General features: G+C 71.0%; 57 protein-coding genes (2 of these 57 cut by a window edge). 23 read left to right on the top strand and 34 right to left on the bottom strand.

The window, feature by feature from the left end; all coding sequences use genetic code 11:
* Positions 1–276, bottom strand: the 5' portion of a protein-coding gene (locus AB0O15_RS33785; RefSeq protein ID WP_364327139.1) for a MarR family winged helix-turn-helix transcriptional regulator. The gene continues 162 nt to the left of window position 1, outside the view; the window shows 276 of its 438 coding nt (coding positions 1–276); the start codon lies at positions 274–276; the stop codon falls past the left edge of the window.
* A 70-nt stretch (positions 277–346) separates the two neighbouring features.
* Between AB0O15_RS33785 and AB0O15_RS33780 the strand changes: the two genes are divergently transcribed.
* Positions 347–1,291, top strand: coding sequence for an NAD(P)-dependent oxidoreductase (locus tag AB0O15_RS33780; RefSeq protein WP_364327136.1), 945 nt, complete (start codon positions 347–349; stop codon positions 1,289–1,291).
* A gap of 124 nt (positions 1,292–1,415) precedes the next feature.
* Here AB0O15_RS33780 and AB0O15_RS33775 read toward each other — a convergent pair whose 3' ends face one another.
* A complete protein-coding gene (locus AB0O15_RS33775; protein WP_364327133.1) occupies positions 1,416–2,810 on the bottom strand; it encodes a serine hydrolase in 1,395 nt (464 codons plus the stop codon).
* A 172-nt stretch (positions 2,811–2,982) separates the two neighbouring features.
* Between AB0O15_RS33775 and AB0O15_RS33770 the strand changes: the two genes are divergently transcribed.
* On the top strand, positions 2,983–3,669 hold the full coding sequence (locus AB0O15_RS33770; RefSeq protein WP_364327130.1) for an SDR family oxidoreductase: 687 nt from the start codon (positions 2,983–2,985) through the stop codon (positions 3,667–3,669).
* A 49-nt stretch (positions 3,670–3,718) separates the two neighbouring features.
* On the opposite strand, the gene AB0O15_RS33765 is transcribed toward AB0O15_RS33770, so the two are convergent.
* Positions 3,719–4,321 carry a TetR/AcrR family transcriptional regulator gene (locus tag AB0O15_RS33765; RefSeq protein ID WP_364327127.1) on the bottom strand — a complete coding sequence of 201 codons (603 nt, stop codon included), beginning with the start codon at positions 4,319–4,321 and terminating at the stop codon, positions 3,719–3,721.
* 75 nt (positions 4,322–4,396) lie between these two features.
* Here AB0O15_RS33765 and AB0O15_RS33760 point away from each other — a divergent pair, with 75 nt between their 5' ends.
* On the top strand, positions 4,397–4,960 hold the full coding sequence (locus AB0O15_RS33760; RefSeq protein ID WP_364327124.1) for a class I SAM-dependent methyltransferase: 564 nt from the start codon (positions 4,397–4,399) through the stop codon (positions 4,958–4,960).
* Here AB0O15_RS33760 and AB0O15_RS33755 read toward each other — a convergent pair.
* The 8 genes from AB0O15_RS33755 to AB0O15_RS33720 form a co-directional block, all read right to left on the bottom strand.
* Positions 4,957–5,637 (bottom strand): helix-turn-helix domain-containing protein, encoded by a 681-nt coding sequence (locus AB0O15_RS33755; protein ID WP_364327121.1) that lies wholly within the window; start codon positions 5,635–5,637, stop codon positions 4,957–4,959. The genes AB0O15_RS33760 and AB0O15_RS33755 overlap by 4 nt on opposite strands.
* A complete protein-coding gene (locus tag AB0O15_RS33750; RefSeq protein ID WP_364327119.1) occupies positions 5,634–6,689 on the bottom strand; it encodes a branched-chain amino acid ABC transporter permease in 1,056 nt (351 codons plus the stop codon). The genes AB0O15_RS33755 and AB0O15_RS33750 overlap by 4 nt, the downstream gene beginning before the upstream one ends.
* Positions 6,686–7,558 carry a branched-chain amino acid ABC transporter permease gene (locus AB0O15_RS33745; protein ID WP_364327116.1) on the bottom strand — a complete coding sequence of 291 codons (873 nt, stop codon included), beginning with the start codon at positions 7,556–7,558 and terminating at the stop codon, positions 6,686–6,688. The genes AB0O15_RS33750 and AB0O15_RS33745 overlap by 4 nt, the downstream gene beginning before the upstream one ends.
* Positions 7,555–8,805: an ABC transporter substrate-binding protein gene (locus AB0O15_RS33740; protein WP_364327113.1), complete on the bottom strand. Its 1,251-nt coding sequence runs from the start codon at positions 8,803–8,805 to the stop codon at positions 7,555–7,557. Before AB0O15_RS33740 ends, AB0O15_RS33745 begins: the two co-directional genes overlap by 4 nt.
* 17 nt (positions 8,806–8,822) lie before the next feature.
* Positions 8,823–9,515, bottom strand: a complete 693-nt coding sequence (locus AB0O15_RS33735; RefSeq protein ID WP_364327110.1) for an ABC transporter ATP-binding protein — start codon at positions 9,513–9,515, stop codon at positions 8,823–8,825.
* On the bottom strand, positions 9,508–10,254 hold the full coding sequence (locus AB0O15_RS33730; protein WP_364327107.1) for an ABC transporter ATP-binding protein: 747 nt from the start codon (positions 10,252–10,254) through the stop codon (positions 9,508–9,510). Before AB0O15_RS33730 ends, AB0O15_RS33735 begins: the two co-directional genes overlap by 8 nt.
* A 32-nt stretch (positions 10,255–10,286) precedes the next feature.
* Positions 10,287–11,915 carry a tannase/feruloyl esterase family alpha/beta hydrolase gene (locus tag AB0O15_RS33725; protein ID WP_364327104.1) on the bottom strand — a complete coding sequence of 543 codons (1,629 nt, stop codon included), beginning with the start codon at positions 11,913–11,915 and terminating at the stop codon, positions 10,287–10,289.
* Between the two features lie 193 nt (positions 11,916–12,108).
* Complete coding sequence (locus AB0O15_RS33720; RefSeq protein WP_364327102.1) at positions 12,109–13,491, bottom strand: S28 family serine protease; 1,383 nt, start codon at positions 13,489–13,491, stop codon at positions 12,109–12,111.
* Positions 13,492–13,823: 332 nt separating this feature from the next.
* Here AB0O15_RS33720 and AB0O15_RS33715 point away from each other — a divergent pair, with 332 nt between their 5' ends.
* On the top strand, positions 13,824–14,582 hold the full coding sequence (locus tag AB0O15_RS33715; protein ID WP_364327099.1) for an alpha/beta hydrolase: 759 nt from the start codon (positions 13,824–13,826) through the stop codon (positions 14,580–14,582).
* Between the two features lie 16 nt (positions 14,583–14,598).
* Here the strand turns inward: AB0O15_RS33715 and AB0O15_RS33710 are convergent, their stop codons facing one another.
* Entirely contained in the window at positions 14,599–14,748 is a 150-nt protein-coding gene (locus AB0O15_RS33710) for a hypothetical protein (protein WP_364327096.1), read from the bottom strand.
* A gap of 104 nt (positions 14,749–14,852) precedes the next feature.
* Here AB0O15_RS33710 and AB0O15_RS33705 point away from each other — a divergent pair, with 104 nt between their 5' ends.
* Complete coding sequence (locus AB0O15_RS33705; protein WP_364327093.1) at positions 14,853–15,299, top strand: hypothetical protein; 447 nt, start codon at positions 14,853–14,855, stop codon at positions 15,297–15,299.
* 15 nt (positions 15,300–15,314) lie between these two features.
* On the opposite strand, the gene AB0O15_RS33700 is transcribed toward AB0O15_RS33705, so the two are convergent.
* Positions 15,315–15,590: a hypothetical protein gene (locus AB0O15_RS33700; RefSeq protein WP_364327090.1), complete on the bottom strand. Its 276-nt coding sequence runs from the start codon at positions 15,588–15,590 to the stop codon at positions 15,315–15,317.
* 62 nt (positions 15,591–15,652) lie between these two features.
* Here AB0O15_RS33700 and AB0O15_RS33695 point away from each other — a divergent pair, with 62 nt between their 5' ends.
* A complete protein-coding gene (locus AB0O15_RS33695) occupies positions 15,653–16,072 on the top strand; it encodes a hypothetical protein (RefSeq protein ID WP_364327088.1) in 420 nt (139 codons plus the stop codon).
* A gap of 93 nt (positions 16,073–16,165) precedes the next feature.
* On the opposite strand, the gene AB0O15_RS33690 is transcribed toward AB0O15_RS33695, so the two are convergent.
* Positions 16,166–17,275, bottom strand: a complete 1,110-nt coding sequence (locus AB0O15_RS33690) for an epoxide hydrolase family protein (RefSeq protein WP_364327301.1) — start codon at positions 17,273–17,275, stop codon at positions 16,166–16,168.
* A 118-nt stretch (positions 17,276–17,393) separates the two neighbouring features.
* Between AB0O15_RS33690 and AB0O15_RS33685 the strand changes: the two genes are divergently transcribed.
* The 5 genes from AB0O15_RS33685 to AB0O15_RS33665 all read left to right on the top strand — a co-directional run bounded on the left by AB0O15_RS33685 (position 17,394) and on the right by AB0O15_RS33665 (position 23,393).
* Complete coding sequence (locus AB0O15_RS33685; protein WP_364327085.1) at positions 17,394–18,014, top strand: helix-turn-helix domain-containing protein; 621 nt, start codon at positions 17,394–17,396, stop codon at positions 18,012–18,014.
* Between the two features lie 67 nt (positions 18,015–18,081).
* On the top strand, positions 18,082–18,663 hold the full coding sequence (locus AB0O15_RS33680) for a dihydrofolate reductase family protein (protein WP_364327083.1): 582 nt from the start codon (positions 18,082–18,084) through the stop codon (positions 18,661–18,663).
* Between the two features lie 241 nt (positions 18,664–18,904).
* A complete protein-coding gene (locus AB0O15_RS33675; RefSeq protein WP_364327080.1) occupies positions 18,905–20,215 on the top strand; it encodes an endo-1,4-beta-xylanase in 1,311 nt (436 codons plus the stop codon).
* 119 nt (positions 20,216–20,334) lie between these two features.
* A complete protein-coding gene (locus tag AB0O15_RS33670) occupies positions 20,335–21,840 on the top strand; it encodes a ricin-type beta-trefoil lectin domain protein (protein ID WP_364327299.1) in 1,506 nt (501 codons plus the stop codon).
* Positions 21,837–23,393, top strand: a complete 1,557-nt coding sequence (locus AB0O15_RS33665) for a glycoside hydrolase 43 family protein (RefSeq protein WP_364327077.1) — start codon at positions 21,837–21,839, stop codon at positions 23,391–23,393. Before AB0O15_RS33670 ends, AB0O15_RS33665 begins: the two co-directional genes overlap by 4 nt.
* Before the next feature lie 124 nt (positions 23,394–23,517).
* Here AB0O15_RS33665 and AB0O15_RS33660 read toward each other — a convergent pair whose 3' ends face one another.
* Complete coding sequence (locus tag AB0O15_RS33660; protein WP_364327074.1) at positions 23,518–24,117, bottom strand: hypothetical protein; 600 nt, start codon at positions 24,115–24,117, stop codon at positions 23,518–23,520.
* Between the two features lie 82 nt (positions 24,118–24,199).
* Between AB0O15_RS33660 and AB0O15_RS33655 the strand changes: the two genes are divergently transcribed.
* Genes AB0O15_RS33655 through AB0O15_RS33635 form a run of 5 tightly spaced genes read left to right on the top strand, consistent with a single transcriptional unit; the run spans position 24,200 to position 31,370 of the window.
* Positions 24,200–26,635 carry an Hsp70 family protein gene (locus tag AB0O15_RS33655; protein WP_364327071.1) on the top strand — a complete coding sequence of 812 codons (2,436 nt, stop codon included), beginning with the start codon at positions 24,200–24,202 and terminating at the stop codon, positions 26,633–26,635.
* A complete protein-coding gene (locus AB0O15_RS33650; protein ID WP_364327068.1) occupies positions 26,632–28,488 on the top strand; it encodes a dynamin family protein in 1,857 nt (618 codons plus the stop codon). Before AB0O15_RS33655 ends, AB0O15_RS33650 begins: the two co-directional genes overlap by 4 nt.
* Positions 28,489–28,525: 37 nt before the next feature.
* Positions 28,526–29,413, top strand: coding sequence for a C39 family peptidase (locus AB0O15_RS33645; RefSeq protein WP_364327065.1), 888 nt, complete (start codon positions 28,526–28,528; stop codon positions 29,411–29,413).
* Positions 29,410–29,895 (top strand): nucleotide exchange factor GrpE, encoded by a 486-nt coding sequence (grpE, locus tag AB0O15_RS33640; protein WP_364327062.1) that lies wholly within the window; start codon positions 29,410–29,412, stop codon positions 29,893–29,895. The genes AB0O15_RS33645 and grpE overlap by 4 nt, the downstream gene beginning before the upstream one ends.
* Entirely contained in the window at positions 29,892–31,370 is a 1,479-nt protein-coding gene (locus tag AB0O15_RS33635; RefSeq protein ID WP_364327059.1) for a dynamin family protein, read from the top strand. The genes grpE and AB0O15_RS33635 overlap by 4 nt, the downstream gene beginning before the upstream one ends.
* Before the next feature lie 11 nt (positions 31,371–31,381).
* Here AB0O15_RS33635 and AB0O15_RS33630 read toward each other — a convergent pair whose 3' ends face one another.
* The gene (locus AB0O15_RS33630) at positions 31,382–31,924 is read right to left on the bottom strand and encodes a sigma-70 family RNA polymerase sigma factor (protein WP_364327057.1); all 543 of its coding nucleotides are present in this window, start codon (positions 31,922–31,924) and stop codon (positions 31,382–31,384) included.
* A 226-nt stretch (positions 31,925–32,150) separates the two neighbouring features.
* On the opposite strand from AB0O15_RS33630, the gene AB0O15_RS33625 reads away from it, so the two are divergent.
* Entirely contained in the window at positions 32,151–32,408 is a 258-nt protein-coding gene (locus AB0O15_RS33625) for a hypothetical protein (protein ID WP_364327054.1), read from the top strand.
* A 95-nt stretch (positions 32,409–32,503) separates the two neighbouring features.
* Positions 32,504–32,953: an RICIN domain-containing protein gene (locus tag AB0O15_RS33620; protein ID WP_364327051.1), complete on the top strand. Its 450-nt coding sequence runs from the start codon at positions 32,504–32,506 to the stop codon at positions 32,951–32,953.
* A gap of 21 nt (positions 32,954–32,974) precedes the next feature.
* Here the strand turns inward: AB0O15_RS33620 and AB0O15_RS33615 are convergent, their stop codons facing one another.
* The 10 genes from AB0O15_RS33615 to AB0O15_RS33570 form a co-directional block, all read right to left on the bottom strand.
* Positions 32,975–33,535 carry a hypothetical protein gene (locus AB0O15_RS33615; RefSeq protein ID WP_364327048.1) on the bottom strand — a complete coding sequence of 187 codons (561 nt, stop codon included), beginning with the start codon at positions 33,533–33,535 and terminating at the stop codon, positions 32,975–32,977.
* Between the two features lie 71 nt (positions 33,536–33,606).
* Positions 33,607–34,170 carry a DUF3455 domain-containing protein gene (locus tag AB0O15_RS33610; RefSeq protein ID WP_364327045.1) on the bottom strand — a complete coding sequence of 188 codons (564 nt, stop codon included), beginning with the start codon at positions 34,168–34,170 and terminating at the stop codon, positions 33,607–33,609.
* 33 nt (positions 34,171–34,203) lie between these two features.
* Positions 34,204–35,442, bottom strand: a complete 1,239-nt coding sequence (locus AB0O15_RS33605; RefSeq protein ID WP_364327042.1) for an amidohydrolase family protein — start codon at positions 35,440–35,442, stop codon at positions 34,204–34,206.
* A complete protein-coding gene (locus AB0O15_RS33600) occupies positions 35,439–37,172 on the bottom strand; it encodes a CocE/NonD family hydrolase (protein WP_364327039.1) in 1,734 nt (577 codons plus the stop codon). The genes AB0O15_RS33605 and AB0O15_RS33600 overlap by 4 nt, the downstream gene beginning before the upstream one ends.
* A 26-nt stretch (positions 37,173–37,198) precedes the next feature.
* Positions 37,199–38,287, bottom strand: coding sequence for an FAD-dependent monooxygenase (locus AB0O15_RS33595; protein ID WP_364327036.1), 1,089 nt, complete (start codon positions 38,285–38,287; stop codon positions 37,199–37,201).
* Positions 38,288–38,350: 63 nt separating this feature from the next.
* Positions 38,351–38,668, bottom strand: a complete 318-nt coding sequence (locus tag AB0O15_RS33590; protein WP_364327033.1) for a hypothetical protein — start codon at positions 38,666–38,668, stop codon at positions 38,351–38,353.
* The gene (locus AB0O15_RS33585; RefSeq protein WP_364327030.1) at positions 38,646–39,128 is read right to left on the bottom strand and encodes a nuclear transport factor 2 family protein; all 483 of its coding nucleotides are present in this window, start codon (positions 39,126–39,128) and stop codon (positions 38,646–38,648) included. The genes AB0O15_RS33590 and AB0O15_RS33585 overlap by 23 nt, the downstream gene beginning before the upstream one ends.
* 100 nt (positions 39,129–39,228) lie before the next feature.
* Positions 39,229–39,831: a DedA family protein gene (locus AB0O15_RS33580; RefSeq protein ID WP_364327027.1), complete on the bottom strand. Its 603-nt coding sequence runs from the start codon at positions 39,829–39,831 to the stop codon at positions 39,229–39,231.
* A gap of 26 nt (positions 39,832–39,857) precedes the next feature.
* Positions 39,858–40,622: a sulfite exporter TauE/SafE family protein gene (locus AB0O15_RS33575; RefSeq protein ID WP_364327024.1), complete on the bottom strand. Its 765-nt coding sequence runs from the start codon at positions 40,620–40,622 to the stop codon at positions 39,858–39,860.
* Between the two features lie 187 nt (positions 40,623–40,809).
* Complete coding sequence (locus AB0O15_RS33570) at positions 40,810–41,709, bottom strand: LysR family transcriptional regulator (protein WP_364327021.1); 900 nt, start codon at positions 41,707–41,709, stop codon at positions 40,810–40,812.
* Positions 41,710–41,801: 92 nt separating this feature from the next.
* Here AB0O15_RS33570 and AB0O15_RS33565 point away from each other — a divergent pair, with 92 nt between their 5' ends.
* Positions 41,802–43,076, top strand: coding sequence for a lactate racemase domain-containing protein (locus AB0O15_RS33565; protein ID WP_364327018.1), 1,275 nt, complete (start codon positions 41,802–41,804; stop codon positions 43,074–43,076).
* A gap of 13 nt (positions 43,077–43,089) precedes the next feature.
* On the opposite strand, the gene AB0O15_RS33560 is transcribed toward AB0O15_RS33565, so the two are convergent.
* Together AB0O15_RS33560 and AB0O15_RS33555 are read right to left on the bottom strand one after the other, a co-directional pair.
* Positions 43,090–43,224 (bottom strand): hypothetical protein, encoded by a 135-nt coding sequence (locus AB0O15_RS33560; RefSeq protein ID WP_364327015.1) that lies wholly within the window; start codon positions 43,222–43,224, stop codon positions 43,090–43,092.
* A 61-nt stretch (positions 43,225–43,285) separates the two neighbouring features.
* Entirely contained in the window at positions 43,286–44,485 is a 1,200-nt protein-coding gene (locus AB0O15_RS33555; RefSeq protein ID WP_364327012.1) for an FAD-dependent monooxygenase, read from the bottom strand.
* Positions 44,486–44,590: 105 nt separating this feature from the next.
* Between AB0O15_RS33555 and AB0O15_RS33550 the strand changes: the two genes are divergently transcribed.
* Positions 44,591–45,469: a TetR/AcrR family transcriptional regulator C-terminal domain-containing protein gene (locus AB0O15_RS33550; protein ID WP_364327009.1), complete on the top strand. Its 879-nt coding sequence runs from the start codon at positions 44,591–44,593 to the stop codon at positions 45,467–45,469.
* An 8-nt stretch (positions 45,470–45,477) separates the two neighbouring features.
* Here AB0O15_RS33550 and AB0O15_RS33545 read toward each other — a convergent pair whose 3' ends face one another.
* From AB0O15_RS33545 to AB0O15_RS33530, 4 genes are all read right to left on the bottom strand, one after another.
* Positions 45,478–45,684 (bottom strand): hypothetical protein, encoded by a 207-nt coding sequence (locus AB0O15_RS33545; protein ID WP_364327006.1) that lies wholly within the window; start codon positions 45,682–45,684, stop codon positions 45,478–45,480.
* A 121-nt stretch (positions 45,685–45,805) separates the two neighbouring features.
* Positions 45,806–46,318 carry a GNAT family protein gene (locus AB0O15_RS33540; protein ID WP_364327003.1) on the bottom strand — a complete coding sequence of 171 codons (513 nt, stop codon included), beginning with the start codon at positions 46,316–46,318 and terminating at the stop codon, positions 45,806–45,808.
* A 378-nt stretch (positions 46,319–46,696) separates the two neighbouring features.
* A complete protein-coding gene (ligA, locus tag AB0O15_RS33535) occupies positions 46,697–48,673 on the bottom strand; it encodes an NAD-dependent DNA ligase LigA (RefSeq protein WP_364327000.1) in 1,977 nt (658 codons plus the stop codon).
* A gap of 49 nt (positions 48,674–48,722) precedes the next feature.
* Positions 48,723–50,153 (bottom strand): SDR family NAD(P)-dependent oxidoreductase, encoded by a 1,431-nt coding sequence (locus AB0O15_RS33530; RefSeq protein WP_364326998.1) that lies wholly within the window; start codon positions 50,151–50,153, stop codon positions 48,723–48,725.
* Between the two features lie 172 nt (positions 50,154–50,325).
* Between AB0O15_RS33530 and AB0O15_RS33525 the strand changes: the two genes are divergently transcribed.
* The 3 genes from AB0O15_RS33525 (at position 50,326) to AB0O15_RS33515 (ending at position 52,774) form a co-directional block, all read left to right on the top strand.
* Positions 50,326–50,778, top strand: a complete 453-nt coding sequence (locus AB0O15_RS33525) for an alpha/beta hydrolase (protein WP_364326995.1) — start codon at positions 50,326–50,328, stop codon at positions 50,776–50,778.
* 263 nt (positions 50,779–51,041) lie between these two features.
* Positions 51,042–52,139, top strand: coding sequence for a hypothetical protein (locus tag AB0O15_RS33520; RefSeq protein ID WP_364326992.1), 1,098 nt, complete (start codon positions 51,042–51,044; stop codon positions 52,137–52,139).
* Positions 52,140–52,177: 38 nt separating this feature from the next.
* Positions 52,178–52,774 (top strand): gamma carbonic anhydrase family protein, encoded by a 597-nt coding sequence (locus AB0O15_RS33515; protein ID WP_364326989.1) that lies wholly within the window; start codon positions 52,178–52,180, stop codon positions 52,772–52,774.
* 198 nt (positions 52,775–52,972) lie between these two features.
* On the opposite strand, the gene chvE is transcribed toward AB0O15_RS33515, so the two are convergent.
* A complete protein-coding gene (gene chvE, locus AB0O15_RS33510) occupies positions 52,973–54,091 on the bottom strand; it encodes a multiple monosaccharide ABC transporter substrate-binding protein (RefSeq protein WP_364326986.1) in 1,119 nt (372 codons plus the stop codon).
* 17 nt (positions 54,092–54,108) lie between these two features.
* Positions 54,109–55,509, bottom strand: the 3' portion of a protein-coding gene (locus AB0O15_RS33505) for a M36 family metallopeptidase (RefSeq protein ID WP_364326983.1). Its footprint extends 1,359 nt past the window's final position; only the last 1,401 of its 2,760 coding nucleotides appear in the window; its start codon lies off the right edge, out of view; the stop codon is at positions 54,109–54,111.

The raw sequence follows: 55,509 nt of genomic DNA, 5'->3' as shown, positions 1-55,509 counted from the left end.
TGCGGGGTCCGGGCGCCGCGTGATGATGCCCTTGCCCTCGAGCACGTCCAGCAACGCCACCATCGTGGTGCGGTCGATGCCGAGCGTCTGCGCCACCTGCAGCTGCGACGCCGGCTCCCGGTGGGCCAGGACCCGGAGCGCCCCGAAGTCCTTGCTGTCGATCCCCAGCGGCTCGAGCGCCGCGTCCGTCAACGCCGCGAGCTTGAGGGCCGCGTGCTTGAGGAGGTACCCCAAGACCTCGTGCGGGTCAGCGGTGGTGCTCGGCTCGGTGGACACGGGTCCCATCTTAGGCTTAGCCTGATCGTCAGTACTACTGACGATCAGACCTGCTGCGAAAGGCGCGACCATGATCCTCGTCACCGGAGGGCTCGGCTTCATCGGCTCCCACACCGTCCGCGCCCTCACCGACGCCGGCGAGGAGTGCGTCCTGCTCCAGCGCCGCACCCCGCAGGTCCCCCCGCACCTGGCCGACCTTCCCATCCACGTCGTCCAGGCCGACGTCGCCGACCTCGACGCCCTGCTCGCCGTGGGCCGGCAGTACCCGATCACCGGGATCGTGCACCTCGCCGTCGCTCTGCCGTGGCCGGTGACCGACGTCGACCCGATCGAGGCCACGAGGGGGGCGCTGGATGCGTTCCTCAACATCGTCCGCGCCGCGCAGGCCTGGGGTGTGCGCCGTGTCGTGGCCGCGAGCACCATCGGCGTCTACGGCTTCGGCTCCGGAGGCGCGCTGACCGAGGACGTGCCGATCCCCCTGGGGTACTTCCACCCCATCCCGACGTTCAAGAAGATCACCGAACTTCTCGCCGGCCACCTCTCGGACGTGACCGACGTGGACATCGTCAACGCACGCATCTCCGGCACCTGGGGTCCCGGCGGCCACCTGCCCGACCCGTTCTTCGCCGCACCCTCCCTGGCTCATGCCGCCGCCCGGCGCAGCCAACCCGACCTGTCCGGACTGCTCGCACCGCCGCACGCCGACGACGCTCTCGACCTGCTCTACGTCAAGGACACCGGTCGCGCGCTCGCGCTGCTGCAGCTCGCCGGGAAGCTGAACCACCCCACGTACAACGTCGCCTCCGGTCGCGCCACGAGCAACGCCGACGTCGTCACCGCGATCAACTCCGTCGAGCCCGGCTTCCAGTGCGAACTCCCCTCGGCCGGGGACCACCCGGTGAGCTGGCTCGACATCACGCGCCTGCGCGAGGACACCGGGTTCGAGCCCCGGTACGACACCGCCGCGGCTGCCGCCGACTACATCGCCTGGCTGCGCGCGGGAAACCAGCGGTAGCCCCCAGCCGTCCTCGGCTGCCCCGCAGCAGTGGTAGGTCCGGACGGTGTTCGGGGCCGCGATGCCGCGCTCCCCTACCACTGCTCGTGGCGGTGGTAGCGGAGCACGGCGGCGGGACAGCGCTCTAGCTCCTGGCGGCCTCGTACTGGTCGAGGGCCGCGCCGAGCCGCGCGAACTTCTGGGTGTACTCGACCGGGACGGTGCCGGGCGGGGTCGCCGGGCGCTCCGGGTCCTGGTACTGGTCACCGAGGTTGGAGAAGACCGCGACGATGTAGTGCCGGTCGGCCGCGCCGGGCAACGACCTGACGACGCCGGCGTCGGAGCCGGTGTTGTTCACCCAGCCCGGCTTGTGGGCGAAGGTCACCTCGGCGGCCTCGTTGCAGGGCCGCACGTCCTGGCCGAAGGCCTCGCCCGCGACGGTGACCGTGCCGTCCTCGGCGACCCACCGGTCCGCGACCCGCTGCGGGATGCCCGCCGCCGGATAGTCCCGGCCGCAGTAGTTCGGCGTCGACAACATCCAGTTCCAGCCCTGCTCACCCAGCTTGGACATGAAGAGCCGGCGCGACGCGGAGGACAGGACGTCCCTGGTCACCGGCACGCCGGCCGGGGTCGTCCACAACGTGCCGGCGCCCCCGTTGACGACGGACAGCAGCTTCGCGGTGTCCAGCGAGCTCATCGTGACCGGGTTGCCCCAGCGCCCGCCGTTGACCGGGTTGGTGTTCTTGAGCTGCAACGTCTCCAGGCCGAGATCCTGGAACGCCTGGTTGAGCCCGTCGATCGCGCCGCGGTCATGCATCATCTTGATCAGCGCGCAGGTCGCCGCGTTCGACGACTCGGTCAGCGACTTGTCGACGTAGTTGCGGATCGTGTCACTGCTCGCCTCGCCGCAGAGCGAGCTGATCGTCGCCGGCTGGTACGCGTACGTGTCGTCGAGCGCGATCTGACCCTGGTCGACCAGGCGCAACACGCCGAAGTTGACCATCAGCTTGAGCACCGAGGCCGGGTACGGCGACATGAAGTCCAGGGGCGCGTCCTCCCGGCCGGGCACGATGTCGATCGTCCCCCGCGCCTGGTTGGCGTACCAGCCGGCATCGTCCCACTGCCGCCACCGCACGGCGCTGGTGTGATGGTTCTCGTCGACCGGCACGACCACACCGTGCTGGTACTGCGGGCTCATCAGCACGGTCGCCGAGCCGGTGATCCGGCCGTAGCCGTCCAGCTCGAGGACGGTGGCGTCGATCTGCGGCTGCTGCGAGATCGGCTCGGCGGCCGCGGCGGCGAGTCCCTTGACCCGCGGCGCCCCCTCCTTGTCGGCGGTCGCCTTCACCTTGACCGTGGCCGGCGGGGCGAGGTCGAGCACCTCCTGGAAGGCGAGTTCGTCCATCGTGGTCCGCAGGAACTCGGCGAGTGCCGGGGCCGGCGCCCGGGTGTCGGCCTGCGCCGTCATCGTGACCGACACGAGGCCGGCGGTGACGATCGCGGCGACTCCGCCGGCGATCAACCTTTTCGTTCGCAACATGGAGATCCGTCCACTAGAGAGGCGCTGCACGGCTTCCCATCCTCGCCTCTCGACCTGATTGAGAGTCAAGCGGGCACCGTCCGACGGTGTAGATGGCGTACGGCGTAAGCCGTGTGACCGCGCTCTCAAGCGGTTGTCTCTCACATCTATGTCAGGTTTTAGCGTGGGAGCCATGCAGATCTCAGGAGCCGTCGCCCTCGTCACCGGGGCCAACCGCGGCCTCGGCAAGCACTTCGCCGAGCAGCTTCTCTCCCGCGGCGCCAAGGTGTACGCCACCGCCCGCCGACCCGAACTCGTCGACCTCCCCGGCGCCACGGTGCTTCCGCTCGACATCACCGACCCGGACTCGGTCGCCGCCGCGGCGGCCGCCGCACCGGACGTCACGCTGCTCGTCAACAACGCCGGCATCGACACGGCGACCGGCCTGGTCACCGGCGACCTCGACCGGATCCGCCGCGAGCTCGACACCCACGTCTGGGGCACGCTCGCGATGATCCGGGCCTTCGCCCCACGGCTGGCCGACGGTGCGATCCTCAACGTGCTGTCGGCGATGTCGTGGTTCAACTATCCCGGCCACACCGCCTACGGCGTCGCCAAGGCCGCCGAGTGGAACCTGACCAACGGCGTACGCCTGGAGCTCGCCGAGCAGAAGACCCTGGTCACCGCCCTGCACCTCGGCGCCGCCGACACCGGGCTGAGTGACTACGACGGCCCCAAGGGCGACCCGGCCGTCCTCGTGCGGGCCGGCCTGGACGGGATCGAGCAGGACCGCGTCGAGGTGCTCGCCGACGAGTGGAGCGCCCACGTCAAGGCCTCCCTGGCCGGCGACCCCAGCGAGTTCTACCGGAACGACGAGTGAGGCCAGGACGACGAGTGAGGCCGGGACGACGAGTGAGGCCGGGACGGCGTCACGGCCAGGACAACATCACCTGGTCGACGATCCCGTCGAGCTCCGCGCGACCGAGGCCGTTGGCCGCGTGCACGGGAATGCCGAACGCCACCGCCATGATGTAACGGGCCAGCCGTTGCGGATCGGTGTCGCCGGGCAGGTCCCCCTCGTCCGACGCGCGGCGGAAACGCTGCTCGAGGCGGTCGCCGGCGGCGTTGCGCCACTGGACGAGCACGTCATGGACGGGACGGTTCTCGGCACTGGCCGACAGCGCGCCCTGGATGGTCAGGCACCCCGCGAAATTCTCGGGAAGGGTGGCGGTACGGACCGCTCCGCGCAGCAGCGCCTCGGCCACGGCCCGGGCGGTCGGCTGCGCCAGGGCAACGTCGAGGTAGCCGGCCGGGCCGTCCACGTACCGCTGCAGGGCCTTGCGGAACAGCTGCTCCTTGTTGCCGAAGGCCGCGTACATGCTCGTCCGGGTGATTCCCATGGCGCCGGTCAGGTCGGTGAGGCTCGAACCCTCGTACCCCTGCTCCCAGAACACCCGCATGGCGCGCTCCAGCGCCTCGTCGATGTCGAAGCCCCGAGGCCGGCCCATCACGGTGCTGCGGGAACCACTCATCGCGCGATCGTACCCCTCGGTACAGAAGTACTCCCCCGCCCGGTTGGTGTTCCCGCGCGGCACCATAATGGGCCGGTGATCCCGCTGCCCGCCGCGGTGACTGCCGCCCATGACCGAGCCGACGACGCCGGCTTCGCCTGCTCCAGCGAACCGCTCACCGGCCGGTTACTCGCCACGCTGAGCGCCGCGGTGCCGGTCGGCGGCCGCATTCTCGAGCTGGGCACCGGCGCCGGCGTCGGCCTGGCCTGGATCGCGCACGGCCTCGGCATCCGCCGCGACGTACGGGTCACCTCGGTGGACAACAACGAAGAACTCGCTGACGCCGTACGCCGGACCGGCCTGCCCGACGGCTTCGACATCCGCACCGGCGACGCCGAGGCCCTGCTACCGCACCTGGGCACCTTCGACCTGATCTTCGCCGACGCGCCGGCCGGCAAATGGACCGGCCTGGACCACACCATCGCCGCCCTCAACGGCCACGGCTGCCTGCTCGTCGACGACATGGATCCAGACCGCCACCCCGACCCCGCCCACCACGCGATCCTGGACCAGATCCGGCGAACCCTCACCGGACACGACGACCTGGTCACCACCGAACTACCGGTCGGCAGCGGCCTCATCATGGCCGTCCGCCGCTAGTCGAGTTCCTTCGCCTGGTCCTTCAGGGAGGTCAGGACGCGGCGGGTCTGCGGCGTGTCGGGGAGCAGCGCGAGAAGCACCGGAGCGGTCGAGAAGGCCGACTGGTGAACCATCAGGCGGCGGACCCATTCCATGCCCGCGGCCAGCTCGGCGAGGGGATCGGTCGCGCCGCCCTCACGGACCCAATTGCCGAGCGCCGAGCGGTGGATCGCGTCGATCAGGGCGGCGAGGGCCATCGACTGGAACGAGGGTGCGTCGGGCGGGAGGCGATCACGCAGGAACGACCGGGTCAGCGCCACGTACCGTTCGTGTTCGACGACCTCCCGCTTCCGCAGCTCGGGCACGACGCGGGTCAGCTTGTACCGCCGGAGGACGAGTTCGGGCCGGCTGAGGAAATCGCGCAGCGACTCCTCGGTGGCCGCGATGACGGCGTCCACCGGGTCGGTGCCGGGGGCGGACTCGGCCAGACAGCGCTCGACCAGCCCGAGGTGTTCGGTGTGGTCCGGGAAGACCAGTTCGTCCTTGCTCTGGAAGTGCCGGAAGACGGTGCGGCGGGACACGCTGGACGCTTCGGCGACGGCTTCGACCGTGACGTTCGCGTACCCCTCCTTCAGGAAGAGGGCCATCGCGATCTCCGAGATCCGGTACTTGGTCTCGAGTATGTTCCGCGATGTCACCGACCGGTGCCCTCTCCTGGGTCCGCGCTGTCCGGGCTGCGCCGCGACGACCTGCGTCGCAGCCGCCGGGCCAGCCACTGGTGACGCACGGTACCCCAGACGCCCCGGCGGAACAGCAGCACCACCAGCACGAAGACCGCGCCGGTGACCAGGTCGATGCCGTGGAAACCGGACGAGGCGAGGTAGTCGGCCAGCATCACGGTCAGGAACGCGCCCACGATTCCGCCCCACAGCGTGCCGATGCCGCCCAGCACCGTCATCAGAACAACATCGCCCGAGGTGCTCCAGTGCAGCTCGGTCAGCGCGACGAAACCGTGGCTGATGGCGAACACCCCGCCGGCCAGGCCGGTCAGCCCGGCCGACAGCACGAAGGCGATGAGCTTGTACTTCTCCACCTCGTAGCCGAGCGCCCGGGCCCGCTGGGTGTTGTCGCGGATCGACACCAGGACCCGGCCGAACGGCGAGTGCACGATCCGCCAGGCCGCCCACATGCCGAACAGCAGGATCGGCAGGGCCGCGTAGTAGAAGTAGAACGACTGGGTCTCCACCAGCTCGATGCCGAAAAAGGAGCGGGGTACGCCCTGCAGCCCGTTCTCGCCACCGGTCAGGTCGCTCCACCGGTAGCCGATGAAGTAGACCATCTGCGCGAAGGCGAGCGTCACCATCGCGAAGTAGATCCCGGACCGGCGCACCGACATGTACCCGATGGGAATGGCGAGAATCATCGCGAACACCGCGCCGCCGACGACCGCCACCGGGAACGGCACGCCGTAGTGCGTCGCGATCAGGCCGGCGACGTAGGCCGAGCTGCCCCAGAACGCCGCGTGTCCGAAGGAGAGCAGGCCCGCGTAGCCGAGCAGGATGTCCAGGGCGATCGCGAACAGCGCCAGCGCCACGATGTCCATCGCGACCGGCGGGTAGACGAACCAGGGCAGCGCCAGCGCGGTCACCAGGCCGGCGGCCAGCAGGATCCACCGCACCTTCGGGTCGCGTCCCGCGGGGGGCGCGTCCGCACCGGTGACCGGAGCCTCGGTAACCGCGGACTGCGTCATGCCGTCGCCTCCTTACGTCCGAACAGCCCGGCCGGCCGGACCAGGATGATCAGGGCCATCAGGACGAAGATGAGGATCTGGGCGAACGTCGGGGCGTACGCCTGCCCGAAGGCCTCGACCAGGCCCACCAGGAAGCCCGCGACCACCGCACCGAGGATCGACCCGAGCCCGCCGATGACGACGACCGCGAACAGGATGATGGCGAAGTTGTTGCCCATGTCGGCGGTGATCGCCCGGAACGGCGCCGCGAGCACCCCGGCCAGGCCGGCGAGCGCGACGCCGAAGCCGAAGACCGGCGTCACCCAGCGACCCACGTTGATGCCCAGGGCCCGGGCAAGCTCGGGCTTCTCGGTCGAGGCCCGGACGATCATGCCGACCCTGGTCCGCGTCATCATCAGCCAGACGAGCACACAGACCGCCACCGAGAACAGCAGGACGAACAGCTGGTAGCGCGGCAGCACCACGCCGGCCAGGTCGACGCGTCCGGTGAGCCCGCCCGGAAGCTGGTACGGCAGCCCGGAGACGCCGTACCGCTGCTTGACCAGCTCGACGAGGACCAGGGTGAGGCCGAAGGTGAGCAGCAGGTTGTAGAGCGGGTCGAGCCGGAGCAGCCATTGGACGAGCAGCCGCTCCACCACGACGCCGAAGACGAACATCAGCACCGGCACCACCAGCAGCGACCACCACAGCGTGAGACCGAGGGTGTCGAGCAGGACGGCGGTGGCGACCGCGCCGAGCATGTAGAACGCGCCGTGGGCGAAGTTCACCACGCCCAGCACCCCGAAGATGACCGCCAGTCCCAGGGCGGCCAGCGCGTAGAAGCTGCCGGCCGCCAGTCCCTGTACGACGTACTGAAGAACCGCGCTCATGGCTTCATCGAGCAGCCGGACGCCTCGGCCGGCGGGAACCCCTTGGCCGCCGGAATCTTGGTCACGATCTCCTCGTAGTCCCAGGGCTCCTTTACGTCGGCCGGCTTCTTGACCCGGGCCAGGTTGGCGTCGTGGACGACCGAGTGGTCCTTGGCGCGGATCTCGCCGTTGCGCAGGAACACGTCGTTGACCTTCTTGCCCTCGAGCTTCCCGACCACCGCGTCGGTGTCGTCGGTGCCGGCCTCCTGGACCGCCTCCAGGTATTGCAGCGCCGCGGAGTAGTTGCCGGCGTGCTCGAAGCTCGGGCGGTTGCCGGTCTCGGCCAGGAACCGGTCGGCCCAGGCGCGTGCCTCGGCGTCCATGTTCCAGTACCAGGGGTCGGTGAACAGCGTGCCGGCGAACTGCTCCACGCCCAGCGAGTGGATGTCGTTGATGACCATCAGCCCGACGGCCAGCTCGACGCCCTTGTCCTTCAGCCCCGACTCGTTGAACTGCTTGACCAGGTTGATCAGGTCACCGCCGGCGTGCATCGTGCCGATCACGTCGGGATTGCTGCTGCCGGCCTTGGTGAGGAAGGTCGCGAAGTTCTCGTTCGGGAACGGCGTCGGGATGGTCTCCTGAACCGCGCCACCCGCCTTCGTGATCGCGTCGGTGAAGGACTTGGTCATGTTCTGCCCGAACTCGTAGTCGGGGAAGATGATCGTCCACTTCTTGCCGCCGCTCTGGGTGACCGTCGTGCCGGTGCCGTTGGCGAGCAGGTACGTGTTGTACGCCCACTGGAAGGTGTACTTGTTGCACTGGGCGCCGGTCAGCGCGGTGGTCGCCGCGCTCACGTCGAGGAACAGTTTCTTGTGGGTCTTCGCCTGGTTGGCGACGGCCAGGGCGGCGGACGAGGTCGGCACGTCCAGGATGACGTCCGCTCCCCCGCGCTCGTACAGCTCCGAGGCCTTGGTGTTGGCGATGTCCGGCTTGTTCTGGTGGTCGGTCGAGGTCACCTCGATCTTCTTGACGACCGCCTTGTCGCCGTACTTCTTCTGGTAGTCGGCGACGGCCATCTTGACCGCCTTGACGGAGTTCGGCCCGGACGCGTCCTTGTAGACCCCGGACTGGTCGTTGAGCACCGCCAGCACCAGCTTGTCCCCCGAGAAGGCGCCACCCGACCCACCGGGGCCTCCGCCACCGCAGGCGCCGAGAAGCAGGACGACCGTCATGGCCGGGGCGCCGGCCCAGATTCGCTTGCTCATCATGATTTTCTCCACAGTGGTCAGATGCCGAGGTGTTTGAGGAGGTCGCCCTCGCGCCGCCGGAACTCGGAGTTGTCCAGGGTCTCCACGATCCGGCCCTGGCTGAGCAGGTAGTGCCGGTCGGCGACGGTGGCCGCGAACTTGACGTTCTGCTCGATGAGCAGCACGCCGGCGCCGCCGGCCTTGATCTCGCGGATGATCTCCCCGATCCGGGCCACCACCACCGGAGCCAGGCCCTCGGAGGGCTCATCCATGAGCAGCAGACGGGCCCCGGTCCGCAACACCCGGGCGATGGCCAGCATCTGCTGCTCCCCGCCGGACAGCGTGGTGCCCGACGCCTTGCGCCGCTCGGCGAGCACGGGGAACGCCTCGTAGACCCGGTCCAGCGGCCAGGCCCGGTCGGAGACCCGGGGCGGGAGCAGCAGGTTCTCCTCCACCGTCAGGCCGGCGTAGATGCCGCGGTCGTCCTGCACCCAGCCCATGCCGGCGCGGGCCCGCCGGTGCGCGGGCAGGCCGGTGACGTCCCGGCCGTGCAGACGGACGGTGCCGGCGACCTGCCGGTGCAGGCCGATCAGGCAGCGCACCAGGGTGGTCTTCCCGGCCCCGTTGCGCCCGGCCAGCGAGACGACCTCGCCCTCGCCCACGCGTACGTCCACCCCGTGCAACGCCTGCGCCTGCCCGTACCAGGCCTTCAGACCGGTGACCTCAAGCATGGCCGGCCTCGCCCAGGTACGCGGTGATCACCCGTTCGTCGTCGCGGACCTCGTCGTAGCGGCCCTCGGCCAGCACCTTGCCCTGCTGCAGCACCGTCACCCGGTCGGCCAGGCTGCCGACGACATGCATGTTGTGGTCGACGAACACCACGGTGCGGCCGGTCGCGATCCGGCGGACCAGCTCGATGGTGCGGTCGACGTCCTCGATCCCCATCCCGGCCGTCGGCTCGTCGAGGAGCATCACCGGTGGGTCCAGCGCCAGCACCAGGGACAGCTCCAGCGCGCGCTTCTGGCCGTACGCGAGCAGTCCGACCTGCTTGTCCGCCAGCGACATCAGTCCCACCTGGGACAGCAGCTCGTCCACACGGGCCCGGTGCCGGCCCAGCAGCTTCTCCGACCGCCAGAACCGGAACCCCTGGCTGCCGTGGCCCTGAAGTGCGAGTTCCACGTGCTCGCGACTGGTCAGCGTCTCGAAGAGGCTGGTGATCTGGAACGACCTGGCCACGCCCCGGCGCGCGACCTGCTCGGGCGGCCGGCCGGTGATGTCCTCGTCGAACACCGTGATCGCCCCGGACGTCGGTGACAGGAAGCCGGTCAGCAGGTTGAACAGGGTGGTCTTGCCCGCGCCGTTGGGACCGACCAGCGCGTGCACGGTGCCCTCGCGGACCTCGAGGTCCACCGAGTCGACCGCGCGGAAGCCCCGGAACACCTTGGTCAGCGCCCGCGTGCGTACCGCCACCCGGCCCCCTTCCGGCCGGTTGTCGGTCGAGGTCACTGCGAACACACGAAGCTCTGCGCGAGGTCGGGATCGCCCGAGCGGTATCTCGGCCAGCGCGGGTACTCGCAGAGCGGCCGGGTCCGGCCGTCCCTGGGGTCCTGCACCACCGGTCGGGCCGGCGGCCGCCCGTCCTCCACCCACTGCTCCAGGGCGGTCAGCGAGTCCCAGGTGGCGGCGAACGCCGGCGCCCCGAAGTTGGCGTGATTCGCACCCGGCGCGAGGTAGTACCGCATGAATTCGTTCGTCGGCCGGGCGCCGACCTTGGCGAGCACGCGCCGGTAGTAGTCGTTGGTGGAGCGATGGGAGACGAGCTCGTCCGCGGAACCGTGCATCAGGATCAGCCGTCCGCCGGAACGCGCGAAGGGACGGAGGTCCACGTTGTTGCGGTCCTGGATGGTGGAGAGATAGCTGATCCGGGGAAGCCACTTCCCGGGGCGCCGCGGGTCGACGTCGAGGGAGTTGTAGCCGGGGTCCCTGGTCAGGAAGTACTTGACCCACTGGTCCCAGTACTGGAAGCCGTACGCGCTCGTGGGTGGCATGGGGCTGGCGGGTGCGGTGACGCCGAACCCGAGATACGGCGTCCTCATGTCGGCGCCGGAGAGGAAGGGGAAGCCGGGGTAGTACCGCTCGCCGCTGGCGATCCGGTACGGCCAGCTGAACGGGGTGGACGCGGCGGTCACCGAGGCGATCTGCGGGTCGGAGAGGCAGGTGGGCCCGGTGTCGGCGCCTCGGGGGCAGCGGAGCACCCGGGGGTCGAAGTGGCAGCCGCCGAGATTCGAGATGACCTTGTCCTCGACACCGTCCCGGCCGTCGCAGGCCGCCATGACGCTGTTGTAGAGGAGGGTCTGCTTGTCGGGCCCGGGGAACGCGCCGGGACGGGACATCACCTGCGCGAGGTACCCGAGATACAGGGCCTCGGCCATGTTGTTCCAGGCCGGGTAGGCCGAGATGACGCCGTCGAAGGCGTCCGGCCACCGTTGCGCGACGACCAGAGCCTCACGACCGCCGGTCGAGCCGCCCGCGAAGTACGCCCGGCCGGGACGTACGCCGTAGCCATGACGGACCAGGTACAGGGCGGCGTCGTGGGTCTTCTTGAGCGCGTCGCCGGCGGCGAAGTTCCGGAGCGCCTCGCCGTTGCGGCCGAAGGACCCGTCCAGCGACGCCGCGGGACCGGCCTGGTGTCCGGAGTCGCTCGCGTACGTCGCATATCCCCGAGCCAGGGGCGTCGGCTGGTCGGGGCGGCCGAACGGCACGTTCTGGGCGATGTCGGGGATGGTGCCGTTGTATCCGCCGCCGCCGAACATCATCGTGTCGCGGTTCCAGCCGACCGGCAGGCCGATCCGCAGCCGGATGTCCGGAGCGGACGGGTCCTTCGGGAAGAGCGCCGCGCGCACGTCGCAGTACTCCACGGTCCGGCCACTCACGACCTGGGTCACCAAGGCGGCCGACTCGACGCGGCCACCGCGGGTCGGCAGGCTGATCACCGAGGACGGGATCTCTTTCCCGGCCAGCTCGGCGCATCTCGGGACGGCGCTCGCCGTGGCCGTGGCGGGCGCCGGCCCGACGACCATCGTGGCGCCCACCAACGCGGTTGCCAGCGCCACCCGCAGCATTCGACTCATGTCCGAACCCTCCTGACCCAGCACTCTGTGCCGCCGATACATCGATGTACGGCACTGGGTGCCACTGACTGTGCCATGGGTCACAGTCAGTGGCAAGGGTCAGTCCGAGGAATGTCGCGATTGGAATGGCGAGCACGAAGAAGCCGGCGGGCCCGTCACGGACCCGCCGGCTTCTCGGCCGTACTACCTCGCGCTACCTCCGGGCGCCGCGCGTCGGGAGCATGTCGTCCAACGGCAGCGGGACGGTGCGGAGCTCCGCGGTCGCGGTCGAGACACCGGCCCAGCGCCGCAGCGTGGCCGTCGCCGCCGCGTTGTCGGCCGGGTTCAGCCCGGCGATCCTCGCGCCGTGGTTGGCGCCCGGTGCGACGTACAGATAGGAGTCACGCCGGCTGGGGGCGAAGCGCTCGGCGCTCCACGGGTCGTTCTGGCCGTAGACGAACATCATGCGCTGCGAGAGCGTGCGCACCCACAGGTCCACATCGATCATCGGCAGCGGGTTGTGCGGCTTGCGCAGCTCTCGGGGCAGGGCCGAGTTCGCCGTGTAGAGCCCGGGGTACCGGCGCAACCCGCGCAGGTGGTCGAAGCGCAGGTCGGCCCAGCCGAGCTGGGTGGCCGCCTGGTAGTAGTACGGCCAGTAGTACTCCAGGCCCTGGTCGGTGTAGAACGACCAGCTCGCGACCGCGTCGATCCAGTCGTACAGCTGCTGGTCGGTGGCCGTGGCGGGCGGCACGCCGGCACAGGACGAAGTTCCCAGGTACTGCCAGAACGCCCACACCGTGTCCAGCACGGTCAGCTCCAGCGACCGGTCGGCCGTGCCCAGCGTCCGGGTGAACGTCCAGCCGTTCGCCGCGGCATCCGCCCGCAGCATCGGCACCAGCCGGTCACGGCGCTTCAGAGCTTCCTTCTGTACGCCGTTCAGCGCGCTGCGGCAGGCCGGGTCGCCGACCGTGGCGAAGAACCGGTCGTACGCGCCGTCGAGCTCGTTGAGCGGGTCGTTCGGGGCGACGTAGGCGACCACGCCGTCCACATCGTTCGGATAGAAGCGCCGGTGGTAGACCGACGTCATGCCGCCCTTGCTGCCACCGGTCTGGATCCACTTGCCGGCGTAGATGGTCTTGAAGGCCTGGACGATGCGGTGCTCGTCGCTGGCCTCCTGCCAGATGTTCAGGTCGGACCAGTCGGCCGGAGCGGGGCGCGACGGGCTGAAGAAGCGATGTTCCACCGAGACCTGGTTGGCGTTCAGGAGCGTGGTGGGCTCGGTACGCGACGGCCCGGGCGTGGCCGGCAGGCCGTAACCGCTGGTGGCGAGCACGACGGGCGCGTCGTCGGCCCGGTGCAGCAGGGTGAGCCGCTGCTCGTAGGTGCCGCCGCCGGGGTGCCGGTGGTCGGCCGGCTGACGGTAGGTCAGCACGAAGAACTGGTATCCGGTGGGTTCGGTGCGCGACACGACCGTCATGCCGGGGATCGCGGCGAGCCGCGTCGCCAGATCGGCCACGACACCGCGGGCGGACGCGACCGAGGCCGGCATCAGAAGGGCGAGCACAAGAAGAAGCACCGTCAGAACGCGACTACGCATTGACGGATGTTAGCTGGCGGGAACCCGGTGTCAAACCACTTCGATCAAGATCAGGGATCCGTACGCCGCAGTGAGCGCGACAGGATCGTGCAAGAGCGAAGAAGGATCGATCTAACGTTTCGGCTGTTCAGCGCGTCATGGTGGAACCACACACAGATCGCCACGCCGCACGAGCCAGGAGAATCAGATGATCGTCGGGCACGGATTCCACGCCACCATGACAGCCGGTCCGGGTCACAGCGACGAGGTGATCCGGCTGCTGCTGGCCGCGCCGTCACTGTCGCACCCGGAATGCGTCGTGTTCCTGGTCGGCCGGTCCGCCGGCAACCACGATGCCGCTGACCGTCCTGCGTCCCGCGGCGCCGGCCGCCTCGGCGCCGTGCGTCTACTGGATCCACGGCGGCGGCATGGTCATGGGCAACCGGTACTCGCAACTGGACATCCCGCTCGACTGGCTGAGCGACCTCGGCGCCGTCGTGGTCTCGGTGGACTACCGGCTGGCCCCCGAAGCGCGGGGCACCGCCCTGGTCGACGACTGCTATCTCGGCCTGACCTGGACGCTGGAGCACGCGACCGAGCTCGGCATCGACCCGCGGCGCGTCGTCGTGGCCGGCGTCAGCGCGGGCGGCGGCCTCGCCGCCGGGATCACCCTGATGGCCCGTGACCGTGGCGGCCCGGCGATCGCCGGCCAGGTGCTCATCGGGCCGATGCTCGACCACCGCAACCGGAGCGCGTCGAGCCGCCAGTTCGCCGGCGAGCCGGGCGTCTGGACCCGCGCGATGAACGAGTTCGGCTGGCGGTCCGTGCTCGACGGCATCGAGGGCGACGTTCCCGTGTATGTGTCACCCGCGCTCGCCGCCGACCTCTCCGATCTGCCGCCCGCCTACATCGACGCCGGCTCGGCCGAGGTCTTCCGCGACGAGGACGTCGCCCACGCGTACCGGATCTGGGCCGCCGGCGGGCGCGCCGAACTGCACATCTGGGACGGCGGCTTCCACGGCTTCGACGCCCTGTTCCCGGCCGCCCCGATCTCGGCCGGCGCCCGCCGTACCCGTACCGCATGGTTGAGCCGCCTGCTGTCCACCACCTGAACCACCTCGGTCGTGATCAACGGCGGTCGTCCGGGAAACGCTCCAGTTCGTCACGAGCCCGCTGGAGGGCCGCGAACAGCTCGGGACTGCGCTCGCCGAGCTCGGTGAGGTCACCGCGAAGGTGCAGCGACTGGGTCCACAACACCGACCGGCCCTGCTCGAGCATCTGGAATCCATGATGTGCACCTGCGACGCCGACCACCCCCACCGCCCGGAGGGTCGGCCCGGCTGCGGCGCCTACTGGACGTTGACCATCTCGGCCGTACCGCGGTGAACGATCCAGCGGCAACCGGCCACGCCACCGGGAGCCGGTTCAGCATCGCAGCGGGACCCGGCCCGGCGACGCTCGACGATCTGCGCCGGGTCCAGCACCGGGACCGGTTGCTGCGTACCGAGCTGCCGCGGGTCCGGGAGGCGGCAACGGCCTGGCGCAACGGCCTCGGCGCGCTGCTCACGGCCCTGATCGGCTTCAGCCTGATCAAGGGCCGGGCGGACGTCGGCCAGCTCGCCGCGGTCGGCGCCACCTGGAACGGCCCGGAGAAGCCCAAGCCGGCGTTGCGGGTCACCACGCCCGCCGGGGTCGCCTGCGGCGCCGTCGTGCGGCTCACCCGGGGCACCGTGGTGCTGAAGACCAAGGCCGGCGAGGTCACGAACGATCTGACCACCGCAATATCCGTCCAGCCGGTCGACAAGTGCCCCGAACCGGCCACCGGATGAGCCGTCTTCCAAGGCCTAGGTGCCCGGCGGGGCGGTCAGGCGGCGGACCGCTTCGACCACGGCGGCGCGGCGGCGGCCCGGCTCGACCAGGTCGAGGAATTCCGGTTCGCGCAGCTGCCACATGTTGGCCAGGGCCAGCACGAGCGCGAGGATCTCGCCCGCCGCGATGTGGTCGGTGACGACGCCCCGGCTCTGGGCCTGAGCGATCGCCGCGACCTTGTCGGCCATCGCGGCGGTGGTCGAGGCCCGCCGGGCGGCCGGCTCGCCCCGCTCGAGCTGATACCAGGCCACGAAGCGCAGCACGCCGGGGTGAGCCAGGCCGGCGTCGCAGAGCCGGCGAGCTGACCGACCTGATGAGCGAACAGAAGTACCGGCCGATGGGCGCCTACGCGAAATCGAAGCGGGCCAACATCGTGTTCACCGTCGAACTCGCGCGCCGGCTGGCCGGCACCCCGATGACCGCGGTCGCCGTGCACCCGGGCGCGGCCCTGACCAACCTTCAGCAACACTCCCAGGGCCTGGCCGCCCGGCTGCTCATGCCGCTGCTCGGGCGGCTGGCGATGGGCTCACCCGAGGGCGCGGCCTGGCCCTCGCTCTGTGCCGCGACCAGCCCCGCGGTGGAGAGCGGCGCCTTCATCGGACCGGCCGGGCGCCGGCAGGACTCCGGCCCGCCCAGGCCGGCCCGCCTGCCCCGCGGCGCCGACCACCGGGCCACCGGGGCCGCCCTGTGGCGTGACAGCGAGCGCCTCACCGGCATCCCGTTCATCGTCTGATGAGCTCCCCGCGGATCGCGCTCGGCGACGACATTCGGCAACGTGTGCCACCGCGGCGGCCCGCCCATCACGGCCGGCCGGCGCACCGCTTCGTCACGCGAGGGTACGGAAGAAGGCGGTGACGTCCTCGGCGAAGAGGCCGGGCTGCTCCGCCGGCAGGAAGTTGCCGCCGGCCGGCAGTTCGGTCCAGTGGGTGACCGGGTTGTCCCGCTCGGCGAAACGGCGGACGGTGATGTCGGTGACGCCGAGCGCGACGCCGAGCGGAACCGTCGACTTCTCCTTCGGCGCCCAGGCGCCCGGGTCGTGTGCGGTCTCCCAGTAGAGGTTGGCCGACGAGCCGGCGGTGCCGGTGAACCAGTAGAGGCTCACGTTGGTCAGCAGCAGGTCGCGGTCGACGGCGTCGTCGGGCAGCTCGGCGGAGGGGTCGGTCCATTCCTTGAACTTCTCGACGATCCAGGCGAGCTGACCCACCGGCGAGTCGTGCAGCCCGAACGCGAGCGTCTGCGGCCGGGTCGACTGGATGGCGTTGAAGCCCATCCTGTCGTCGCGGAACTCCTGGAGCCGGCGCAGCCGGTCCTGTTCGGCGCCGGTGAGGCCGTCGAAGTCGGCGGGGACGCCGGACGGGAAGGTGAGGTGGCCGTTGACGTGGATCCCGATCACCCGGTCGGGCGCCTGCCGGCCCATCTCGACGGCGATCCCGGCGCCGCCGCCGGTGCCCTGGACGCCGTACCGGTCGTAGCCGAGCCGGGCCATGATCTCGTTGAGGGCGGCCGCGCTCCGGGTGGTGTTCCAGCCGGCGTCGGTGAGCGGGCCGGAGAACGCGACGCCCGGGTTGCTGACCAGGACCAGGTGGAAGTGCTCGCGCAGCGCCTCGACGACCGGCAGGTAGAGCGCGAACGAGCCGGGCCAGTCGTGGCTGATCAGCAGCGGTGTCGCGGCCGGGTCGGCCGAGCGGAGGTGCGCGAAGTGCACGGTCTGCCCGTCGACCTCGGTGACGAACTGGGGCAGGCGGTTGAGGGCGGTCTCGGCGGCGCGCCAGTCGTACCCCTCGGCCCAGTAGGTGGCGAGGTCGCGCAGGTAGTCGACGGGGACGCCGCGGGTCCAGCCCTGGCCGGGGATCTCCGGGGTCCAGCGGGTGCGCATCAGTCGATCGTGCAGGTCATCGAGCTCGGCCTGCGGGATGGCGATCTGGAACGGGCGGATCTCGCTCACAACACACTCCTCTGCGTACGGAACGGAATGGTCTGTTCCGGTCGAGATTCAGCCTAGCATCATCTGACGCGGAGCGGAATACTTCGTTCCGTTCGGCTATTCTGGCGCCATGCCCAGCCCGACATCCGGCCGTGCCCAGCAGGCGATCCGCAACCACGAGGCGATCCTGGCCGCCGCCCGCGAGGTCTTCCTGGCCGACCCCCGCGCCCCGATCTCGGCCGTCGCCGAACGCGCCGGTGTCGGCATCAGCGCCCTCTACCGCCGCTACCCGAGCAAGGAAGACCTCCTGCGCACCCTCTGCCACGACGGCCTGCGCACCTACCTCGCCGAGGCCGAGCACGCCGCCGGGAACCCGGACGGATGGGCCGCCTTCGAGACCTTCCTGCGCGGCGTGGTCAGCGCCGACGTCCACTCCCTCACCGTGCACCTGGCCGGCACGTTCACCCCGACCGACGAGATGAACGCCGACGCCGTACGCGCGGGCGAACTCGCCGAGGCCCTGTTCCAGCGCGCCCACCCCGCCATGCGCGCCGACGCCACCAGCGGCGACCTGGCCATGCTGCTCGAGATGTGCGCGGCGATCCGGGTGCCCGATCCCGGGCGCACCACGCAGCTGCGGCAGCGCTACCTGACGATCCTGCTCGACGGGCTCCGCACCGGAAGCACCCCCGCGGCCGCGGCGCCGACGCCCGCCGAGCTCAACCTGCGCTGGCGGCAATCAACCGGGTGACCGCGTGTCGGATCGGGCCGCCCCGGTTCGTGGAAGGGGTGACCGAGAAACAAGGAAGGGAACTGACATGACTGCTGTCTACACCTGGGACGTGTTCTCCACGCTCGACGGATACGGCTCCTACACCGAGGACGCCGACTGGGGCGGCTACTGGAGCAAGCAGGGTCCCGAACTGCTCGCACACCGGGCCTCGCTGTTCGATCCCGAGCCGCGGATGGTCTTCGGCGCCACCACCTTCCGGGAGACCGCCGAGATCATGACCTCGGGCATCGATCCCCTCTCCCTGGACGAGTGGAACGTCCGGACGATGCGCGCGCCGGCCACGGTGATCTCGTCCACGCTGACCGACACGCTGGGCTGGCCGGACGCAACCATCGTCAGCGGCGACGCGGTGGACATCGTCACCCGCCTCAAGACCGAGTCGGACGTCCCGCTGCGCTCGCCGGCCAGCCTGTCGCTGAACTGGGCGTTGATGGCCGCCGGGCTGGTCGACCGGCTGCAGGTGACGATCTTCCCGGTGGTCTCCGGCCGCACCGGGACCAGCCCGATCCTCGGCGGCGCGGACGACTTCGACCTGGAACTGCTGGAGAGCCGCACGCTCGACGGCGGCACCCTGGAGGTCGTCTACCGCCCCACCCTCCGGTCGTGAAACCGTAATCGGCGTTCCCACATTCACCCCTGAAAAACCGTTACGGAGACCTGCCGCCCGAGGTCGTCGCGGGTCAGGAGCCCTGGTCAGAGCGATATGGCGCCGATCCGGCCGAGCGGATCGGCGCCCGCGCCGGACGGCGCCCTTGTTGTGCTTTCCGGAAACTTCTTGGCAACATTGGTGACTCTCGATGGGAGCGCTCCCAACGACGTCCCTCGCGCCCACGACCAAAGGATCACCCATGCCTCGCAAGTTCCTGGCCGCGGCGGCCGCCCTGGCCGTCGCCACGGCCGGCATCGCCGTCGCCGGCAATGCCTGGGCCGCCACCACGCTCGGCGCCTCGGCGGCACAGACCGGTCGCTACTACGGCGCCGCCATCGCGGCCGGCCGGCTCGGCGACTCGACCTACACCCGCATCCTGTCCACCGAGTTCAACGCGGTCACCCCCGAGAACGAGATGAAGTGGGACGCCACCGAGCCCCAGCAGGGCCGGTTCACCTACACCAACGGCGACCGCATCCTGGCCCAGGGCCAGGCGATCGGCGCCAAGGTCCGCGGGCACGCCCTGCTCTGGCACGCCCAGCAACCCGGCTGGGCCCAGGGCATGTCCGGCTCGGCCCTGCGCAACGCGGCCATCAACCACGTCACCCAGGTCGCCACCCACTACCGCGGCAAGATCTACGCCTGGGACGTCGTCAACGAGGCGTTCGCCGACGGCGGCAGCGGCGGCCGCCGCGACTCCAACCTGCAGCGCACCGGCAACGACTGGATCGAAGCCGCGTTCCGCGCCGCACGGGCCGCCGACCCGAACGCCAAGCTCTGCTACAACGACTACAACACCGACGGGATCAACGCCAAGAGCACCGGCATCTACAACATGGTCCGCGACTTCAAGTCCCGCGGCGTCCCGATCGACTGCGTCGGCCTGCAGTCCCACCTGGGCACCACGATCGACTCCACCTATCAGCAGAACATCCAGCGCTTCGCCGACCTCGGCGTCGACGTCCAGATCACCGAACTCGACGTCCAGCAGGGCGGCAACCAGGCGAACATCTACGCCACCGTGACCCGCGCCTGCCTGGCCGTCTCCCGCTGCACCGGCATCACGGTCTGGGGCATCCGCGACAGCGACTCCTGGCGCAGCGACAACCCCCTGCTGTTCGACGGCAACGGCAACAAGAAGGCCGCGTACACCTCGGTCCTGAACGCTCTGAACGCCGGCGGCACCACCCCCGACCCCGACCCGGAGCCCGAGCCTGAGCCCGAGCCCGGCGCGGGTTGCACCGCGACGCTCACCCCGAACGCCTGGACCGGCGGCTACACCACCAGCGTGCGGGTGAACGCCGGCGGCAGCGCGCTCACCGGCTGGACGGTCAGCGTGTCGCTGCCCTCCGGCGGCACGATCACCAACGCCTGGAACGCGACCGTCTCCGGCAGCACCTTCACCAACGTCGGCTACAACGGCCGGGTCCCGGCCGGCGGCACCACCGAGTTCGGCTTCCAGGGCACCGGCGCCCCGCCCACCGCGACGCCCGTCTGCCAAGGGAGCTGACCGTGCGGACGTGGAAGGCCCTCATCGCGGCGGGGGTGCTGCTGTTCTCGGGCATCCCCGCGGCCGTCGGCGCCCCCGCCGCGCACGCCCTCGAGAACGGGGTCGCCCGCACCCCGCCGATGGGCTGGAACAGCTGGAACACCTTCGGCTGCAACATCAACGAGACCCTGATCCGGCAGATGGCCGACGCGATCGTCAGCAGCGGGATGCGGGACCTGGGTTACCGGTACGTGGTCGTGGACGACTGCTGGTTCAACCCGAACCGCGACTCGGCCGGGAACCTGCAGGGCGATCCCGGCCGGTTCCCGAGCGGGATGAAGGCGCTCGGTGACCACCTGCACGGCAAGGGCCTGAAGTTCGGCATCTACCAGGGCCCGCTGGACCGCACCTGCGCCCAGTACTTCGGCAGCTACCCCGGCGCGACCGGAAGCCTCAACCACGAGACCCAGGACGCCCGGCAGTTCGCCGCCTGGGGTGTGGACTACCTGAAGTACGACTGGTGCTCCCCCACCGGCACCATCGACGACCAGGTGCGGACCTTCGCCAAGATGCGTGACGCGCTCGCGGCGACCGGCCGGCCGATCGTCTACAGCATCAACTCCAACAGCGTGCACGCCAAGACCGGCCCGCAGCGCGACTGGGGCGACGTGGCCAACCTGTGGCGCACCACCGAGGACATCACCAACGCCTGGGACACCGGCCAGTCCAACGGGTACCCGATGGGCATCCAGAACATCGTCAACGTGACCGTGCCGCTGGCCGGCTACGCCGCCCCCGGTGGGTTCAACGACCCGGACATGATGGAGGTCGGCCGGGGCGGCATGACCGACACCGAGATGCGCAGCCACTTCGCGCTGTGGGCGATGCTGGCCGCGCCACTGATCGCCGGCAATGACATCCGGTCGATGAACGCGGCCACCCAGACAATCCTGAAGAACCAGGACCTGATCGCGATCAACCAGGACAGCCTCGGGTTGCAGGCGACCCAGGTGTCGAACGACGGCACCCGCCGGGTGCTGGCCAAGCGGCTCGCCGACGGCGACGTGGCGGTCGCCCTGTTCAACCAGGGCAGCGGCGCCACCACGATCTCGACCACCGCGGCCGCGGTGGGCAAGAGCGGCAACTCCTTCACCCTGCGCGAGGCGTGGACCGGCGCCACCAGCGGCAGCACCAGCGCCATCGCCGCGAGCGTGCCGGGGCACGGCACCGTCGTCTACCGGGTCAGCGGCGGCGCCACCACCCCGCCGCCGAGCGGCGCCGCCCTGGTCAGCGCCGCGTCCGGGCGCTGCCTGGACGTGCCGGACGGCGCGACGGCGAACGGCACCCAGCCGGTCATCTGGGACTGCAACGGCGGCGCCAACCAGCGCTGGACCGTGACCGGCCCGACCATCCAGGCGCTCGGCAAGTGCCTCGACGCCCCGCTCAACGCCGGCGCGGGCGCGAAGGCGCAGCTCTGGGACTGCAACGGCGGCAGCAATCAGCAGTGGACGATCAACTCCGACGGCACCGTCCGCGCCGCCGCCTCCGGGCTGTGCCTGGACGTCGACCGCAACCTGACCGCCAACGGCACCGCCGTGCTGCTGTGGACCTGCACCGCCGCCGCCAATCAGAGGTGGTCGCGGTGAAGCTCTGGATCGCCGCGGTGCTCGCCCTGGTCATCGGCGGCGCGGCCCCGGCCGCACCGTCCACGTTCAGCAATCCGGTGGTGTGGCAGGACTTCGCCGACGGCGACATCATCCGGGTCGGTGACGTCTACTACTACTCGGCGTCGACCATGCACTACTCGCCGGGCGCGCCGGTCCTGCGCTCCTACGACCTGGTGAACTGGGAGTACGCCGGACACTCCGTGCCCCGGCTCGACTTCGACTCGAGCGCCTACGACCTGACCGGCGGGCGGGCGTACGTCAAAGGCATCTGGGCCTCGGCGTTCAACTACCGGCCGGCCCGCAACACCTACTACTGGCTGGGCTGCACCGAGTTCAACCGCACCTACGTCTACACCTCGGCCTCGGCCGGGAGCGGCTGGAGCAAGAAGGCCCGCATCAACAAGTGTTACTACGACGCCGGGCTGCTCTTCGACAATGACACCCCCTACGTCGCGTACGGCAACGGCACCATCAGCGTCGCCCAGCTCTCCCCCGACCTGACCGCGGAGGTGCGCTCGCAGGCGGTCTATCAGACGCCGGCGAGCATCGGCACGCTCGAAGGCGCGCGGATGTACAAGCGGGGCAACTACTACTACATCTGGCTGACCCGCCCGGCCAACGGTCAGTACGTGCTGCGGTCGACCAGCCCGTGGGGCCCGTACGAGCAACGGCAGGTCCTGCTCGACCTGCCCGGTCCGATCACCGGCGGCGGCGTCCCGCACCAGGGCGGGCTGGTGCAGACCCAGAACGGCGACTGGTGGTACATGGCCTTCACCGACGCGTACCCGGGCGGGCGCATGCCCACCCTCGCCCCGATCACCTGGAGCGGCGACGGGTGGCCGGTCCTGCAGACCGTCAACGGCCGCTGGGGGGCCAGCTATGCCCGGCCGAACCTGCCGTGGCACCCGCTGGCGCCGATGACCGGCGCCGACTCGTTCCCCGGCGGCACGCTCGGCCCGCAGTACGAGTGGAACCACAACCCCGACACGACGAAGTTCAGCGTGAACAACGGGCTGACCCTGTCGACCGCCACCGTCACCAACGATCTCTACGCCGCGCGCAACACCCTGACCCGTCGCATCCAAGGCCCGTCCTCGACCGCCACGGTGCAGCTCGACCACTCGGCCATGGCCAACGGGGACCGGGCCGGCCTGGCCATGCTGCGCGACTCCTCGGCGTGGATCGGCCTCCGCAAGGACAACGGCGTCACCCGGGTCTCGATGACCGACGGGCTGACCATGTCTGCCAACGGCTGGTCCACCACCGGGACCGGCGCCGAACGAGCCGGCGCCACGGTCGGCGGCGGGCCGATCTGGTTGCGGGTCAGCGCCGACATCCGGCCGGGCTCCGGCCGCACCGCCACCTTCTCCTACAGCACGAACGGGAGCACGTTCACCACGCTGGGGCCGGCCTTCCCGCTGACCAACGACTGGCGGTTCTTCATGGGCTACCGATTCGGCCTGTTCAACCACGCCACCCAGGCCCTGGGCGGTTCGGTCCGGGCCGGCCAGTTCACCGTCAGCACTCCCTGACCGTCTCCACGACCTGACCACCTCTACGACTGGCTCAGTCCGGCGGCCCGGGCCATGTGCGCGGCGTGCGAGCTGGGCCAGTCTGGGTCGGACCGGCCCAGCTCCTCCTCGTGCCGGCCGGGCCTCAGATCGCGTGGCCGATGGCCTTCTCGTAGTCCGTCACCGCCTCGTCGGCGGCCTCGGAGACCGCCTGCGGCAGCTTGTCGTCCCCGGCGATGTAGTGCAGCAGCGTTTCCGGCCGGTGCGGCGCTCCCGTGTCGTCGGTCGGCCAGGGCTCACCCGGGTAGGCGGTGGTCCAGAGGCCGGCCGCCGACTCGGCGACCGCCCGGTTGGTGTAGGCCAGGGCCGTGGCGACCAAATCGGTGCCCTGAGGCTGGATGTCGCGGAACCGCGGGGGGATCTCGACCGGCGCCGGCTCGGCGCCGGGTTCGGCCGCGGGCCGCCACCCGCCGGCCGCGGTGTCGTCACGTTCGGCGTCGAAGGCCTGCTCACCGGTGGTGGCGTCGTAACCGATGACCTTGTCGGCCCGGCCGTCGCCGTCCACGTCGGCGGCCAGGATGACGAGGTCCTCATCCTGCTGGACGGCGGTGTCGGGGCCGCCGCCCGGGATCGCGTCGAGGACGGCGGGACCCAGGTCGAACACCTGCGGGTCGGCGCCGGTCGTCTCGATGGTGATGTGCGCTTCCGGTTCGGGCCAGTCGTCGTTGGTCACGTGGTCGCTCATGAACGTTGGAGTGCCCGGATCGTCGCGATGTTCCCGGGAACATTGTCCGGGCCCGGGGCATCAGACCTGAGAACGAGTGGGGGTGCGGGTGGTTTCGGAGTGGGATCTCGGCGTCGATTTCGGCACGTCGAACACGGCTGCCGCCTACCGGTCGGGTGCTGCGCCGGCCCAGGTGGTCCGGCTGTCCTCGGCGGCCGACCAGGTGACCTCCGCGGTGCTGATGACCCCGGCGGGAGAGCTCAAGGCGGGCGCCGAGGCGGTGTCCTGGGCGATGGTGCACCCGGAAGGCTTCGAGCCCAGTCCCAAGGCGCTGCTGCACGAGGTCGGCGGCGGTCAGACCTGGCTGGGCGACCACGACGTGCAGGTGGCCGACCTGATCGCCGCGGTGCTCACCATGGTTTTGCGGCGCGGTCAGGAGCTGGCCGGTCCCACCCCGCCGGCCCGGCTGTTCCTGACCCACCCGGCCGCGTGGTCGGCGACGCTGACCGACGTCCTGGTCGAGGCCGCGCGCCGGGCCCGGATCGTCGCGGACCCGGCGCAGGTCACGCTGGTGCCGGAGCCGGTCGCGGCCGCGACCCGCTATGTGCTCCGGCGCGGGCGTCCGCTGCCGGCCGGGTCGGTGGTCGCGGTGTGTGACCTGGGCGGGGGTACGACGGACGTCGCGCTCCTGCGGGCCGACGAGCCCGGCCGGGCGCGCTGGACGGTGCTGGCCGAGCGTGGCGCCCGGGTCGGCGGGAACCTGTTCGACTCGCGGATGCGCGCCTGGGTGGACGAGCAGTTGCGGGCGCGCGGCCGCGACGACCTGCTTGCCGCCCTCGCCGACCCGGCCAACCTGGCCGCGGTGCTGACGCTGCGGGAACTGATCCGGGGCGCGAAGCACACCCTGTCGGACGGCGCGACCGTGGCACCCGTGGCGATCGCCGCGGCCGGGCTGCAGGACGTGCTCATGGTGACCGCGAGCGATCTGAGCGCCCTGATCGCCGGCGAGGTCGACCAGGTCGCCGGGCTGCTCACGGCCGCGCTGGCGGATGCGGGGCTGGAGCGTGGCGACGTCGCGGCGCTCTATCTCACCGGCGGCACCAGTCACGTCCCGCAGGTCCAGTCGAGGCTGGCCGCGGTGCTGGACCGGCCGGCCGAGCCGTACGAGGACGACCCCAAGACGGTGACCCCGCTCGGCGCCCTGGACAGCACCGCCCTGTCGCGCCCCGCGCCGAGACCCCCGCCGCGCGGGCCGGCGCCCTCACGGTCGCTGACCCCGCTGGCGCCCCGGCTGCGCCTGCGCTCCGGCGTGGTGGCGGCGGCCTTCGCCCGGATCAGGGGCGAGGCGCTGACCGGCGACGGCCGGGCCGTCCTCACCGCCCGCTACCCGCGGGGGCGGGTCCGGGCGGCGATCGAGTTCTGGCCCGACCAGGGGCAGTGGCAGGTGTTCGACAACGACCCGCTGCTGTTCGCCCGGCACGTGATGAAGGGGCCGGTCGACGCGGTGGAAACGCCGCGCCCGCCCGGCCTGCGGCACGCCGCGCTGGTCCGCTCCGGCGCCGGCGGGGCCGAGGCGCTGTCATTGCTGTGCCGGGTCCCGCACGGCCACCTCGTCTACGGCGGGTCACCGGCGCTCGTCACCGGGACCGGGTTGCGCGATCACCTGGTGGCGCTGACCGACGGCGCCCTTACGGTCGCGGCCGACCCGCTCGGCCTGACCTCCGGCGACGCCGGCCGGCCCGGATGGTTGCTGGTGCCACCCGGCTTCGAGAGCGTGCGGGAGAAGCTGGTGCAACGCCTGTACGCCGCGCCCGGCGAGCTGTTCGGCAGCATGCAGGCCCGGTTCGTCACGCCCGGCCCGGCGCGGGACCCCGCGGCGTGGGCGCGTGAGCTGGCGCTCGCCGGCGACGGCGCCCGGCTGATCGTCGAGCAGGAGATCCGCTCGGCGACCGCGGCGTGGCGGTGCTGCCTGTCCGAGTCGGCCGCGACCTTGTCGTTCGCCGGTGTCACGGTCCGTCCCGACGGCGCCGTCCTGGTGTCCCTCGACCTGGTGAAGTCGGCGCGTCCCGACCGGCGGCCGAAAGCGGATCCGGTGACCGCCTTCGCCGCCTGCCTGGACGCGGTCGAGGTGGCCGGCGACCCGCCGCCGCGGCCCGGCCCGGCCCGGGACGACACCCGCCTCGACCGGCGGGTGTACGGCCACGCCGACGAGGTGTACGGCTGGCTGCGGCGGACCGTCGCGGAGATGTTCGGCGGCCGGTTCATGGACCGGCCGTGCGGGTACCGGTTCGTCGACCACGACCGGCGGTGCGTCGTCCAGGTCGCCATCCCGCGCGCCGCGGTCCACGGTTCCTTCATCGTCGTGCCGGTCGGCTCCGACCATGGCCGGCCGATGAGCGATGTCGTCTTCCACGCCGAAGTCGTCCGTACGGCCGTCGCGCTGAAGCCGAACCCGGCGCACGCCGGAACTCAGGTCGCCGGGATGAAACAGGCCGTCTGGCAGCGTCTCACCCAGTCGTTCGAGGTGGTCGCCCCGTGAGCCCGGCCGGTGACCGCATCCGCCTGCCCGCGGAGGTCGCCCCCGCCTACCTCAGTGGCTTCCGGCTGCTCGCGAAGCACGACCGCGGCGCGGCGAGTGTTCTCACCACGCTGGCCGGCCGCCCGCTCAACCCACCGTCGGTCGTGGTCGTCGGTGAGGTCAAACGCGGCAAGAGCAGCCTGGTCAACGGGCTGCTGGGCCACGACGGGCTGTCACCCGTCGGCGTCGAGGTCACCACCGCCGCGTTCCTGCGCGTCGTCGCGCCGTCCGAGCGGCTGCCGGTCGGCCGGGCCGAGATCGTGCTGTCCGACGGCTCCGTCCGCGAGGTCTCGGCGCAGGCGGCGGCGCGGGCGGTGGACGACCGGACGGCCGACGCGTTCCTGCGTGCGGAACGGCTGGAGGCGATCGTGGTCGGGGCGGTCGTCGCCGCGGCCGGCCGTCATCTGCCCGGCGTACCCATCGTCGACACACCGGGCATCGGCGGCCTGGTCGCGGCGCACGCGCAGGTCTCCCGTCTGGCGGCCGGCGACGCCGGCGTCCTGCTCTTCGTCTGTGACGCCGGGCAGATCCTCACCGCGCCCGAACTGGCCTTCCTCACCGACGTCGCGGCCGGCGCCGACGCCGTCGTCCTCGCGCTGACCAAGACCGACCGGTTCCCGCGCTGGCGGGAGACCCTCGACGAGGACCGGCGGTTGCTGGACCGGCACGCGCCACGCCTGTCCGACGTGCCGATCGTGCCGGTCTCGGCCGCCCTGGCGGCGGCCGCCGAGCGCCTGCCGGCGGAGCAGCGCGATGCGCTGGAGGCGGCCGGGAACCTTCCGGCGCTGGCCGAGACCCTGCTGCGGGCGTTGGATCAGCGGCGGCAGCAGCGGACCCGGGCCCTGATGACCGACCTCGACCTGGCGCTCGGCAAGGTGGCCGAGCGCGTCGGCGAGCGCCTCGTCGTGCTGAGCGATCCGGCCGCGGCGGCCGGTGCGAACGACGCCGACCGCGAGAAGCTGCGGGCCCTGACCGTCACCCGGGAACGCGCGCAGGCCGACCTGGAACGCGACCTCGGCCGGGTCCGCCGCGTCCTGGCGAACGAGATCGACACCGCGATCACCGAGCTCCAGGCACGGTGGGAGGCCGACCTGGCCCGGGAGAACAACGGGCATCAGGAGCAGGTCGCCCGCCGGTACGTGGCCCGGCTCGACAGCGAGCTGATCGCCCTGGCCGAGGAGCAGGGACAGCGCATCCGCTCGGCGATCGCCGCGGTGGCCGGCCTCCGGCTGGACGAGGAGCAGGCCGACGTCGTCATGACCTTCGTGCCCGCGCTGCGGGTACGCGCCGCGCTGCCACCCGCGCCGTCACCGTCCGGGCCGCTGACGCAGAAGAACGCCACCCTCGTGCAGCAGATCTCCGGCCTGGCCCGGAGCCTGACCATCGGCATCGCCAACCCGCTGATGATCCCGCTCGTGCTGGGACTGGGCGGCGGGGCGCTGTGGATGTCGGTGCGGACGATCAGCGCGCAGGAGGGCCGCCGGACGTTGACGACCATGGTCACCCAGACGCTGCACCGGGCCCGCAACGACCTCACCGCGGCCGTCGACGACGCGATCCGCGAGACCAGGCCGGAGATCATCGTCGCGTACCGCAGGCATCTGGAGACCGTGACCCGGCAGACGCAGGAGCGGATCGCCGACCGGGACCGCCTGGCGAAGACCTCGCGGGACGGCCGGCAGTCCGAGCTGGCCGCCGTCGAGCACCACCTGGCCGCCATCGCCGACGGCCGCCGCCAGATCGCGGCGGTGTTGTCGGCGCCGATCGCGGCGTCACCGGGAACATCGCCGCCGCGGCCCGCATCGAATCCATGACCACCTCGGTCGAGCCGACGACTTCGGGAGCAACGAGATGAGTGACCCGCACATGACGGACGACGGCCCGGACGACCAGTTCGAGTTCGACGTCACCCAGGCGCCCCACCCGGAGGACCCGTTCACGCCGGCCGACGAGCCGGTCGCCGTGGTGGAGGACGTGGACGGCGCCGCGACGGACGGCTTCGTCGTCCAGGACGGCCAGCTGATCGGCGACCCGGTCGGCGACTCGCAGCACTGGTTCGAGCAGGCGGCGAACGGTTTCTGCGTGCCCTCCAGCGTGGCCCAGGTCGTCTCGGCGTTCACCGGCCGGCACTTCGCCGACGAACAGGATTTCGTCCAGGCCGCGAACGAGCTCAACGTGTTCACCGTCGGCCCGGACGGCGTTCCCAGCATGGACGTCCAGGGCGCACAGACCCTGCTCGACGCGGCCGGGGTGCCGTCGCACATCGAGGTGAGCGACCTGGACGGGCTGGCCGACCACCTCGCCGACGGCCACAAGATCATCCTGGCCATCGACAGCGGCGAGGTCTGGGGCACCGACACGCCGGGCGTCGAGGACCAGGCACCCGATCACGCCGTCGTCCTCACCGGCATCGACGTCGTCAACGGCACGGCCATCCTCTCCGACCCCGGTTCGCCGGACGGCAATCTGGAGACGGTGCCGCTGGACGTCCTGGCCGACGCCTGGGCCGACTCCGGCAACACCATGGTCGTCACCGACACCGCCCCGCCGGCCGACGGTGGAGCCGGCCTGCCGGTGCCTGGCGCCGAGCCCGAAACGGTGCTGGGGGCGTCTCTGGTGCCCCCGGAGCCGGGCGTGCTGGACGGCATCGGGAAGTTCATCGGCGATCACCCGGTGGTGCTGGTCCCGGTGGTGGTGGGGCTCGGAATGATGGCGTCGAAGGCGTCCAACCGGAAATGATCGACGTCGTGGTGGATCTCTGGCCGTACGCCGTGACCGGCGTCCTCGGCCTCGGCCTCGGCGTGCTGGCCGGCGTCGTCCTCGGCCGGGCCACGGCCCGGGGCGCCACGACCGTCGCCCCGGCGGCGCCCGCTCCGCCGCCGGTCGCCCCCGCGCCTCCCGCCCCGGCGCCGGCGCGGGCCGTCCCCGCCGACGCTCGCACCGATCACCTGGTGAGAGGCCTGATCACCGCCCACGATCTGGCCGTCCAGTTCCGGGCGACCAGCGTCGAGACCCACGTGACGACGGTCCTCGTCCGGGCCGGCGTACGGCAGCTCACGGCAACCGCGCGGGAAACCTTCGACGCGACCGTCCACGAAGCCGTCGGCGCCGAGCCCGGCGGCGCCGGCGGCCACGGCCCCGTGGTGCTCCGCCAGGTCCGGCCGGGCTGGGCCGACGACCACGCCGTGCTCCGGCCGGTGCAGGTGGTGGTCGCACGATGACGCCCTCCTCCGGCCGGGCCGCCGTGCCGGTCGGCCGGTCCGCGGTGCTGCTCGATCGGGTCGCCCGGCTCGCCGACGACCTGCGGCAAGCCGGCGACGAGACCCTCGAGCCGGTCCTCGACGCCGTCGCGGCGGCGCTGACCGAGCCGCTGCGGGTCGCCGTCGTCGGTGTGGTCAAGGCCGGGAAGTCGACCCTGGTCAACGCGCTCATCGGACGTGACGTGGCGCCGACCGCCGTCGGCGAGTGCACGTCCATGGTCACCTGGTACTGCTTCGGCGAACCGAGCTCGCTGACCGTGCACCTGCGCGACGGCCACACGCTGAGCCGGCCGCTGCCCGGCGACCGGGTGCCCGCCGACGTCGGCGTCCCGGCCGAACAGGTCGCCCGGCTCGAAGTGCGGATCAAGGCGCCGGCGCTGCGGCAGATGACCCTGATCGACACTCCCGGCCTGTCCACCCTGACCCGGGCCAACGACGCGGCCACCCGCCTCGCCCTGCTCGGCGACGCGTCCTCACGTGCCTCGACCTCGGAGGCGGACGCCGTCCTGTTCGCCTTCCGGGACGCGGAACGCGAGTCCGACATCGGCTTCCTGCGGGCCTTCCGCGACGCCGGCGGCGGGGTCGGCGGGGTCGTCAACGCCCTGGGCGTCCTCACCCAGGCCGACCTGTTCGGGTCGGGCCCGTGGAGCGGCGAGGACCCGTTCGCCCTGGCCGCGGCGGAAGCCCGCCGGCTGGCCGAACGCCACCCCGGCGAGCTGGTCGACGTGGTCCCGGTGTCCGGGCTCCTCGCCCAGACCGCGCAGACGGGAGCACTGAACGAGGCCGACGCCCGCGCCCTGGCCGCCCTGCGCGACCTCGACCCGGCCCTGCTGCAGGTCTGGGAGCAGGCCGGGCTGCCCGGCACGGTCCGGCCGGCCGAGGTGCGCCGGCTGTTCGACCTGCTGGGTCCGTACGGCGTCACGGCCGGCCGGAATCACGCCGGCGACGGCCTGGCCGCGCTGTGGCCGTGGGTCGCGGCGACCTCCGGGCTCAGCGGCGTGGAGGCGGCGATCCGGGACCGGCTGGTTCAGCGCAGCGGCGTCCTCAAGGTCGCCCGGACGATGGCCCGGCTCGAGGCGGCGACCGCACCCGGCCGGTCGGCCGGCGATCACGGACGGGCCCGGGAGCTGATCGAGGCGGCCCGCGTGGACCCCGTCCTGCACCCGCTGCGCGAGCTGGCGATGCTGCACCAGATCAGCCGGGAGCACCCGGCCAGCCCGCTGCGGTCCGACCTCGAACGTCTGGTGTCGGCCGCCGACGACCGTGAACGGGTGGGGCTGGCGCCCGGGGTGGCCGGGACCGAACTCGCCGCGGCGGCGCAACGCCTCGCCGGACAGGCCCGCGCCCGGGCGGCGTCGCCGGAGCACCCGGTCGAGGCCGACGCCGCGCGGGTGCTGGTCCGCTCGTACCACCTCGTGGCCGGACGAGCCCGATGACGACGCCACGGTCAGCGCGGCGGGACCGCCTCCGGAACACCGAGGGCGGCGGCCACCGCGCGGCGGGCGCGGTTGAGGCGGCTCTTCACCGTCTGCACCCCGATGTCCTGGTGCGCGGCGATCTCCTCGTAGGTGAGATCGGCGTACTCGCGCAGCACGAACGCCACCCGGAAGTCGTCGGGCAGCAGACGCACCGCGGCGGCGATCCGGTCCGCCTCGTCGACCGCCGCGTACGCGTCGACCTCGACCGGGCGATCCAGCACATGATCCTCGGCCGGGGTGTCCCGGCGGCGGCGCACCAGCGCCAGCGCGGCGTTGGCCGCGATGCGGTGCAGCCAGGTGCCGAACCGCGACTCGGCGCGGAAGCCACCCAGGTTGCGCCAGGCCGCGGTGAGCGCGTCCTGCAGCGCGTCGTCGGCGTCGTCGCGGTCGGCGGCGATCCGCAGGCACACCGCCCACACCCGGTTCCGGTACGGCGTCACGAGATCGGCGAAAGCGCGCGCGTCGCCGGCGGCCGCCCGCGCGAGCAGGACCGTCTCGTGCTCACCGCCCATCGGCCCGCCCCCCTCGTCGTGATCAGCCTACGGGGCTGTGAGCAGGGCGAACGTGTAATGGACGGGCACAGCTGGCCGACCGAACGTTTGTCCGGGTGCAACTTCCGGCCCCGGTACCCGGCCACCGGTACGACCCCGGAAGCGTGTATCCCGGCGCGGGCGAGGCGTAGAGTTTTCACGTACCGGCCGGCCTGCGGCGTCGGTGCGGAGGGCAGGTGACGACGCGATGACTGGCCCGGTTGCCGAGGACGCGATGGCGATCGTCGTACCCCCCGTGGTCTGGCATGCCGCCCTGGCGAACGCGATCGACCCGGCGAACGGCGCCGACGACCGCGCGCTCGCCGAGCTGATCCCGCCGCCCGAGATCCCGGCCCTCGATCCCCTGCCGCTCGACGACGACCTCGTCCTGGAGACGGCCCCCTGGGATCCGGCCGACGACGACTGGCCCGATCACGTCCTCGACCCCGAGCCCGATCAGGACTGACGTCCGACCGGAAATCCACTGTGGATTTACGGTGATCGCGATGAAAGACTCCGGTCATGACATCGAAGAAAGTGATTGCCATCCTGACTGCCGTCATGATCGCACTTACGGGGGTCTTCACGTTCGGAACCTCGCCCGCCTCCGCGGCGGCGCCGAAACCCGTCCAGGTCGATCTGGCCTTCTACCAGTTCGTGCACGGCCAGACCGGCAAGTGCCTGGAGGGCAGCGTGTCGGTCGGCATCCGGCTCGGCACCTGCGCCACCGACAACTCCTACCAGCTGTACCTGTTCGAGCCCGCCGGGTGGTCAACGTTGGCGAGCCCGCACGAATACTGCGTGGAGGCAGCCGCCAGCGTCGGTGTCCGCCCGGGCACCTGCACCCCCGACAACAGGTACCAGCAGTGGCGGTACTACCCCGCGACCGCCCAGCTCCAACACCTGCAGAGCTTGCTGTGCCTGGAGGCCTCGGCCAGCGTCGGCGTCCGGCTGGGCACCTGCAGCCCCAGCAACGCCAACAACACCTACCAGCAGTGGTACCTCAACTGACGCTCTTGTCCTGAACGCGGTTCACCGCCGTCCGGCCACCCTGCGCCGGACGGCGGCTACGCGGGCGTCCCGGGTCAGCGGATCGGCCGGAAGGCGGCCCGGATCTCGATGAAGGCTCGCGCCCGTGGAAGACCCGGGTCCACCCCCCGGTGGCTGTCTCGGCGTGGGCGCCCGTGTCTTCCCGAGGATCATCCGGTACGCGAACACGGCGAACGACAGACTGCCGAGCAGGATCATCGCCAGCGGGATCAGGTCGCCGACGCTGGGCACGTCGTTGCGGAACAGCAGGTGGTCGCCCTCGGGCGTGCGAGCGCCGGCCGCGAAGACCATCACCACGCTCCACAGCCCCCAGGGCACACTGACCGCCCACCGCCGCCGGGTGGTGTGCAGCGCGAACCAGGCCAGCACCCAGTTCACCGCAACCGCGAAGACGACCGAGGCGCCGATCGGCGCCCCGGCCACCCGCAACGGCGTCAGGTAGAGCTCGACCACGGCGGTGACCAGGGTCGCGACCACCGTCACGCCCAGCCCGCCGGCCCGGATCACCCAGCGGTCGTCCGGGTCACTCGCCACGATGGTCATTTTCCACGCACATCGAACGCGGCGTCCGGCCGGGAATGCGGGCTCAGCCCGGCCGAACGCGGCGCGTGAGGTCAGTTGCCCCAGAAGATGTAGTTGGCGTTGTAGGGGACGCTGGTCTTCTGGCCGTCGGTGCAGGCGGTGGACGGAGCGACGCCACCGAAGGTGTTCATCCGCTGGATGTGCGTCACGGTGCTGAGGAAACCCTGACCGGAATGCGTCTTGACCTCGAGCAGCAACTCGGGGATGGCCCCGGGGACCGGTGAGTTGGCCACCGGGGCGGCGGTGATCAGCGAACCGTCCGACTCGGACTGCCAGGTCGGGCCGCCGAAGTGGTGGATCTTGCGGTTCGCGCCGTCGAACAGGCGGGCCTCGGGCACCGACGAGCCGGTGAACTTCCCACCCGTGCAGGTGTAGGTCTGTGTGCCGCTGCCGACCACGAACTGGCCGAGGATCTTCAGGCCGGCCGGCGGCTGGAGCGACGGGGCTTCGGCAGCGGAAGCCTGGTAGGTGACCGCCGAGACGCCGACCGTGACGAGGGCGGCGACAGCGAAGGCGATCTTCCGTTTCAACGTGAGCATGACCACGGATACGCGGGCCGGGACGTCACGGATGGGCACTTCCCAGAAGTACCTCATTTTGTTGCCCTCGGGGTGCACGCTCAGGGGAGGTCAGCCCTTCACCCGGGCGCCGGCCTGCCAGACCGCGGTGATGCGGGACGGGTCCGCGAGCAGCGAGATGTCGCGCAGCGGATCGCCGTCGACGATGACGATGTCCGCGTCGAAGCCGCTTCGCAGCAGGCCGGAGCGGGGCGCCTGCCGGCCCAGGGTGGCGGGACCGTTGGCGGTGGCGGCTTCGATCACGTCCAGCGCGTCCATGCCGATGTCGTTGAGCAACGCCGCCTCCCGCCCGTGACGCCCCCAGGCGGCGGGGGCGTCGCCGCTGCTCTGGATGTCCGTACCCATCGCGATCCGCACCCCGGCCTGGTGGGCGCGAGCGATGTTGGTCCGGTGGACCTCGGCGATGCCGGCAAGCTTGCGGGCCGCGTACGGCGGGAGCCCGCCGTCGTCGAGCAGCTCCCGGATGATGGTGAGGGTGGGTACCAGGATCGCGCCGGTTTCGCGCATCGCCGCGCAGACTTCGTCGTCGAGGTAGCTGCCGTGCTCGATGGTGAGCACGCCCGCCTCCAGCGCCGCCATGATCCCCGGCTTGCCGTGACAGTGCGCCGCGACACCCCGTTCGGCCAGCCCGGCGATCTCCACGATGGTACGCAGTTCCCGGCCGGTGAATTCCTGGTGGATCGGATCGTCGATGACGCTGAGCACGCCACCGGACGCACACACCTTGATGATCCGGGCGTTGCGGCGAAGCTGTTCACGCACCGCTTTCGCGCATTCGGCCTCGCCATCGGCCAACCGGAACTCGGTGCCCATCCGGGCGCAGTCGTCGATCCATCCGCTGGGCAGGCTGTGGATGTCGCCGTGGCCGCCGGTGGCGGACAGGATTGAGCCCGCGGCGTAGATCGCCGGGCCCGGCAGGTGGCCCTCGGCGACGACCGGGGCGAGTTGCAACCCCATTCCGCCGAGCTCACGGATGCTCGTGACGCCGGCGTCGAGGGCACGGCGCAGACCCGGTACGCCCCGGGCGGCCCGCGTCGCCGGATGCTCCTGAACCAGCAGGGCGGAATCGAAGGTGCCCGGACGGCCGCCCTTGACGTGCGTGTGACAGTCCCACATTCCCGGCATGACGGTGCGGGCCCGCACCGGCGCGACCGCCGAGGCGTCGATCGGTGCACCGTCGCGCGGACCCGCGTAGGCGATGACGGGGCCGTCGATGACGACGACACCGTCGCGGACGGGCGTACCACGGCCGGGGATCAGAAGATCCGCCTCGATGCGCTGCGTACTCATCTGGGCCTCGCGATCACCGGTAGCGTCAGCCGGCTGGGATGGGCCGGTCCATGGAAGATCTGGTTGCGGGCGACCTGGGTGCCGGTCATGGACGCGATGGTTCCGCCGCTGTTGGTGTTGCGGTCGTACCGCGGGAAGTTGCTGCTGGACACCTCGAGCCGGATGCGGTGCCCGGGACCGAAGACGTTCGATGTCACGCCCATGTCGATCGTGGCCTCGACGATCTGGCCGGGTTCCAGCGGCCGGGGCCGGCTCGTGCCGGCCCGGTACCCCAACCGGCACAGGCCTTCGCAGAGGATGATGGCGCGACCGTCGGGGAAGACGTCGACGAGTTTGCCGGTGACGTCGGTGTCCACCGCCGTCGAGGACATGTGCACGGTGAGGGCGACGTGGCCGGTGAGCTCCAGCGGTTCCGCGAGGAATTCGCTGGTGTAGCAGAGCACGTCGTCGCGACGTTCCACGTCGGCCTGATCGGCCGGGCCGGCGAGTCCGTCGACGCCGAGGGTCGGCCCGCCCACGGTCGGGACCGGGTCGAGTGGATCGTAGAAGAACGAGTCGCCGAGATCCTCGGCGGCGGGGCTCGTACGCAGCTGTCCGTCTCCCTCCGAGCTGTTGGCCCGTCCCGCGCTCCCCAGGAAGTAGTCGTCGTACCGGGTGTCGGGCAGCGGCCAGTCGTCCTCGTCGCGCCACCGGTCCGGACCCATGACGAAGATGCGTACCCGCGCACCTTGGTCGGCCTCGGCCCGGCCTCGCACCCACCGGTCGAAGAACCGCAGATGGGCCCGCGTCATCGCCGCCGCCTTGACGGACCCCGCGAGGCCGAACCAGCGGTCGGGGAAGACCCCCAGGTCGGCGCCGTCGCCGTGGCCCCATGGGCCGATGATGAGTTGCTGGCCTTCCCGGGCCGGCACGCTGCCGCCGGCACGGCGCATCGTGGTGTAAGAGCGGACGACTTCTCGCGCGAACACGTCGTACCAGCCGGTCACGTTCAGCGCCGGAACAGTGATCGCCGAGCTGCGATCCAACGAGTTCATGGGCTTCCAGTACGCGTCCGGGCCGGGATGGGCGAGCATCTCGCCGAGCCAGGGCAGGCCTCGGAGAAGGGCGCCCCGGTCACCGAGAGGCAACGAATACAGGGTGTCGGGGTCCTCGAGCGCGGCCCGGATCTCGGCCACGTCCCGCGGGTCGGCCGGTCCGGTGTTCCCTTGACGCGACAGGTTGGCCATGGCCATGCGGGCCGACCAGTTGAACAACGTGCTCTGCGACACCGCACCCGGAGTCGGGTACCAGGCCCGGTAGACGTCCGCCGAGGTCATCATGGGAGCGATCGCGCGCAGCGCCGGCGGCGCCTGCGTTGCCGCCTGCCACTGCGGGAAGCCCATGTACGAAGCGCCCCACATCCCCGTGCGGCCGTCGCACCACGCCTGGTCGGCGATCCACGCCAGCGTGTCGACGGTGTCGCTCTGGTCGAAGCGGTGCGGTTCCATCAGCCCCGGGGACTGCCCGGTGCCGCGCACATCCTGGACGACGACCAGATAATCGTTGTCGACCAGGGTGCGGATGTCGGGCAGCTTCGGGTTGCCCAGGTGGGCGGTGGACGTTCTTCCGTACGGCGTGCGAGCGAGCAGGACCGGCCACGGACCCGATCCAGCCGGTCGCCAGAGATCGGTCGCCAGCGTGACGCCATCGCGCATCGGCACGGCGACGTCGGTGTCGATGCACAGGCCCATCTGGTTCTCCCTGTCGTCCGATGCCACTACCGGTTGAGCATCCAGTGACTGAAGGCCAGGTAGTTGGCGGCGAACTCCGCCGGCGTCGCCGAGTCCTCCACCTTCTTGGACAGCTCGTTGACCGTGCGATAGTGTGGAATCCGGTCCCGCTCGTAGGCGGTCAGCGCGGCGGGCACCCCGTCGGCGGAGGCCAGCAGCCGGGCCAGCACCAGGGCGTCCTCGACGCCCAGCGAAGCCCCTGCGGTGATGTGCGGAGAAAGTGCGTGAGCGGCGTCCCCGGCCAGGACCACGCGGTGCGACACCCACCGCGGCAACGGCGGCACCAGCATGATCTGGTTGTGCAGCACCTGTTCTTCCGGCGTCGAGGCGATCAGGGCGGGCAGGGCCGGATTCCAGCCCGTCGTGTCGAGGAACGCGGCCCGGTGCGTGGCCTGATCCTTCGCGGTGCCCTCCAGCGAATCCACGTTGAACTGGTTGACCAGCCAGTACACGGTGCCGTCGACGGTGGGCACGTACCCGCCCCGGGTGCGGTTCGCACCGAGCACGATGACCCCCTCGTCGACGGTGACGCCGGCCGGCGGCCGGACCACCGAGCGCCAGGCGTGATGGCCTTCGTGCTCGACGGCGTCGCTGCCCGGAAGCAGCAGGGATCGAACCACCGAGTAGGCGCCGTCGGCGCCGACGAGGACGTCCGCCTCGACGGTCGTCCGGTCGTCGAAATGGGCCGCCACGCCGGCATCGGTCTCGTCGTAGCCGACCAGCCGCGAGTTCAGGCGGATGTTGTCCCGGCCCACCGCGTCGGCGAGCAACTCGTTCAGCTTGGCCCGGTGCACGAGCAGGTACCGGTGGTCGTCCTCCGAGAACCCGGGAGGATGGATCAGTTCGCCCGCGTCGTCCCGGAAGTACATCTCCGCCGGCCGGCCGATGGCTCGTACCTGCTCACCCAGCCCCAGCTCGTCGAAGACCGCCAACGCGTTCGCCCATAACCCGAGCCCCGCGCCCGCCGCCCGGATCGCGGGCGCCTGCTCATGGATCACCGCCTCGATGCCCGACCTGTGCATCGCGATCGCGCTGGTGAGTCCGACGATCCCGCCGCCGGCCACTACTGCACGCACGTGTCATACCTCCTGAATGGGCCGCGAATTCACTACGTTCCGTGCCTGGCGCCGGTTCGGCCGTCAATGGAGCCGGGAGTGCGTGGTCGGCACCAGACGCACGGTCACCGCCTCGCCGGCCAGAAGGTCACCGAGCCGTGGTTTGATCTCGGACTCGAAAAGCGGATCGCGATGTACTCGCGCTACGACCTCTGCTCGTTCTTCATCGCTGCGGAACCCGCGGATCCAGATGAAAGCGTCTGCATCACCGGCATCGGTGAACGTGCCCGCAACAATCATCCCGTTCGCCTCGTGCAACGGAATGACCTGCTCGTCCATCCACCGGGCCAGCTCTTCGCCACGGCCGCGCACCGCCGATTCACGGCGCATCTCGTAGATCACCTGAAGCTCCTTCTCGCGCGATGTCGTACAGGTTGGGATTTCCTTCCCACGGCGCGGTCCGCACGATTGCCCACCGCCGGATCGCCCACCTCTGGTTCGCGTCGACAAGGTCGAGCCGCCAATAGCCCCGCATCGTGAGATGGTCGACGCCCGGGGTCGGGACGTGGTGATAGGCGACCATGTGGGCCCGGCAGCGCGCGGTGGCGCCGGAGACCTCGATGAGCAGGTTGGAACTCGCGTGATGCGTACAGGCGAAACCGCCGATGATCGCACGGGCCTTGGCCGTCATCTCCTGCGCCGTCAGTTCCTCGGCCGGCTCACCGGACTGTCCCGTCAGGTCCAGCGTGATACGATCGGCGAACAGACCCTGAAAGCGTTCCCAATCCTTTTCGTCCTGGGCCCGCGCCAGATTGGCGACCACGTCGGAAATCCGAATATGGTCGATTGGCGTCACGTTCATACCGGCCACGCTAAACCGAGACGTCGGGGCAATCCAGTGCTATGTGGTAAAGCGACGATTTACCCGTACGCAATTGCAGTGCCGTCCCGACCGGCCCGATTCACGTCACCGTGTCGCGAGCGCGAATCCGGCGGATCAGCTCCATCACGCCGGACAGCAGAAGGGCGAGTCCGAGTCCGACCGCGAACGCCAGCAACGCGTTGTCCTGGAAGAGCACGCCGCCGAGGTACCCCGTCATGACGGTGTAGGCGCCCCAGGCGGCGCCCCCGACCAGGGTGAACAGGACGAACTGCCGATAGCTGTAGCGCACCATCCCGGTGGTCACGGTCACGAGGTAGCGCCCGACCGGAATGAACCTGGTGCTCACCAGGACGAATCCGCCACGGGCGGCCAGTTGCCGGGCGATCCACTCGTGCGTCGCACGTCGCCTGGAGCCGGGCGGAAGCCGCTTTCCGATCGCGGCGCTGAGCCGGCGGCCGAGCGCGTACGGAACCTGGTCGCCCAGGAAGGCGCCGACCGCGGTAGCGCCGATGACCAGCCCGAGGTTGGTGGACCCCGCGGCCGCGAAGACACCGGCGAGGATGATGACGGGCTCACTCGGGATCAGCGGGAGGAACGAGTCCAGCAAGGACACCGACATGAGGATCAGATATAGCCACGGGGACGACCCCAGCGACTCGGTCAGCGCAACCCAGTCAATCATCGAGTTCCTCTTTCGTCGGGGTGGAGTCAGATGAGCGCCCGGGTCAGGAGGACCAGGCCGATCGTCGCGCCGAAGGTGACGATGAGCGCCTTCAGCAGGCGGCCGGGCAGGCGCCGGGCCAGGGTCGCCCCCGCGTATCCCCCGGCCACCGTCGCGGGCGCCAGAACCAGAACGGCCGACCAGTTGACCGGGCCGAAGAGGGCGAACGCCGGTACCGTGACGGCTCCCACGGTCACGGTGAGGACGTTCTTGAGGGCGTTGATGCGGTTGAGCGTCTCGTCCAGCACGAGGGCCAGCGCGGCGACGTACATCACGCCCAGCGCGGCCCCGAAGTAGCCGCCGTACACGGCGCCGGCGAAGACCACCGCCTGCAGGGTGACCGCCCGCCGGCGGGGACCGAACGAGCGCGGGTGGCCGACCAGACCGCGCAGCCGCTCCTGGAAGAACAGCGTCGCCGCGGCGCCGAGCACCAGCACCGGCGCGACCAGCTCGAACGTGCGAGCGGGCGTCAGCAGCAGCAACGCGCAGCCGGCGGCCGAACCGGCGACGCAGGCGGGCAGCACCGCCGGGACGCGGCGCCACTGCCCGGCCAGGTCGGACCGGCTGCTCAGCGCGCTGGAGACGTAGCCGGGGAAGACAGAGACCGAGTTCGTGACGTTCGCCGAGATCGAGGGCAGCCCGGTCACGATCAAGCTGGGAAAGGTGATCAGCGAGCCGCCACCGGCCAGCGCGTTGATCACCCCGGCGACCACACCGGCGAGAATCAGCAGGAATATGTGTTCGAGGTCCATAGGATCCGAAATCCGTAAGAAGTTTTGATGCTCAGGGGGCATCGTCACGCTAATTCGTGTGCCGCGCGAACCCTAATGCAATTCGGTAAACCGACGATTTACCGTCATGCAATCGAAGCCGGGTGATGACGCGATCGCCATTTCATGACGAAACAGCAAAGCGCCACGAACACGGGGAGATGGCCGCCTAACCGGCGGTGAGGTCGGTGACCGCCGCCCGCACCTGGTCCCGCAGCCACGCGTGAGCCAGATCGGAGTCGTAGCGCTGGTGCCAGTTGCAGTTGATCGAAGCCGCGGGGAAGTCGGCCGGCAACGGCACACAGACCATCTTGAACGCCTCGACGAGTGGGCGGCTGACCAGCGCCGTCGTGGTGACCAGCAGGTCGCTCCGGCTGGCCGCGTGCAGGGCCATGGCGCCGGTTGTCACCGCCGCGGCCACATGACGTCGTAAGCCTTCGGCGATGAGCAATTCGTCGATCGGCCCGGTGAGGCGGCCACGCCGCGAGACGACCACGTGCGGATACGAGGCGTAGGACCGCAGGTCGAGGCGGCCGCCGCAGGGGTGCCCGGAACGCATCGCCACCACGAGGGGATCGGAGCCGAGCGTTTCGGAGCGGAACTCCGTCAGATCCGGTTGATCCTGACTGAGTTCGACATCGACCCGGCCGCGCCGCAGGTCACCGGTGTCCACGGAACTCTCGGTCAGGATGCGAAGTCGCACCCCGGGCGCCGTCTCCCCCACCCGGCGCAGCAGCGCCGGGGCCAGCGCCGTGGCGAGTCCGTCGTGGCACTGCAGCGTGAAGGTGCGTTCCAACTGCTCCAGATCCAGCGTACGGCTCGGCACCAGCACGTCATGGGCCTGGCTCAGCAGGAGGCGGACGTCCTCGCGGATCGCCGTGGCGTACGGCGTCGGAACCATCGTGCGCCCCGTGCGAACCAGGATGTCGTCACCGGTCAGCTTTCGGAGCCGGCCAAGGCTGCGGCTGATCGCGGGTGACGACAGGCGGAGTCGCTCGGCCGCACCCATCACGCTGCCTTCGTCGAGCAGGGCGTCCAGCACGACTAGAAGGTTCAGATCTAGTTGCACGCCGGTAAATGGTACTCGGGCGGAGTTTCTTCTGAAGAAAGGCGCCAGGCTCAGCGTTTGCTCTCCGTGGCCGTACGCGCCAGATTGGGTTCATGACGACCGCCCAGCAGCACCGCACCGCCGCCCGGCTCGGCGCCGCCCAGGGGGTGCTGGGCGCCGACCAGGTGCGGGAGTTCATCCGCGAGCAGCTCGACGCCGTGGACGCCGACGGGCGCAGTGTCTGCGTGCTCGTGCCGGACGGCACCCGTACCTGTCCCCTGCCTCTGCTTCTCGGCGCCGTCCACGCGGCGCTGCACGGGCGGGTGAGCCGGCTGACCACGCTCATCGCGCTGGGCACACATCAGCCGATGAGCGACGCGGCGATCGCCCGGCACCTGGGGTTCGAGGAGGGGGCGCTGGAGGCGACCTATCCCGGCATGACGGTGCTCAACCACGAGTGGTGGCGGCCCGAGACCTTCGCCGACCTGGGTACGATCCCGGCGGCCCGGCTGGCCGAGCTGTCCGGGGGGCGGCTCGGTCTGGACGTACCCGTCAAGCTCAACAAGGCGGTCGTCGAGCACGACATCGCGTTGGTCGTCGGGCCGGTCCTGCCCCACGAGGTGGTCGGCATCTCCGGTGGCAACAAGTACTTCTTCCCGGGGGTCGCCGGCCAGGACATCATCGACGTCTCGCACTGGGTCGGCGCGCTGATCACCTCGGCCGAGATCATCGGCACCACGGCGGTCACCCCGGTGCGGGCCCTGATCAACGAGGGCGCGGCGCTCGTACCCACCGAGAAGTTGTCGTTCTGCGTCGTCGGCGAGGCGGGCAGCCGCAACCTGCACTCGATCTCCTTCGGCGACACGATCACGGCCTGGGCCGACGCCGCCGAGGTGTGCGCGGCCACCCACGTCCACCACCTCGACGCGCCCGTCCGCCGGGTGATCTCCCTCGTGCCGGAGATGTACGACGACATCTGGACCGGCGCCAAGGGCTTCTACAAGCTCGAACCGGTCGTCGCCGACGGGGGCGAGGTCATCCTGTACGCGCCGCACATCACCCAGATCTCGACCAGCCACCCCGAGATCCTCGAGATCGGCTACCACTGCCGCGACTACTTCGTGAAGCAGTGGGACCGCTTCCAGCACATCCACTGGGGCACGCTGGCCCACTCCACCCACCTGCGCGGGGCGGGCACCTACGACGCCGAGACCGGTGAGGAACGCCTGCGGGTCAAGGTGACGCTGGCGACGCGGATCCCGGAGGAGGTGTGCCGCGCGGCCAACCTCGGCTACCTCGACCCCGACTCCCTCGACCTGGCGGCCGAGCAGGCGGCGGGCAGCTTCGTGGTGCCCGACGCGGGCGAGGTGCTGTTCCGGCTCCGCTGACGCCGCATCGACCTCATCGGACGACACTGACCCCGTCGTGGGCCCAGGCGCCCGCCGTCCGGGCCAGGCGCCGGACGGCGGCGGCCGTGTCCGGTGGCAGGCCGCTCGCTTCGAGGTCGGCGGCGGCCAGGGCCTCGGCGCCCGGCACGCTGGCCGGATCCGGACGGCGGTCCCGGCCACCCCGGTGAGCACGGCCACCGGCCGGCGCGCTAACGGCTGGGAAGGGCGAGGGCCGGATAGTCGCGCAAGGTGATCGCCTCGGCCTTGGCGAACTGCTTGGCGAGGAGCTGCCTGGACGGCCAGCGGGTCATCATCCGCATGGAGAGCGCCCGGAGCCGGATCATCGCGCGGGACCGGGGCGCGAACCCGCTGATCCCGCCGGGCGGCAGCGCCATGCCACCGGCCACGTACGCGGCCATCCGGTCCTGGTAGGCGGCGAAGGCCTGCTCCGGTCCGTCGGCCTCGGCCAGCTCACCGGCCAGCACGTAGGCGCCGACCAGGCCGAAGCTGGTGCCCATCCCGGCCAGCGGCGAACCGCAGTAGCCGGCGTCGCCGAGCAGCACCACCCGGCCGCGCCACCAGCGGTCCACCCGGACCTGGCTGATCGAGTCGAAGTAGAAGTCGCCGGCGCCCGGCATCGCCGCCAGCAGCTCGTCGACCCGCCAGCCGGCGCCGGACATCCGCTCGGCCAGAACCCGCTGCTCCTCGGCCCGCGACAGCCGGTCGAAGCGTGGCTCGGGCTCGCGGAAGGACAGCGAGGCGTTGGCGGTGCCGCCCCGCTCCGGGCGCACGTTCGCGACCCGGCCGCCGGGCGCGTTGTACATCAGCAGCCAGTGGTCGAGGTCGCCCGGATCAGGAACGCTGAAGTACGCCGAGTACGCGCCCAGAAAGCGGACGTAGCGCTCGTCCGGGCCGAAGGCGAGGCCCCGGACGCCGGAACGCACACCGTCGGCGCCGACCACCAGGTCGTACCGCTCGCTCGTCCCGCCGGCGAACGTGACGTCGACGCCGTCGCGGTCCTGGGTCAGCGCGGTGATCCGGTCGCCGAAGCGGTAGCCGGCCTGGCCGCTGGTGGCGTCGAGGAGGATGCGGGCCAGGTCGCCGCGGGCGATCTCGATCTCGGCCACGATGCCCTCACCGCCGAACGCGTCGACCGGCAACTCGGCGAGCCGGCGCCCACGGCCGTCGATCAGGGCGCACCCACGCTCGTCGACCTGCTGCTCGCGGATCCGCTCGCGCAGACCCATGAGCTCCACGACACCCCGGGCGACGCCCCGGATGTCGACGGCGTGGCCGCCCGGGCGCGGCCGCTCGGTGCGTTCGACGACGGTCACCTCGGCGCCCGCCCGGTGCAGCCACAGTGCCAGAGCCGGCCCGGCGATGCCGGCGCCGGAGATCAGTACACGCATGTCCCCGCGCCTCTGCGTACTCTGTACATCGATGGCCAGGACGCTAGGCAGGAGCGGCGGTCCGGGGCAAAAATCGTACTAGTACGGGACGGCTGGTGTACTACCGTGGAGGCTCCCTATCGGAGGATTGTCGCCGACATCCGGCGGCAGATCGAGAACGGCTCGCTGCGCCCCGGTGACCGGGTCCCGTCGGCCCGGGCGATCACCCGCGAGTGGGGTGTCGCCGTCGCCACCGCGACCAAGGCCCACGCCGCCCTGCGGGAGGCCGGCCTGACCGTCGGCCGCCCCGGGGTCGGCACCGTGGTCGCGAGCCCGGTGCGCGACGCCGAGCTCAGCCGCGACCGGGTGATCACCGCGGCGGTGCGGATCGCCGACCGGGACGGCATGGCCGACGTCTCCATGCGCCGCATCGCCACCACGCTGAACGTGGCCACCATGTCCCTCTACCGGCACGTACCGAGCCGTGACGACCTGGTCACCGGCATGATCGACGCGGCCCTGGGCGACCTGCCCGGCACCCTCCGCAACACCGGCGACTGGCGGGCCGACCTGCAACGATGCGCCCGCGCCCTGTGGGCGGTCTTCCAGCGGCACCCGTGGCTCGGCCCGTCGATGTCGCTGACCCGCCCCCAGCCGGCGCCGAACGCGATGCACCTCGGCGAGTGGATGATGGGCGCGCTCGACCGGACCGGGCTGGCCGTCACCGACCGGATGCTCGTGCAGGTGCTGATCTTCAGCTTCGTCCGCGGCGTCGCCAGTGGCCTTGAACCGGAGGCGCAGGCCTTCCGCGACACCGGCCTGACCGACGACGAGTGGATGGAACGCCAGGGCCCGGCCTTCCAGCGCCTGGCCGCCCGCCAACCGGTGCCGCACTACGAGCAGCTGATCAACCTGGACTCCGACTTCGAGTTCGACCTGGACGTCCTCTTCGAGTTCGGCCTGGCCCGCCTCCTCGACGGCCTGGCCGTCCTGATCGACCGCTGATGGGCCGGTCAGCGGCCGGTGGGCGGTGACACCAGCCCGATGACGGCGGTCACGACCAGCGCCAGGGCGGCCACCAGGGCGACCACCGGCAGCACGGCCGCGCCCTCGGTCAGCACCCGATAGCCGGTGGTGAGGATGAGCACCAACCCGACGACGAGGTAGAACGCGCTCATCGGCCGGGTGCGGGGAATGACATGAAACCAGCGGTCACTCATGCGAACACTCCTTGTGGTTGCCGATACCGGATCTCATCCCAGGTTCCCGAACGCCCGGACGCGGAACGACCCACTCTCGACGGATCTTGCTCGTCGACCCGTGGTACGAAAGGACCACCGGTCACGGTCTGGGGTCGCCGCGAAGCAGGCTGTAGACGACCATGTCGTGCCAGGCGCCCTTCCGGAACTGCGCGTGCCGGGCGATGCCCTCGCGCTGGAAACCGGCCTTCTCCAGGCCCCGGAGCGCGGCACGGTTCCCGACGTCGGTCTCCGCCTGCAACCGCTCGAACGTCGTGGTGTCGAACAGGTAGTTCGCCAGCAGCGTCAGCGCGGGGCCGCCCACCCCACGGCCGCGGAATCCGGGGTTCAGCCGCATCCCGACATTCAACGCGCGGGACGGCGGATTCGGCCCGTGCGGCACCGGGAGCCACGAGGCCCGGCCGGCCACCGCGCCGTCGGCGTCCTCGATCACCAGGGTGCCGGTGTCGTAGCCGATCAGCCCGTCGGCGGCGAAGGCCCGCTCCAGCGCGTTGGTGGCGACGAAGCCGAAGGTGTCGATCGGATCGTCCCCATGGTCGACGAGCAGCAGGGGCAGATCTTCACGCCGGACAGCTCGTAGTTTGACTCCAACCATCCGCCGATGATGCGGGCGCGGTGGCATCAGCCGCCACACCGGGGCGCGAACATGCCACGCCGTCTGCCCCGATCTCCCGGATTCCGGGCCTCTCCGGCCTCGCGATGGCTTCGCGATGGCCTCGCGAAGGCTTCGCGATGGCGAAGCCGTTGATCATTGGCAATCACCCGGCGCGGTCGCGACCGCGGGCTCTCGTACAGTTGCCGTCGCGAGGGCGGCCAGATCGATCATCGTGAAAGGACTCGGATGAGCGACGGCCGGGCGTCCTGGGCATCGCGGCCGGCGTGACTACTCCGTGCCGTCCGCCGGCAGGCGTTCCGGCAGTCCGAGCCGGGGAACTGGTCGTCGTGAATGGTGGTGACAAACTCATCACCGGGCTCAGGCGAGCAGCTCGGCGAACTCGGCCGGGTCGATGATCGGGATGCCGAGTTTGGCGGCCTTCGTCGCCTTGGCCGTGGTCGTCTCGGAGGTGACCAGGGCGGTGGTGGCCGCCGAGACGCTGCCGCTGGCCCGGCCGCCCAGCTCCTCGATGCGCTCGCTCACCGTGGTGCGCGTGTAGCCGGGGACGGTGCCGCTGACCACGTACGTCCTGCCGTCGAGGGGTTTGTCACCCGTGGTCTCGGGGACGCTCATGGTGACGCCGGCCGCGGCCAGCCGGTCGATGACGCCGGCCATGGCGGCCAGGCCGTCGACCACGTGTTGGGCCTTGATCAGGCCCATCTTGTCGATCTCGGCGATCTCGGCGACCGTGGCCGCCCGCAACGCGTCCATCGTCTTGAACCGGGCGGCGAGCCAGCGGCCGACGCTGCGCCCGGTCATCCGGATACCCAGGCCGGTGATGACCCGGTTGAACGGCTGGGTCTTGCTGTGGTCGAGCGACGCGACCACCTTGGCCGCGTTGAGCTTGCCCAGCAGGACCACCCCGCCGGCCTTGGTGTTGCCGACGGGCAGCTCGGCCAGCTGGTCGGCGGTGAGCGCGTACAGGTCGGCGACGTCGGTCGCGAGGCCGGCGTTGACCAGCGCGACGCAGAGCGCCTCCCCCGCCCCTTCGACATCCATGGCCTCGCGGCTGCACCAGTATTCGAGCGCGTTGGTGGCGCTGCACGAGGCGGTGTGGCAACGCCAGAGCAGGCTGGACTTGTCCCACGGTTCGCCGCACTGCGGGCAGGTCTCGGGCGGCGTCCACGGGGTGAGGCCGTGCGGCTGCTCACCGATGGGCGCGGTGACGCGCGGGATGACGTCACCGGCCCGCCACACGGCGACGGTCTGGCCGATGGCGAGGCCCTGGTCCTCGACGAACTTGGGGTTGTGCAGCGTCGCGTAGCTGATCGTGGTGCCGTCGACGAACACCGGGTCGAGCACGGCGCGCAGCGAGATCCGGCCGGTACGCCCGACCCGCACCTCGATGGCGCGCAGCACCGTGGAGCCCGTGTCAGCGGGGTATTTGAAGGCGGCCGCCCAATGCGGTGTGCGGCTGCCCGACCCGAGCCGGCGGCGGGTCGATTCCAGGTCGGCGGCGAGCACCGCGCCGTCGATCGGGAAGTCGAGGCCGCGGCGCACCTCACCGATGCGCCTGATGGCGGCGAGCGCGGCGTCGGCGTCGGCGGCGACCTGGACCTCGCCGGTGGCCAGCCGCCCGGCCGTGGGGAAGCCGAGCCCGGCCGCGTGAGCCATGCGCTCCTGGTGGGAGGGGAAGTCGCCGGAGATGTCGTACGCCGCGAAGGTCATCGGCGTCTCGTAGGTGCGGTCGACGCTGCGGATCGAACCCGCGACCGCGCCCCGCGAGTTGATGAACGCCTTGGCGCCGGCGGCGACCCGGTTCGCGCTGGCGGCCTCGAAGTCGGCCACCGTCATGTAGACCTCGCCGCGGACCTCCCCCGTCCACCCGGTGGCCAGGCGGGCGGGCAGGCCGGCGACCCCACGCAACACCTGGGCGGTGACGTTCTCACCGCTGCTGCCGTCACCGCGCAGCGCGGCCAGCACGAGCCGGCCCGACGCGTATTCCACCCGGATCGCGAGCCCGTCGAGCTTGACCTCGACCAGGCAGGGATCGCCACCGAGGCTCACCACGAACGCGCGTACCTCGTCTTCACCGGTGACCTTGCTCAGCGACATCATCGGCACCGGGTGGCGCACGTCACCGCCGCCGGACACACCGGCCGCGACCCGGGTGGTGACGCCGTGGTCGTCCCATTCCGGATGGGCCTTCTTGGCCTCGGCGATGCGGTCGAGCAGCGCGTCGTAGTCGGCGTCGGTCATCAGCACGTCGCCGGTGTCGTAGTACGACCTGGCGGCGGCCTGCGCCTGGCCGACAGCGGTGGCGAAGTCGGCGGCGGTGAGGGCGGTCTCCGTCATGCCGACAACCTACGACGCCGGTACGACAGGATCACGACGACTCACCTGGTCACCAGGCGGTCGGGGCGTAATCCTTGAGGAAGCAGCCGTACACGTCCTCGCCCTGCTCGCCGCGCACGATCGGGTCGTAGACCCGGGCCGCGCCGTCGACCAGGTCGAGCGGCGCGTGGAAGCCCTCGTCGGCCAGCCGCATCCTGGTCGGGTGCGGGCGCTCGTCGGTGATCCAGCCGGTGTCCACGCTGGTCATCAGGATGCCGTCGGCGAACATGTCCTCGCCGCTGGTGCGGGTCAGCATGTTCAGCGCCGCCTTGGCCATGTTGGTGTGCGGGTGCCCGGCGCCCTTGTAGCCGCGGCTGAACACGCCCTCCATCGCCGACACGTTGACCACGTACCGGCGCGGGAACGGCGACGCCGCCATCGCCGCGCGCAGCCGGCTGATCAGGATGAACGGCGCGGTGCTGTTGCAGAGCTGCACCTCCAGCAGCTCCAGGGCGTCGACCTCGTGCACCCGGGCGCTCCAGCTGTTGTCCGGGGCCAGGTCGGGCACCAGCCCGCCGGCGTCGATCGCGGACATCGCCGCGATCCGCTCTCGCGACGCGGACCCGGCGGTCAGCGCGAGCGCGGTGAGCGCGTGCGGGCTCAGCGCGGGGCTGGTCCCTTCCAGAGCCGCCGGGTGTACGCGCTGAGAAGCGTCATGCCCGCCCAGGTACTCCAGCTCCGGCAGCGGCCCGTCCGGCAGCCCGGCCGACTCGGCCACCTCCAGCGCGGCGTACGAGCCGGGCGAGCGGCGCACCGTCTGGGCGGCGTTGTTGATCAGAATGTCGAGCGGCCCCGCCGCGGCCACCGAATCGGCCAGCGCGACCACCTGCGACGGGTCGCGCAGGTCGATCCCGACGACCCGCAGCCGGTGCAGCCAGTCGGCGCTGTCCGGCATGCTGGTGAACCGGCGCACCGCGTCGTGCGGGAACCGGGTCGTGATGGTGGTGTGCGCGCCGTCGCGCAGCAGCCGCAGCGCGATGTACATGCCGATCTTCGCGCGGCCGCCGGTGAGCAGGGCGCGGCGCCCGGTCAGGTCGGTGCGGGCGTCGCGGCGGCTGAAGTTCAGCTCGGCGCAGGACGGGCAGAGCTGGTGGTAGAACGCGTCCACCTGGCGGTAGCGCTGCTTGCAGGTGTAACAGCCGCGGGACTGCTGGAGGAACCCGGCGACCGGCGCCTCGGTCCGCGTACGCAGCGGAATGCCCTGGGTCTCGTCATCGAGCCGGTCCGGAGCGCCGGTGGCGGTGGCCGCGGTGACAGCGGCGTCCGCGGCCAGGATGGCGTCCCGGCGTTCCCGGCGGCGCTGCTCCTTGGCGGTCTTGTAGATGGCGGCGGTGGCGCGGCGCACGCGTACCGCATCGGGGTGTTCCGGCGGCAGCGACTCGACCTCGGCCAGGACAGCCAGGGCAAGCTCGAGCCGCGCGGGGTCGATGCCGTTGATCATAATTCCGGTGTTTCCTTCACGCTCACTGCCGTCTCACTCCGGTGCGTCGGGCTGCGCCGTCCGCCGCGGCCGCCCGCAGAACTCTACGCAGTGCCGCCGGTCACAGCCATTCCGCCCTTACCACTGATCTGCTGTTCGCGCCAGGCAACCGGCGTCGGCACGCCCCACCCAGGTGGCACACGTCGCGCCGTCGACCATCCCGGTGGGCTGGCCCCTGCTGCGCAACCCGTCCAACCGGCGGCGGGCGCTGTCGCTGACGGCCCGGCAGTTCCGCTACAGCCACGGCAATGCGCTCTCCCCCGCCGAATCCGATGAGCTGCACCGGCGGTGGACCATCCCGTCGCCGGGCCGGCCGGTGTTCGAGCTGGTGTTCGCCAACCTGTCCCGCCACTCACCGGCCACGGTCGACACGGCCCGCCCGGACCGGGGACCGCTGCTCGTGATCGCCGGCGGCAAGGACCACAGCGCACCGGCGGCCGTGGCCAAGGCGACGGTCAAGCGCTACCGCGGCTCGCCGGCCGACTTTCGCGAGTTCCCCGGCCGCGGCCACTCGATGCCGGTCGACAGTGGCTGGCGCGAGGTCGCCGACGTCACGCTGACCTGGCTCGAAAGGCACCTCCGCTAACCGCTCTTGCGCTCGGCCGCGAAAGCACGGTCTGCGATCCGGTCAGCCGCTGCGATGTGCTCGCGGTCAGCTCGGTCACCGGCCTCGGGCCGCAACGGCATCTGGACCGTGCGCGGCCGCGTTGTGCGAGGTGGCGGCTGATCCGGCGCTGATCATGGCCGGAAAGGTCAGACTTGCTACCGGGCGTCATGTGCGGTCTATTGAGGTCTCGCAACGCCGGGGGTGAGAACGTGTCCGGATCACCGTACATCCGCCGTCTCTTGATGTGGACCTTGCCGCTGGTGCTGGTGATCTCGGCCGGGACGGCGGTTCCCGCTGACGCCGCGCCGCCCCGCCGATTCGTGCCGGGTGTCGACGCGTCCGGCCCGGACCACGCCTACGGGTTCGTCCGGGGGGTCAACAACCGCGGTCAGGTGCTGGTCGATGTCCGTACGCTGTGGCAGAACGGCCGGTACACCGACCTGGGGAGCCTGGGCGGCGACTACACCCGCGCCGCGGCCCTCAACGACGCCGGCGAGGTGGTCGGCGAGAGCAACCGGGCCGACGGTGACTACCACGCCTTCCTGTGGCGGCGGGGCCGGATGATCGACCTCGGCACGCTCGGTGGCACCACGAGCACCGCCCTCGCGATCGGCGTGAACGGGCACGTGGCCGGGAACGCCACGCTGCCGGACGGCTCGGAGCACGTCTTCCTCTGGCGGAACGGGGTGATGACCGACACCGGTCTCCCGGCCGCGCGCTCCAACGCGGTGCACGTCAACGCGCACGGCCAGATCGCCTTCAGCTATCCGGCCGAGAACTTCACCTCGAAGGGGTACTTCTGGGATCGGGGCCGGGCGACCGCCCTCGGTTCGCTCGGCGGCGGCGCGGTGACCGTCGTCGGGCTCAACGACCGCGGCGAGATCGCCGGGTTCGGCCCGGTCGCGTCCGGCGAGATCCACGGGTTCCGGTGGTGGCGCGGCCGGATGACCGATCTGGGGACCTTCGGCTGGGACGACGTGTTCACGTCCGGCATCAACAACCGCGGTCAGATCACCGGCACCGCCCAGACCACCCGGGGCCAGCATGCCTTCGTGTGGGAGAAGGGCGTCCTGAAGGACCTCATGGCGAATGTTCCGCAGGGGGTGGTGGGCGAGTCGTGGGGCATCAATGAGCGCGGCGACGTGGTGGGGAACAGCGTGATGCCCGACGTTGGCCGGCGGGGAACGGTCTGGCGGCACGGCCGGGTCATCCTGCTCGACACGGTCGACCGGCTGGGAAGCCAGGGCAGCTACATCAACGATCGCGGCCTGGTCGCAGGCATCGCCATCGACGAGTTCGACCCGCCGCGAGCGGCGGTGTGGGACACCGCGCGGTACTGAACCGGCGTCCCGGCCAGGACGGAACCTAGGCTGACGGCATGATGATCGAACATCGTGGCCGGCGACCCGTTGTGCCGGAATCGGCGTACGTTGCTCCTTCGGCGGTGCTGTGTGGCGCGGTGCGGCTCGGCGAACGGGTCCGCGTGCTGCACGGCGCCGTGCTGTCGGCCGAGGACGGCGAGGTCACCGTCGGCTCGGACGTCGTGATCATGGAGAACGCGCTGGTCCGCGGCCGGGAGAAACACCCCGCGATCGTCGGGGACGCGGTCCTGATCGGCCCGCACGCGCACGTGAACGGGGCCGTCATCGAGGACGAGGTGTTCGTCGCGACCGGCGCCGGCCTCTTTCCCGGCGCGGTGGCGGGCACCGGCTCGGAACTGCGGATCAACAGTGTCCTGCACGTCAACTCGCGGCTGGAACCGGGCACGGTGGTGCCGATCGGCTGGATCGCGGCCGGTAATCCCGCCCGGCTGTTCCCGCCGGACGAGCACGAGGAACTGTGGAAGGTGCAACAGACCCTCGACTTCACCGGCACGGTGTACGGCGTTCCGCCCGGCACCGGCATGCGCGCCATCATGGCGGGCCAGGTGGCGTTCTACGGGGCGCACGCCGACGATCGCACCATCACGTCCTGAGGCATGAGCCCCGTCAGCGCCCGCTCAGCGCTGCGCGACTACCGAGGCACTCGTCGCCTGCGTCGACGGCCTGCTGTTCGACCGCCTGGCCGGCGCGGGCTCCCGCCACGCGCCGGCCCCGGGTTCCGCCGCGAGCCGCCGAGATCTCGCGACCGCGGTGTCGGCCCTGCTGCGGGCCTTCGCGGCGAAGGACGACGGCTAACGCAGCTGGCTCTCCTGATAGAAGCCGCTGTCGACCAGCGCCTTCCGGTAGTTGGTCTTGTTCACGATCGCGGTGCCGAGCAACATCGACGGCACGACCTTGACGCCGTTGTCGTAGTCCTTGTCGTTGTTCGTGGCCGGCTTCTGCCCCTTGAGCACGGCATCGGCCATCTGGGCGCTCGTCTTGGCCAGGTCGCGGTAGTCCTTGAAGATGGTCGAGTACTGCTCGTCGGCGATGATCGACTTGACCGAGGCCGCCTCCGCGTCCTGTCCGGTGACGACCGGGTAGGGCTGGCCCGTGGTGCCGTAACCGTTGCTCTTCAGGGCGGAAAGAATACCGATCGAGATCCCGTCGTACGGCGACAGCACGCCGTCGACCTTCAGACCCGAGCGGTACGTGGAGGTCAGCAGGTTCTCCATCCGGTCCTGAGCGGTCTTGGGCTGCCACCGCAGGATCGCGATCTTCTTGAAGGCGGTCTGGTTGCTCGGCACCTTCAGCACACCCTTGTCGAGGTACGGCTTCAGCACCGACATCGCCCCGTTGAAGAAGAACGTGGCGTTGTTGTCGTCCGGCGAGCCGGCGAACAGCTCCACGTTGAACGGTCCCTTGGCCGAGCCCGGCGTCCCGTCGGCGTTGAGCACCTTCAGACCGGTCAGCAACGAGGTCGCCTGCTGCACACCGACCTTGTAGTTGTCGAAGGTGGCGTAGTAGTCCACATTCGGCGAGTTGCGGATCAGCCGGTCGTACGAGATGACCGGAATCTTCTTGTCCTTGGCGCTGTCCAGCTGGGTGGTGATCGCGGTGCCGTCGATCGACGCGATGATCAGCAGTTTGACGCCCTTGGTGATCTGGTTGTCCAGCTGGTTCACCTGGGTCGGGATGTCGTCCTCGGCGTACTGCAGGTCGACCTTGTAACCCAGCGCCTCCAGTTCCTTCTTGACGTTCTCGCCGTCGCCGATCCAGCGCTCCGAGGACCGTGTCGGCATGGTCACGCCGATCAGCGCGCCGGCGTTGTTCACGAACCCGGCCGGCCGGTCCACGGTCTTCTCGCTGGAACCGCAGGCGGCCAGCGCGAGGACCAGGACCGCAGCCGCGGCGAGGCGGGCGTACCGCATGAGCTTCTCCTTCTCTGTCACGGGATTGAAGCGCCGTACACGCCGATCTCGGCCGTGTTGACGTAGTAGCAACCGGTGTGGTCGTCGGGGCAGGTGATGCCCTCCTCGGCGATCTGCGTGCCGAGCATCGTGTAGCGGAGGAAACGCACCCGCGACGTGCTGCCCGCGGCGAGCGGCACCTCGTTCATCCGGTTGCGGTCGGCCACCCCGAAGTGGCCCTCGGCGGCGACCGTCCAGGCCTGGCCGTCGGCCGACGTCTCGACCCGGTAGTCACCGGTCGAGGCGCTGGCGTCGCCGCAGTCACCGGTCGGGTTGACCGCGACCGCCGCCACGTCGACCGTGACCGGAAGCCGCACCACCAGGTATCGCGGGTCGATCCGGCCGTCCTCGCCGTACACCGCGTCGCTGAGCCACCCGCTGCCCGGCCGGCCGTCCACCGCGTTGCCCGGACCGCAGCCGAAGTCGCTGAAGTCCTCGCCGTTGAAGCCGGTCACCTCACCGCCGGCGCTGGTCGCGGCCCAGTTCCAGCGCAGCCCCCAGTCCACCCGGTTGACACCCCGCTCGACCCGCAGGTCACGGAAGGCCGGCTCGTAGCCCGGCAGCGTGGCGCTGACCTTCGGGTAGGTGCCACCCGGCCGGACGCCGGTGATCGTGTACGCGCCCCGTGCGTCGGTGACCGCCCGGTACGAGCCGCCGAAGCCGGACGCGTGCCCGGCGAAGGTGACCGTGACCCCGCTCAGCGGCGCGCCGGTGAACGCGTCGGTGACCGTGCCGGTGACCGAGGTGCGCGAGGCGTCCCCGGCCGGCGGCATCGAGAAGTCCTCGACCGGCGTGGCATCGTCGCCGCCCAGGTCGGCGGCGAACCAGCCCATCCCCCGGGCGGCGAACACCTTCCAGATCTTCCCGGCGTCCCGGCCGCCCCGGGTGACCCGGTCGGCCATCACGATCGAGTTGCGCATGTCCAGGAACGACGGGTTCGCCGGCGACAGCTCCATGGCCCGGGTGACCAGCGATTCGGCGATCTTCGAGCCCACCGCCGTACGCAGATCCCAGAGCGTCTCGCCCCAGATCTCGCCGTCCGCGTGCTCCTCCGGGTACCCGCGGATCCGGCCGAAGTCGCCGTACGTGTACCCGCCCGGCCCGGCCCCCTCGGCGCCGGGGCAGACCGTCGCGTCGGCGCCGACCGCGCAGTCCAGCGGCTGGGTGCGGATCAGGTTCTGGCCGTCGCCCACGTACCGGCCGACCAGCACCTCACCCGGCGCCGCGGTGTCGGTCTGGAGGCCCTGGGCGACGAGGTGGTCGAAGGCGTACCAGTCGCTCCAGGCCTCGCCCATCGACAGACCCTGGATGCCGGTCAGCGTCGAGTTTCCGGACGCGTCGACCACCAGGCGATTGGACATGCCGTGGGTGTACTCGTG

The sequence above is a fragment of the Actinoplanes sp. NPDC089786 genome (genome assembly GCF_040684855.1).
Taxonomy (GTDB): Bacteria; Actinomycetota; Actinomycetes; order Mycobacteriales; family Micromonosporaceae; genus Actinoplanes.
The sequence above is the reverse complement of the archived record's forward strand: the minus strand, read 5'-3'. Positions and strand labels throughout refer to the sequence as shown.

Coding starts and splice junctions, on each gene's coding strand:
- AB0O15_RS33780 (WP_364327136.1), top strand. CDS start 347: ATGATCCTCGTCACCGGAGGGCTCGGCTTCATCGGCTCCCACACCGTC.
- AB0O15_RS33775 (WP_364327133.1), bottom strand. CDS start 2,810: ATGTTGCGAACGAAAAGGTTGATCGCCGGCGGAGTCGCCGCGATCGTC.
- AB0O15_RS33770 (WP_364327130.1), top strand. CDS start 2,983: ATGCAGATCTCAGGAGCCGTCGCCCTCGTCACCGGGGCCAACCGCGGC.
- AB0O15_RS33765 (WP_364327127.1), bottom strand. CDS start 4,321: ATGAGTGGTTCCCGCAGCACCGTGATGGGCCGGCCTCGGGGCTTCGAC.
- AB0O15_RS33750 (WP_364327119.1), bottom strand. CDS start 6,689: ATGACGCAGTCCGCGGTTACCGAGGCTCCGGTCACCGGTGCGGACGCG.
- AB0O15_RS33745 (WP_364327116.1), bottom strand. CDS start 7,558: ATGAGCGCGGTTCTTCAGTACGTCGTACAGGGACTGGCGGCCGGCAGC.
- AB0O15_RS33740 (WP_364327113.1), bottom strand. CDS start 8,805: ATGATGAGCAAGCGAATCTGGGCCGGCGCCCCGGCCATGACGGTCGTC.
- AB0O15_RS33735 (WP_364327110.1), bottom strand. CDS start 9,515: ATGCTTGAGGTCACCGGTCTGAAGGCCTGGTACGGGCAGGCGCAGGCG.
- AB0O15_RS33725 (WP_364327104.1), bottom strand. CDS start 11,915: ATGAGTCGAATGCTGCGGGTGGCGCTGGCAACCGCGTTGGTGGGCGCC.
- AB0O15_RS33720 (WP_364327102.1), bottom strand. CDS start 13,491: ATGCGTAGTCGCGTTCTGACGGTGCTTCTTCTTGTGCTCGCCCTTCTG.
- AB0O15_RS33715 (WP_364327099.1), top strand. CDS start 13,824: ATGCCGCTGACCGTCCTGCGTCCCGCGGCGCCGGCCGCCTCGGCGCCG.
- AB0O15_RS33710 (WP_364327096.1), bottom strand. CDS start 14,748: ATGCTCGAGCAGGGCCGGTCGGTGTTGTGGACCCAGTCGCTGCACCTT.
- AB0O15_RS33695 (WP_364327088.1), top strand. CDS start 15,653: ATGAGCGAACAGAAGTACCGGCCGATGGGCGCCTACGCGAAATCGAAG.
- AB0O15_RS33685 (WP_364327085.1), top strand. CDS start 17,394: ATGCCCAGCCCGACATCCGGCCGTGCCCAGCAGGCGATCCGCAACCAC.
- AB0O15_RS33680 (WP_364327083.1), top strand. CDS start 18,082: ATGACTGCTGTCTACACCTGGGACGTGTTCTCCACGCTCGACGGATAC.
- AB0O15_RS33675 (WP_364327080.1), top strand. CDS start 18,905: ATGCCTCGCAAGTTCCTGGCCGCGGCGGCCGCCCTGGCCGTCGCCACG.
- AB0O15_RS33670 (WP_364327299.1), top strand. CDS start 20,335: ATGGGCTGGAACAGCTGGAACACCTTCGGCTGCAACATCAACGAGACC.
- AB0O15_RS33660 (WP_364327074.1), bottom strand. CDS start 24,117: ATGAGCGACCACGTGACCAACGACGACTGGCCCGAACCGGAAGCGCAC.
- AB0O15_RS33645 (WP_364327065.1), top strand. CDS start 28,526: ATGAGTGACCCGCACATGACGGACGACGGCCCGGACGACCAGTTCGAG.
- grpE (WP_364327062.1), top strand. CDS start 29,410: ATGATCGACGTCGTGGTGGATCTCTGGCCGTACGCCGTGACCGGCGTC.
- AB0O15_RS33635 (WP_364327059.1), top strand. CDS start 29,892: ATGACGCCCTCCTCCGGCCGGGCCGCCGTGCCGGTCGGCCGGTCCGCG.
- AB0O15_RS33630 (WP_364327057.1), bottom strand. CDS start 31,924: ATGGGCGGTGAGCACGAGACGGTCCTGCTCGCGCGGGCGGCCGCCGGC.
- AB0O15_RS33625 (WP_364327054.1), top strand. CDS start 32,151: ATGACTGGCCCGGTTGCCGAGGACGCGATGGCGATCGTCGTACCCCCC.
- AB0O15_RS33620 (WP_364327051.1), top strand. CDS start 32,504: ATGATCGCACTTACGGGGGTCTTCACGTTCGGAACCTCGCCCGCCTCC.
- AB0O15_RS33615 (WP_364327048.1), bottom strand. CDS start 33,535: ATGACCATCGTGGCGAGTGACCCGGACGACCGCTGGGTGATCCGGGCC.
- AB0O15_RS33610 (WP_364327045.1), bottom strand. CDS start 34,170: ATGAGGTACTTCTGGGAAGTGCCCATCCGTGACGTCCCGGCCCGCGTA.
- AB0O15_RS33605 (WP_364327042.1), bottom strand. CDS start 35,442: ATGAGTACGCAGCGCATCGAGGCGGATCTTCTGATCCCCGGCCGTGGT.
- AB0O15_RS33600 (WP_364327039.1), bottom strand. CDS start 37,172: ATGGGCCTGTGCATCGACACCGACGTCGCCGTGCCGATGCGCGATGGC.
- AB0O15_RS33585 (WP_364327030.1), bottom strand. CDS start 39,128: ATGAACGTGACGCCAATCGACCATATTCGGATTTCCGACGTGGTCGCC.
- AB0O15_RS33580 (WP_364327027.1), bottom strand. CDS start 39,831: ATGATTGACTGGGTTGCGCTGACCGAGTCGCTGGGGTCGTCCCCGTGG.
- AB0O15_RS33575 (WP_364327024.1), bottom strand. CDS start 40,622: ATGGACCTCGAACACATATTCCTGCTGATTCTCGCCGGTGTGGTCGCC.
- AB0O15_RS33565 (WP_364327018.1), top strand. CDS start 41,802: ATGACGACCGCCCAGCAGCACCGCACCGCCGCCCGGCTCGGCGCCGCC.
- AB0O15_RS33555 (WP_364327012.1), bottom strand. CDS start 44,485: ATGCGTGTACTGATCTCCGGCGCCGGCATCGCCGGGCCGGCTCTGGCA.
- AB0O15_RS33545 (WP_364327006.1), bottom strand. CDS start 45,684: ATGAGTGACCGCTGGTTTCATGTCATTCCCCGCACCCGGCCGATGAGC.
- AB0O15_RS33540 (WP_364327003.1), bottom strand. CDS start 46,318: ATGGTTGGAGTCAAACTACGAGCTGTCCGGCGTGAAGATCTGCCCCTG.
- ligA (WP_364327000.1), bottom strand. CDS start 48,673: ATGACGGAGACCGCCCTCACCGCCGCCGACTTCGCCACCGCTGTCGGC.
- AB0O15_RS33530 (WP_364326998.1), bottom strand. CDS start 50,153: ATGATCAACGGCATCGACCCCGCGCGGCTCGAGCTTGCCCTGGCTGTC.
- AB0O15_RS33520 (WP_364326992.1), top strand. CDS start 51,042: ATGTGGACCTTGCCGCTGGTGCTGGTGATCTCGGCCGGGACGGCGGTT.
- AB0O15_RS33515 (WP_364326989.1), top strand. CDS start 52,178: ATGATGATCGAACATCGTGGCCGGCGACCCGTTGTGCCGGAATCGGCG.
- chvE (WP_364326986.1), bottom strand. CDS start 54,091: ATGCGGTACGCCCGCCTCGCCGCGGCTGCGGTCCTGGTCCTCGCGCTG.